The organism is Bradyrhizobium tropiciagri (assembly GCF_001189845.1).
Taxonomy (GTDB): domain Bacteria; phylum Pseudomonadota; class Alphaproteobacteria; order Rhizobiales; family Xanthobacteraceae; genus Bradyrhizobium; species Bradyrhizobium tropiciagri.
Map to the genome: position 1 here is coordinate 1 of NZ_LFLZ01000029.1, position 56,939 is coordinate 56,939.

Here is a 56,939-nt window from a genome sequence, read left to right on the forward strand (position 1 = left end):
GGTCACGGTCTATCGAGAGAGCAAGACCCCTCACCCGGCGCTACGCGCCGACCTCTCCCCGGCGGGGAGAAGTGAAATCGAAGCCGCGGCACTGGCCGCCGAAAAAGCTAAGCCGCCGAAAACAAAAAGGGCGGCAGATTGCTCTGCCGCCCCTTGATCCCCGGAAGAGGAAATTACTTCAGGTTGGACATCGCGGTCAGGTCGACCGAGAGCTTGGCGATACCAGCCGCGCCGCACCAGTTGGAGCCCGTGCCGAGCGGATTGATCGGGGTAACGTTGGTGGTGCCGCCCGCGGTGTAGTCGCTGGTGAAAGCGCTGCAGTTACCCTTCGACATGTCGGTGTCGGAATAACGCAGGTCGAGCGTGAACACCTTGTAGGTGAAGCCGATGCCGATGTTCCAGGTGTTGTAGTCGGCATACTTGATGCCGTTGGGGAACGCCGGGACGCCGTAGAAGCTGTCGGAGGTGCCGAGCCACTGCCGGCCGAACTCGCCCGACACGTACATGCCGACGCCGCTCGAGCCGAACACGGTGCTGGGCGCGGTGTACTTGCCGATGATCGAGGAGTAGTTGCCCCAGGCGCCGGTGTTGAGGAAGTTCGGCGAGTAGTATTCGTTGATGGTGAACGCCCAGTTGTCGTTGATGGTCCAGGTCGCCTTGCCGTAGACTTCGAAGAACGAGACGTCCTTCTTCATGACGTTGCCGTTCGGCAGGAAGTTGGTGGCGCACTCCGCGCTGAGCGGCTTGCCGGCGGTGTCGAACGGCGCGCCGAAGTAGCAGGTTCCACCCGGATACAGGTAACCCCAGACGCCGATGTCGAAGGCGAAGGCGCCGAAGGTCGGGCGGATACCGCCGTAGACGTCGACTTCAGCCGCAGCGCGGTTGGCGAAGGAGATGCTTTCGGTCGAGGTGCCGATGTAGAGCTGCAGGTCCTTGTTGACGTTGTAGCGCGGCTCGAAATAGGCGGTGACCGACGGATTGTGGTTCGACTGGGTGACGCCGCGGAAGATGTAGTCGCTGACGATGCCGGCGCCAAAGGCGATATCCCACGGATCGAAGGGAGCCGGCGGCGGCGCCTTGACGGCCTTCACCGCCATGTCAGCTGCCATTGCCGAGCTCGAAATCATTGCTAGCGCCGTTGCTAACAAAGCCAGTTTCTTCATGACGATCCCCATCCACTTTTCCAGACAGCCCAGTTCCGGTGGCCCCCAGGGCGCGCGATAACGGACTGCAACTCAATCGCGTGTGGTCAATTTGAAACGCAGCCCCGTTTTGGAGAAGGCGAAAAGACATGCATCTGCCGACTTTTTAGGCGTTCTGGCAGTGACGCCACACGTTGGTTGGCGGGTGTTGCATTTGCACCACAAGACTGAGGCTCCCGTTCCGGTTGAACGACCCAATCCAGCCGGAAACGAGCAACGGTTCGACGCGCTACGGGCGGCGTCGCCGCGAATCGTCCACTCCGCAAAACTACGGACTGCCGATACGGAAAAAGCCGCAGCGGCGTCCGCTGCGGCTTCGATCAGGTGAACCAATACGGGTTCGGTTAGTGATGCTCGCCGTCGGTGGTGCCCCAGTTCGGCGCCGGCTCGTGGCTCGGCGTGGCCCAGCTCGGGGCCGGCTGCGGCTCGGGCGCTGGCGGTGCTGCGGCCGGGGCAGCCGGCTTCGGCGCCGCGGCCTTCTTCGGAGCGCTCTTCTTGGCAGCTTTCTTCGCAGCCTTCTTGGGTGCGGCCTTCTTCGGAGCAGCCTTCTTCGCGGCTTTCTTCGCAGCCTTCTTGGCTGACTTCTTCGCCGATTTCTTGGCTGACTTCTTTGCAGCCTTCTTGGCCGACTTCTTCGCTGACTTCTTGGCCGACTTCTTCTTGGCCGCTACCGCCTTCTTGGCCTTTTTGGCCTTCTTGCTTTTCTTCGCCTTCTTCGACTTCGCCATCGTGGTCCTCCTGTTGCCGCTATGTGAGTCCGCCGGGCGTATTGAAGTGATCGCTTGCCGGACGTTGGCTGCACCTCGGGGAGAGGCACCCTCCACTTCGCTTGTCGGGCATGATGGCCGCGCGATCGCTTCGCGTCTGTGGCTGAGGAAGCGCCGGTCCTTCACATTGCTTCAGACACATTGCGTCAGAGACGTTGCGTCAGGGCAAGGCTGAGGTCCGGATCATGCTCGAGTGGCAGTCGATCAATTCAATCCTGGCCGGGGACCTCCTGTCGCCCAATCGAGAAGCTCAATCGTGTGCACCACAGGAACTGACGTACCGCCGGCAATCTGAACCATGCACCCAATATTGCCCGCGGCGATCATGTCCGGTTTGACAAGCGCAATATTGGCGACCTTGCGATCGCGCAATCTGCTCGCAATGTCGGGCTGGAGAATGTTGTAGGTCCCCGCCGAACCGCAACACAAATGGCTCTCAGGCACATCTTTCACCACGAATCCATTCTTGGAAAGCAATTCTTTCGGAAGTTGAGTGATTTTCTGTCCATGCTGCAACGAACAAGCCGAGTGATAGGCGACGGTGACGTCGCCCTTCTGCGTTGAAGGTGCGAGCTCGAGAGTGCTGAGATACTCGGTGATATCCTTTGTCAGCGCCGAGATTCGCTGCGCCGGCTCGGCGAATGCTTTGTCCTCGCGCAGCAGGTAGCCGTAGTCTTTGACAACTGTCCCACAGCCCGAGGTCGTCACCAGAATGGCGTCGAGCCCGTTCTGGTCCGCTTCCCTTTGCCACACCGTGATGTTGGCCCGCGCGCGCGCCAGCGCGTCGCCGTCCTGTCCCATGTGATGGGTCAACGCGCCGCAGCATTGCTCGTCCCGGACCAGCACCACCTCGACGCCGTGCCGGGTCAGCACGTTGATGGCGGCCTGATTGATGCGCGGCGCCAGCACCTGCTGGGCGCAGCCCTGCAGCAGCGCGACCCTGCCGCGCCGCCGGCCGTTCGCCGCAAACACGGTTCCCGCTGCCGGCCCCGGCTGCGGCAGGCCGCGCGGCGCGAGCGCCAGCATCGCCTTGATCCGCCGCAGCAGGCCGGGGCTCGACGCGCCGACCGACGGCGTCGGCAGCAGCGCGGCGAATGGACGGGCGAGCCCGGCCAGGATCATGCTGATCCGGAACAGGCCCGGCCGCGGCAGCACGAGGGCGAGCACCGACCGCAGCATCCGCTCGGTCAGCGGCCGCTGATAATCCCGCTCGATCCTGACCCGGGCCTGGTCGACGAGGTGCATGTAGTTCACGCCCGACGGGCAGGTGGTCATGCAGGCGAGGCACGACAGGCAGCGGTCGATATGCTTGACCACCTCAGCCGTCGGCGGCTTGTCCTTCTCCAGCATCTCCTTGATCAGATAGATGCGGCCGCGCGGGCTATCGAGCTCGTCGCCGAGCAGCACATAGGTCGGACAGGTCGCGGTGCAGAAGCCGCAATGCACGCAGGCACGCAGGATATTGTCGGCTTCCTGGATGTCGGGATCGGCGAGCTGCGCCAGGGTAAACTCGGTCTTCATGCCCCGCCTCGAATCGTCCGGCCGCGGTTGAGGATCGACCTAGGATCGAAGCTCGCCCTGATACGTTCACCGAGCGCGGCAAGCCCTGCGGGTTGCGGCTGGAACACATCGACCGCACGGCGCATGTCCTCGGTGGCACGGAGCAGGGTGGCGTGTCCCCCAATCGCCTCGACCTGGCCGCGGACCAGGGCGGCCTGCGCATCGGCACTCGGCGGCACCGCGGCCCAGATCAGTCCGCCGCCCCAGTCATAGATCACGTCGCCGCCGGTTGAGCGCGCCAGCGCCTGACCCAGCGCGCCGCCCGCGGCCGGCGGGCAAACGATGCGCCACACCGGCCAGGCCCCGAGCGTACCGTTTGCCGCGAACGGCGCCACGTCGCGCAGCGCGCTCCAGATCGCAACCGAGGCGTCGTCCGCGAGGCTGTCGACCGTTCCGTAGGATGAGAGTGTCTGGCTCAGCGAGGCGGCCCGGTGTGCCGCCGACGCCGAAATGCCCTCGAGCCGCACCAGCGTGACCGGCTGGCCGGAGGCTGCGAGGCCGGCGAGCGCCCCGGCGCTGGACCGCAACACCGAGCCGGGCAGGTGCGCAGCGCCCGAGACGTCGAAGGGCGACCCCAGCGCCGCCGTCATCGCCTTGTTGGCGGTGACGTCGTCGAGCCCGCGCAGCACCAGCGTGCGTTCCGCTTCCGGCTTCGGCATGACCTTGAGCGTCACCTCGGTCATGACCGCGAGCGTGCCCCAGGACCCGGTGAGCAGCTTGCAGAGATCGTAGCCGGTGACGTTCTTCACCACCCGTCCGCCGGTCTTGAAGCTGTCGCCGAACCCGGACACCGCATGCGCCCCGAGCAGATGATCCCTGATGCCGCCGGCCTTGATGCGACGCGGACCGGCAAGACCGGCACCGATCATGCCGCCGATCGTGCCGGCTCCCGCGGCGCCGAGCAGCACGGACGTGTCCATCGGCTCGAAGGCGAATTGCTGGTTCTTGGCATCGATCAGGGATTGCACGTCGGCGAGCGGCGCGCCGGCCTCGACGGTGATGATCAGCTCGTTGGGCTCATAGGCGCTGACCGCGTTCAGCACCGAGACGTCGAGCACCGCATTGGTCGGCATCGGATGGCCGATGGCGCGCTTCGATCCATGACCGATGACCTCGAGCGGCTGCTCGCTGGCGACCGCCGCGCGCACCACCTCTTCGACATCCTTGATGTCTCTGACTTTGAGCGTTTCCACCCGCTAGGCGGTATCGAAATTCGGCTCCGAAATCAAATGCGCGCGCCGAACAGGTCCCTGAATGCGACGAGCCCGGCCGCGGTGATCTCGACGGAACGGCCCTGCGGCCGGCGCCGGATCCAGTCGCGCTGCAACGCGAGGTCGGCGACCGCAGCCCCTGCCCGCCCGGCCAGATGCGGACGCCGCTCGCTCCAGTCGAGACAGGGCCGGCACAACAGCCGCCGGCTTCGCGCCGGCGATCGCAGGTCGATGCCGAGATCACGGAGAAATGCGCGGCCCGACGCGGTCAGCTCGCCGGCTTCCTGGTCGAGGTGGAGGTGGCCGTGCTCCCGCATTGCGTCGGTGACGGCGACGCCGAGCTCGCCGGCAAGGTGGTCGTAGCAGGTCCGGGCGCGGCGCATCTCCGCATCGATCCACGGCAGCGGCCGGGACGGCTGCGGATCGATCGCCGCGACCGTCATCATCCCCTCGAGCATCTGCGCAACCAGCGGGGTGGCCAGCCGGTAGAGGCGGCGCGGACCGCGCCGCTCGACCTTGAGCAGCGCACGCTCGACCAGCCGGGCGAGATGCCAGCTCGCGGTCTGCGGCGTCACGCCCGCGACCCGCGCCAGCTCGCTCGCAGCCTGCGCGCGCCCGTCCATCAGGCGCGACAGGATGCCGGCGCGGCCGGGATCGGCGATCAGGGCGGCGAGTTCCGCAAGCTCGGGGGCGATGGTCTGCATGGCCAGCTCCGGCGTCGGTCGAAGTCATCCATTCGTCGCACATCGCGCTGCCGCAACGCTTCGATCATGATCGAAATGTTCACGACATCGACACTTCGATCACCACCTAACCGAGCTCAACGAGCGATCCACTATCTCTCGCCTTGCGGTTCGGCTGGCACGACGGTTGGCGCAAATCATCTGGAGGCGATCATGAAGCGTTCGGAACGTACCACCACGACGATGATGCTCACCCGGCGATCGGCCATCGGCTCGTTCGCCGCGATCATGGCGATCGCCGGCGTCTCGCCCTGGGCCGGATCGCAGGCTCGATCGGAGCAAAACAACGGAGGAATGCAAATGAAGCACTATGCGATGAGCACGAGAACCATCAGCGATGCGATCAACACGTCAGGCCTTCTGGTCGTCGCGCAGTGGGAAGCCAGGGAAGGCCAGGCCGACAAGGTCGCAGCAATCCTCGACAGCTTCCTGCCCGAGGCGCAGAAGGACCCCGGCACCAAGCTGTTCCTGATCGGACGCGGCAAGGACAATCCGGCGCAGTTCCTGTTCTACGAATTGTTCCAGGACGAAGCGGCGTTCAAGGCCCATGCGGAGAGCGCCTATTTCAAGACCTACATCGCGGAGCAGGCACTGCCGCTGCTCGCCAAGCGCGAGCGGACGCAATACGCGCTGCTGTGAGCTGCGGCGCGGCGGGAAGGATGCAAATCCTTCCCGCGGGGGCACAGGTCAGATCGATGCGCTGCTGTTGCCGAGCCTTGCGCGCAGCTCGACCCGCTCGGGCGGCTTGCGCCAGAAGCCGACGATCCCGATCCGCGACAGCACCGCGGCCTCGAACGTCTCGACCTGGCCGCGGAGCCGAAGCGCATGTTTCTCGACGAGATGCCAGGACGCGACGGCGACGCCGAAGGCGAGCGGTAGGCTGATCAGGATGTTCAGATACCAGTGCTGGACCGGCGGGCCGAACGAGGCAACGCATTGCTGGATGACGAAGCCATAGAGATAGAGCCCGTAGGAGTAATCGCCTGACGATACGATCCAGCTGCGCCGTGGATTCATCAGGCCGAGATAGCACGCGACATAGGCGGCCGGCACCGGCGCCAGTGCGTCGCCGCGTCCCGTGGCCATGCCGGCGGCACAGGCCACCAGCGCCAGCAGGCAGACGGTGCGGTTGAACGGCACCTTGTCGCGCCAGAGGTAGAAGCCGACGCCGGCAAGGAAGCAGAACACCAGAAGATGCGGGCGAAGCTGGATCGGCACCTCGTCCCAGCGATAGATGTCGTAGCTCACCAGCGCGACCTGAACGACCACCAGGAACACAAGGTAGGCCACCCGGTTGAAGCAGATCGTGGTCACCGCGAGCAGCGCCAGCACGACGTAGCACCACAATTCGTACGGCACCGTCCAGAGCTGGGCATTCACCACGTCCGGCAGCGGATTGTGCAGGAATACGCCCGGCAGCTCGTAGTGGATGTCGCCGACGATATTGAGAAAATAGGCGTGGAATTTCGGGTCGGCGACATACTGCGCCAACGGCAGTTCGGTGAAGACCGAACCGATGATGATGGCCGACAGCGTCGTCTCGACCGCGAGCGCGGGCCCGATCCGAAGCACGCGCAGGCCGAGGAAGGAGATCAGGCTCTTGCAGCGCTGCAGGCTCGCCGTCACCAGAAAGCCGCTCAGGGAGAAGAACAGCGCCAGGATCATCGCGATGCCGATGCGAAGCGTGCTCTGGATCTCCAGCGCCCGGCCGAGCCCGAGCGTCACGTTGGCGCCGTGCAGGCAGATGATCGTCGACGCCAGCGCGATCCGCATGTAGTCGAAACCCGCGGGCCGATTGCGCGAAAGCGCCAGCTGATCAGCCAGGCTGGGCATCGATGTGTTGGCGAAGACATGCATCTTGGGAAAATACCGGGGAACAGTTGAAGGCCGTGTAAATGGTGCAAGCGCAAACTGCACGACGCACAGCGGTGGCCCTGACGGCCGTCGCGGCAAGCATCGGTTAAGGTTATCGGCTGGTGAGCGCAATCCGTCGAAATGTATCGTTCGGCGACCCGTGATTGTGATGGCGGCTCGGCCGCCGCAGGGAGAATCGCCCCAATGAACGTCAAACTAACAGCCGTCGCGCTGCTCTCGATGATGATGATGGCAGGACAGGCGCGTGCTGCAATTCTCACCGACGCCGAGGCGACGTTCGTCGAACAGCTCGCTACCGCAGCTGCCGTGCTCGAACAGCGCTGCATCGGCTATGAGGCCAATGGTGCCGGCGGCGTTCAACTCGGCGCAAGAACTCTCGGCAGCCTGATGCCGCGATGGCAACGATCAACGCCTTTGACGCGGCCATCAAGGCCCACGACGGCAATGACTACGATCCGGATAAATTCCGCCCCGAAGTGTCCGAAGCGGCCGGAAAGACCTTCAAGCGCGTCCGGGCGGAATTGATCGAAGACCCGGAAAGAGCCTGCGCCACATATGGCGACAGCGGCGCGGCGGTCGGCCTGCTGAGACGGTACTAGAACCGCGGGATATCCGGAAAGGCCAGCTTGCCGGCGTGGACATGGACGCGGCCGAGCTCGGCGCAGCGATGCAGCGTCGGAAACACCTTGCCGGGGTTGAGCAGGCCCTCGGCATCGAAGGCGCATTTCAGCCGCTGCTGCTGGTTGAGGTCGATCTCGGTGAACATCTCCGGCATCAGGTCGCGCTTCTCGATACCGACGCCGTGCTCGCCGGTGAGCACGCCGCCGAGCTCGACGCAGCAGCGCAGGATGTCGGCGCCGAACGCCTCGGCCTTCTCGATCTCGCCGGGCTTGTTGGCATCGTAGAGGATCAGCGGGTGCAGATTGCCGTCGCCGGCGTGGAACACATTGGCGACGCCGAGGCCATACTTCTCCGAGAGGTCGCGGATCCGCGCCAGCGCCCTCGGCAGCGCGCCGCGCGGGATGGTGCCGTCCATGCAGAGATAGTCCGGCGAGATGCGCCCGACCGCGGGGAACGCCGCCTTGCGGCCGGCCCAGAACAGGTTGCGCTCGGCCTCCGAATTGGAGATCTGCAGCGTCACCGAGCCGCAGCCCTTGGCGATGCTCTCGACCCGCGTGATCAGCTCGTCGACCTCGATCTGTGGGCCGTCGAGCTCGATGATCAAAAGCGCCTCGACATCGAGCGGGTAGCCGGCATGGACGAAGGCTTCCGCGGCGTGGATCGCGGGCTTGTCCATCATCTCCATGCCGCCCGGGATGATGCCGGCGCCGATGATCCGTGCGACGCATTCGCCGGCCGCCTCGACCTCGGCGAAGCGACCATCAGCGCGCGCGCCGTCTCCGGCTTCTGCAGGATGCGCACCGTGATCTCGGTGATCACGCCGAGCAGGCCCTCCGAGCCCGTGATGATGCCCATTAGGTCGTAGCCGGCATTCTCGGCCGACTTGCCGCCGATGCGCAGGATCTCGCCCGACATCAGCACGATCTCGCAGCCCAGCACGTTGTTGGTGGTCATGCCGTATTTCAGGCAGTGCACGCCGCCGGAATTCTCCGCGACATTGCCGCCGATCGAGCAGGCGATCTGCGACGACGGATCGGGTGCGTAGTAGAAGCCGGCATGGGCGACCGCCTGGCTGATCGCCAGGTTGGTGACGCCGGGCTCGGTGACAACGACGCGGTTGTCGAAGTCGATCTCGCGAATCCGCTTGAACTTGCCGAGGCCGAGCAGCACCGCGTCGGCGAGCGGCAGCGCGCCGCCGGACAGCGAGGTGCCGGAGCCGCGCGGCACCACCTTGATACCCTGGCCCTGGCAGTATTTGAGGACCTTCGCGACCTGCTCGGTGGTATTGGGCAGCACCACGACCATCGGCGGCTGCCGATAGGCGGTCAGGCCGTCGGATTCATAGGCCAGCATCTCGGCGGCGCTGTCGATCACGCCCTCGCCGGGGACGATGGCGCGCAAGGCGGCCACGATTTCGGCGCGGCGAGCAAGCACGGCCTGGTCGGCCGCCGGCATCATGATGGACATTGCTGTTCCCTCGGCGGGCGTTTGCCCTTTGCCGATTTGTTACGACAAATCAATCAGGTCTGCACCTGGTTCAGTCGCCTTGTTTCAGTCAGCCGGCCGAAGGTCGGATTGCCCCGCCCGGCAATGCCGAGTTCTCTCTCGGACAAGCGGGCGGTCATGAAACCTGTCAAAGTTTCGTGGCTTGTCCTGTCCAAGCCGGACATGCCACAAAAGATCACTACCCCCCGGGACGAAACGAAGAGAACCCCATGAACCTAAAGACCTTGAGCGCGCTGGCGGTCGTCACATCGCTGGCCACAGCATCCTCCGCGCTGGCGCAGGATGCCGCCGCCGGCAAGACCTCGTTCAACAAATGCCTCGCCTGCCATGCGATCGGCGAAGGCGCCAAGAACAAGGTCGGCCCCGAGCTCAACGGCCTCGACGGCCGCCATTCCGGCACCGCGCCGGACTACAATTATTCCGATGCCAACAAGAATTCCGGCATCACCTGGAACAAGGAACAGTTCCTCGAATACATCAAGGATCCGAAGGCCAAGATTCCCGGCACCAAGATGGCATTCGCCGGCATCAAGAACGAGACCGAAGCCCAGAACGTTTGGGCCTACATCTCGTCCTTCGACAAGGACGGCAAGCAGAAGCAGTAATCGGCGGTATCGGACGGCGTCCGCCCTGTGCACCAGCCAGGGCGGACGTTTTTGTTGCGTTCAACGCGGCAACAGATTGGTCTTGGCGAGATCGACCACCTCGTCGCCGCGGCCGCTCATCACGGCGCGCAGCACCCACAGGCTGAAGCCCTTCACCTGCTCCAGCGTAATGGTCGGCGGCATCGACAATTCCTGCGTCGCGGTCACGACGTCGAGCACCGCCGGCCCGTCATGCGCGAGCACGTCGCGGATCGCACCTTCGAGCTCACCCGGATCCTCCACCCTGACGCCGTGAATGCCCATGGCGCGGGCCATCGCCGCGAAATCCGGATTCTTCAGATCGACGCCAGTCTCGATGAACCCGGCGGCTTTCATCTCGAGCGCGACGAAGCCGAGCACGCTGTTGTTGAAGATCACGACCTTCACCGGCAGTTTGGCCTGGGTCAGCGTGATCAGATCGCCCATCAGCATGGCGAAGCCGCCGTCGCCGGACATCGACACCACCTGCCGTCCCGGCTGCGCCGCTTGCGCGCCGATCGCATGCGCCATCGCGTTGGCCATCGAGCCATGGACCCAGGAGCCGACCAGCCGGCGGCGGCCGTTCATCTTCAGATAGCGCGCGGCCCAGATCGTCGGCGTGCCAACGTCGGCGGTGAACACCGCGTCCTCGCTGGCCTGCTCGCTGAGCAGCCGCGCCAGATATTGCGGATGGATCGGCTTCTGGCCCGGCTTGCCGCGGGCCAGATCGTCGAGCCCGGCGCGGGCGTCCTTGTAATGCGCGAGGCTGGCGTCGAGAAACTTACGGTCGGTCTTCGGGTTGAGCTTCGGCAACAGCGCGGCGATGGTCTCGCCGACGTCGCCGACGAGGCCGAGATCGAGCTTGCAGCGGCGGCCGAGATTTTCCGGGCGGAGATCGACCTGGGCGATGCTGATGCCGGTCGGGAAGAACTGCTTGTAGGGGAAATCGGTGCCCAGCATCAGCAGCACGTCGCAACCATGCATCGCCGCATAGCCGGACGAGAAGCCGATGAAGCCGGTCATGCCGACGTCGTAAGGGTTGTCGTATTCGACATATTCCTTGCCGCCGAGCGCGTGCACGATCGGGCTCTTCAGCGCCTCGGCAAGCTTGAGCAGGCCGTCATGCGCGCCGGCGCAACCACGGCCGCAGAACAGCGTGACGCGCTTCGCGCCATTGAGCAGCCCGGCCAGCGCGTTCAATTCGGCATCGGCCGGACGCACCACCGGCACGGGCGGCAGCAGGCCTGCGTTCGGCGCGATGTCGCGCTTCGGCGCCGGCCGCATCGCGACATCGCCCGGCAGCACCAGCACCGCGACGCCGCGCTTGCCGATCGCGGCGCGGATCGCGTTCTCCAGCATGTAGGGCAGCTGCGCCGGATCCGACACCAGCTCGCAATAATGGCTGCATTCGCGGAACAGGTCCTGCGGATGGGTCTCCTGGAAATAGCCGCCGCCGATCTCGGCTGACGGGATCTGGGCCGCGATCGCCAGCACCGGCGTGCGGCTGCGATGCGCGTCGAATAGGCCGTTGATGAGATGCAGATTGCCCGGGCCGCAGGAGCCCGCGCATACCGCGAGATCTCCCGTGATCTGGGATTCGGCGGCCGCGGCGAACGCCGCCACCTCCTCGTGGCGCACATGCAGCCAGTCGATCGTGCCGCGCTTGCGCAGAGCCTCGGTCAGACCGTTGAGACTGTCGCCGACGACACCGTAGATGCGCTTCACGCCGGCCTGGGCAAGGGTTTCGGCGATAAGGTCGGCGATGTTGTCGATCCGCATGAGAGACGTCCTTTGATGAAATCGGAAAACCGCGCGACATGATGTTCGGCGCCACGCGGCGGCGCAAGTCTTGATGGATCACAGATTCGCGGGGGCAGTCTTGTCCTTTGTTGCTGTCTGTTGGACCAACCTGCCTGCCATCGCCTCGATCTCGGACGCCACGAGATCGGGCGCGGCGTACTGCACCATGTGGCCGACGCCTGACAGCACGATGAGCTTTGCCTGTGGCACTGTGGCTGCGAGCAGCCGCGAATGGATGGCGGTCGTGACCGTCTTGTCGACGTCGCCCGAAATGATTGACAGCGGCGCCTTGATCTCCGCATAGCGCGGCGCCTGCTCGACGACGGCGGCCTTCAGCGAGACGAGGTCGCGCGCGTTGGCGATGAACTCGCGCGGGCGCAGCAGGAGCAATGTCGCGCTGTCACGGACGAAATCGTCAGGCATCGGCTGCGGCGCGAACACACCGCTCGCGCCCGAATTGGCGACGAGGAGGCCGAGCGACAGCGTGATCGTTTGCGCAAGCAACGGTCCGATCAGCGGCGTCGAGATCACGTCGTTGTAGCGGCCGGCGCCGCCTCGCCAGGGATAGGCGACCGGGGCGAGCAGCACGAGGCCCGCAACGCGCTCCGGATGATCGAGCGCAATGCGCAGCGCGAGCGCGCCGGCCCAGGAATGCGCCACCACGATCGCGCGGTCGACACCGATCCTGGTCAGCGCCTCCACGATCATCCGGCCCTGGACCGCAGGCGTCGAATCCGCGGCGTGCTCGCGCGTGCTCCAGCCATGCCCCGGCCGGTCGATCAGGATCACGCGATGCGCTTTGGCGATTTGCTCGCCGAGCGGCTGCATCGCGCGGAGATTGGAGCTGGCGCCGTGCAGCATCACGACCGGCGGCCCTGCGGCATCGCGCGGGCCGAGCTCGACCACATGCAGCCGCGCGCCGGCCACATCGACCATGCGCCCCTGCGGCGGAAAGGCGCGCTGGATCAGCGCCACGCCGATTTGCGTCGCCAGGGCCAGCATCAGGGCCAGCGCCAGCCCGGCGGCCGCCAGCACGATGATCGCGGTCAACATCGAGAGGGTCCCAGGACTGTGGGGTCCCTGAAGGGAGTTGGGTATCGGAAGGGTGTTGGCCACCCCGAAATTACGGGGTAGCCGAAATCAGGTTTCGCCCAGTGCCGGACTTGAGCCCTGCCGGGGCCCGCTCTGATTCGGAAAGCCAATGTCGATTTTCCGGGCTCGGCCGGGGCACAGAGTTGTCCACAATGCGCCCAGCCTGTGGATAGCGGGTTCATACCTGCGTCATTAGTAATTTCATAGATTGCCGGTGGCATTTTCGCCATCAGACGCGAGGCTTCATCGAAACCGGGACGCTACCTGGGTGCTTCTAGGCTTATACACTGTATCCACAGGAACCCGCGTCCGCACGACGAGTTCAACGGGAAGTAATCGGAGGAGTACCATGATTTCCGACCCTAGCGATGCGGCCATCGACCAGATCGTGGCGAGTTGCAATGGCGACCTGCGCGGCGCCCTGAAGGCGTTGTTGCTCGTGAATGAGCACCTGGAGGCGGAGCTTCAGCAATTCTACGCTGCCGTCGCCCAGGACAGCGCGTCCCGCGGCAAGTTCCTGCACTAGTCTCCTACGCCGGACCGTATCGCGAGCAAGCACCAAGCTCGCGCTAACGTGCCCATCGCGTCCATCGGACCGCGATCGCGATCAATCGTAGGCAATCAGATGTCGCGGCCTTCGACCTTCTCGGTCAGCTGCTTGACGATCTGCGGCACCTTCTCGAGGTAGGGATCGACAGCCAGCGCCTTGCGGAAGGCGTCCAGCGCGCGCTTGTCGTCGCCCATATCCTGCATGATCATGCCGACACCCGCCAGCGCGCCGAAATGGCGGGGCTCGCGCGTCAGCACCTGCTGCAGATCTCCCAGCGACCGGACGTAGTCGTTCTTCAGGTAGTAGATCGTTGCACGCCGGTTCCAGGCCTCGACATAGTCGGGCCGGAGCTTGATCACAGCGTCCAGCAGTTTCAGTGCGACATCGACATTCTGCGCGTCGAGGGCGGCCTTGGCGCGCACCATCAGCAGCGCCGCGGTATCGCTCGGGGTTTGCAGCCACAGCGCCCAGATCCGCGCCTCGACGTGGCGGGCGCTGTCTTCATCAGGCGCGGCCTTCAGCGCGCCGAACAGGAAATCCAGCCCGCGGGTGCGGTCGGCCGGAACCTTCGGCAGCTTGATCGGCGCTTCCGGCAGTTTCTTCTGGGCCTTCGGCGGCGGAATCACCCGCGGATCGTCCTGCGCGACGGCCGCAACGGGCATGGCCAGAAGCGCGGCGATCAGGATCGCCAGCCGGCGGTTGGTCGGGCCAAAGAAGTTTAATCCCATGGCCGAAGTCTAGACGCACAAAGCCGCACTGCAAAGCAGCGCGGCGTCAAAGACCTGTGAAGGATGGATCGGAATCAGCCGCCGATCCGCGCGCAATCAACCCTGACGGGCCTTGAAGCGGCGCTGGACCTTGTTGATCACGTAGACGCGGCCCTTGCGGCGGACCAGACGGTTGTTGCGATGGCGGCCGCGCAGCGACTTCAGCGAGTTACGGACCTTCATGGGACAATCCTGTTACTTCGAAAGGCCCGTGTTGGAGGCCGTACCTGATCAATGCCAATGCTTGGGCAAGCCAATATCCGGGCAAGCCAATCGTTGGCCAAATGGGATTTATCCCGACAAGCGGCCAGACCGCGCGGGACGGCCGCGTTCTAAGCCATCGGACCGTTAAATGTCAACGGAGATGGGCCGATTTTCGGCCATATCCCGGCCTGGACCCCACGTCCGCCATTCCCCCATGCCATTGAGATCGCTTCGGAAACGGCGGCCGCAACGATTGTCGCGCCACGGGTCGTCCCGCCGGCATTCCCCGACGGCTGCCGCAAGACCGGCGAATCGTGCTTGCAGGCCGGACCCGGACCCATCGGACTTTCCCGGCCGAACCGGATCGGTCCGCAATGGCGCCCATCAACCTGACCGCTTGCGAAAATCGTTATATCATATAATTATTTTCCATCACCAACAAACACGCCGCCGGGGAAGCCGAATGCCCAAGCTCAAACTGCCTGACATCGAGAAGGTCGTCGCGATCGACATCCACACCCATGCCGAGGAGCCGTGCGGCATGCATGGCGACGACGGCTATGATGATTTCCAGGCGCAGATGGCCGACTATTTCAAGTCGCCGCACAAGCATCCGCCGACCGTGCCGGAGACCGCGGCCTATTACCGGTCGAAGAACATCGCTGCCGTGATCTTCCCGGTCGATGCCGAACGCGAGACCGGCTTTCGCCGCTACAACAATCTCGAAATGCTCGAGGTCGCATCCGATCATCTCGACGTGCTGATCCCGTTCGTCTCGATCGATCCGCACAAGGGCAAGCTCGGCGTCCGCGAGGCGAAGAGGCTGATCGAGGACTACGGCGTCCGCGGCTTCAAATTCCATCCGACCATGCAGGGCTTCTACGCCAACGACCGCATGGCCTATCCGCTCTATGAGGCGATCAATGACGGCGGCGCGATCGCGCTGTTTCATACCGGCCAGACCGGCGTCGGCTCGGGCATGCCGGGCGGCATGGGGATGCGGCTGAAATATTCCAACCCGATGTACATGGACGACGTCGCGGCCGATTTCCCCGACCTCAAGATCATCCTCGCACATCCCTCCTTCCCCTGGCAGGAAGAGGCGCTGTCGGTCGCGACCCACAAGCCGCACGTCTATATCGACCTGTCCGGCTGGTCGCCGAAATATTTCCCGCCGATCCTGGTGCGCTACATCAACTCGATCCTGCAGGACAAGATGCTGTTCGGGTCCGACTGGCCTGTCATCACGCCGGATCGCTGGCTCGCCGATTTCGCCAAGCTCGACATCCGCGAGGAGATCCGGCCGAAAGTCCTCAAAGCCAACGCGCGGAAGATTTTGGGCATCTGAGGGAGTATTGTCGGCGGCAAGCTTCGGAGGTGGTTCATGACCAGCTTCACCGGACTTGCCCTCGCTGCACTCGCGCTCTGGAGCATCGGCGCGCTCCCTGCGCCGGCGGCCGATAATCCGCCGCGCCTCGTCGAGTTCGAAAGTCCGCTGGCGGGACCGCAGGCGTTGCAGGGTTTTCTGCGCGTGCCCGATAGTTCCGGTCCCTCACCCGCGGTCGTGCTGATGCACGGCTGCGGCGGCGGCTGGCGAGGGGTCGACGAGCGCTGGGGCAAGCGGCTCGCCGAATGGGGCTATGTCGCGCTGACGATCGACCGCTTCGGCACGCGCGGCATCACGAGCGCGTGCACGGGCGGACTGCCGCCGTCGACATTGTATGATGCGTACCGCGCGCTGGACTATCTGGTCGGACAGCCGACGGTCGATCCGAGCCGGGTGGCCGTGCTGGGATTTTCGCAAGGCGCGACTCTTGCGCTGCTCGCGGTGGAGCGCGGCCAGATCGAAAGCTCCTCAACGGAAAAATTTCGCGCTGCGATCGGCTTCTATCCGCTGTGCGGCGGGGTCAAGGGCAACATGACCGTGCCGACGCTGATCCTGGTCGGCGAGCTCGACGACTGGGCGCCCGCGAACGCGTGCCGCAACCTTGCCGAGGGCAGCGACGACTGGGGCATGGCGCGCGAGAAGGACAAGGGGATTCCAATCGCGATCACGGTCTATCCCGGCGCCTATCACGATTTCGACGTGCCGCGCTACAGCACGCCGGCGCAGCAGCTCGGTCATCACCTCGAATTCAACGCGGCGGCCCGCGACCAATCCGTCGACGCACTCAGGAATTTCCTGTATTCGACGATCGGCGGGCAAGAGAGACCACAATGACAATCAACGCAATCGTCTTCGACGCCTATGGCACGCTCTACGACGTGCAGTCGGTGGCCGATGTCACCGAGGATGCATTCCCCGGCTATGGCGACATCATCACGCAGATCTGGCGCATCAAGCAGCTCGAATATTCCTGGCTGCGCACGCTGATGCGGCGCTACCAGGATTTCGCTGTCGCAACCCGCGATTCCCTCGCTTACACGCTGCGCAGCCTCGGCCTGCAATATGACGAAGCAACCTTCGCCCGCATCATCGACAAGTATCAGCATCTCGCGCTGTATCCGGATGCCGTCGCCGCGCTCGAGGCGATGAAGGACAAGAAGCTCGCGATCCTCTCCAACGGCAGCCCTGACATGCTGAACGCGCTGGTGCGCAATTCGGGGCTCGACCGGCTGCTCGATGCGACCATCAGCGTCGACGCTCACAAGGTGTTCAAGCCGGCGCCGGAGGCCTACACGCTGATCGAGGAGGTGCTGAAGGTGCCGCCCGCGGAGGTCTTGTTCATCTCCTCCAATCCATGGGACGCCTGCGGCGCCAAGGCGTTTGGACTCACCGTCGCCTGGATCGAGCGGGTGACGCCGGAAGCGATGGCGCTGGCCTGCGTCGAGAGCGAGACGGTCGCCCCATTGACGATGTTCAAGGCGCTGCGTACCCAGATGGACGAGCTCGGCGTCGTGCCCGATCACCGGATCCACGGTCTCTCCGAGCTTCCTGCCCTGGTGTCTGCCAGATCCTGACTAGCAAGGTCCTGAACTTCATGAGCATCGAGTCCGTCCGCGCCTTCTTCGCCGAGAAGGCGCCCGAAATCGCCGTGATCGAATCCACCACAAGCTCCGCGACCGTCGTGCTGGCGGCGGAGGCCTATGGCGTCGAGCCGGCGCGGATCGCCAAGACGCTGAGCCTGCGGGTCGGCGACCGCGTGGTGCTGATCGTCGCCGCCGGCACGTCGCGAATGGACAACAAGAAGGTGAAGGCAGCTTTCGGCGGCAAGCCGAAGATGCTCGGCCTCGACGAGGTCGCCGACATCACCGGCCACGAGGTCGGCGGCGTCTGTCCGTTCGGTCTGAAGACGCCGCTGCCGGTCTATTGCGATGTGTCGCTGAAGGCATTCGACGTCGTGGTGCCGGCCGCCGGCTCGACCCACAGCGCGGTGCGCATCACGCCCGACCGGATGGCGGAGCTGACCGCGGCCGAGTGGGTCGATGTCTGCGAAGTCAGGCCCTAAGGATTCTTGACGCGTTTTCTTGACGCGAACCGGCGTCCACTTCGCTCGAAAACGCTCTAGTCCTCATCATCGCCGGGCGCCGGTCGCGGCGGCGCAACCGGCGCCGGCTGGATCTGCTGTGGTGCGCGCGGCCGTTGCTGCATCTGCGGGTGCTGCGGCGCGCGCCCCTGGGTTTGCGGCTGCTGCGCGCTGGCGCTGGACTCGAATACGGCGCGACAGCCGCTGGAGAGTTGCGGCGTGTTCTGCCGCAGGCAGGCGACGATCCGGTTGGTGTCGGGAATCTGATCGCCACAGAGCCGCCACACATCCGGCGTGCAGGCCATCTGCTGTTCCCATGTTCCGCGATACTCCTGCGACGTCGCAGGCGTTGCGGCGGCGAGGCCGCCGATCGCGATCGCTACGCTCAGGACAATCCGCTGCGTCTTCATGCCCAGTGCCCTCGTTCGACGTGATTGATCCGCGCACGCGCGAGTTCCGCGCGGCGATTTGCTTCAGGTTGGCAAATGAATGCGGCCAAGGATCGTTGCAAGGAACGACGTTGCGGACAACTAAATGTGAAGGCGAATGGACCTGAGTTCCCTATTCGACCTTGCCGACCTTCTTCACTGCCGCGATCAAGCGCGCGCTGTCCCGCACGCGGGGCGAGGTGAGGCGGAGTCCGCCGGTGGATAGGTTGTCTAGCGCCTGCGCGCCGCCTTGCGGGTTTTTGCAGCCGGCCGCTTGCTGGCCGCGCCGCGCTTGGTTGCGGTCTTCTTGCTGGCGGCTGCGCGGCGGACCGGAGTAGCTGCAGCCGGACGCTTGCGCGCCACGGCCTTCGCCACAGCCTTCTTGGGCGCTCTCCTGGCCGTAGTCTTTGTCGTATTCTTGGCCGTGCTTTTAGCAGCCTTCTTGGCTGCTTTCTTCGCGGCTCGTGGGCGTGCGCGGCGTGCAATTGGCGCACTCCGGCGCCGTGCTCCGGCTCCGCCGACCGGCACGATGTGGTCGTTGGCATCCAGCGTGAGCTGCTGGAGCGGATAGGCCGGCAGGAAGCTCGGATCATTGTAGAGCTTGCTCAGGCTGCCCTGATCGAACTTGCCGCCCTGCCCGCGATCCTCGCCCGCACCGGCGCGCCAGGCCGCTTCCCAGACTCTCGCGAGCGTCTTGGCGCCGTCCTGCATGCAGCCGCCGTGGCATCCTTCAGCTTCGACCACATCAGGTCGACCTGGCCACTCCCCATGTGCGAGTTGAACAGATTGACGATCGTCATCGGCGGCAGGCGCTTCACCGTTCGCTGCATCAGCGCGACCACGGCGACGGCGGCATCGCGACCGGTCGGCGTTGCACCCGAAGCAATCTCCGCGACGTCGCCGGTCTTCGCGTCAGGGATCATCTTGATGAGATCCTTGCCGTGGCGGCCGATCATCGTGGTCTCGTACACGCTGTGCACCTTGGCGTGCTTCTTGTCGTTCGGATCGAGACCGTGATGGAATTGCGAAATGTGCAGCGGCTGGCAGGCATCGCCGATGTAATGCGCGACGATGCCCGCGGCGCAGACGAACTCCAGCTTCTTGTTGGCGGCGGCGTATTCGACCATCTCGTCGAAGATCTGCCAGACCCGGAACGGCAACGCGCCGCGCCGGTCCTCGCCGATCCCGTCGTAATAGTCATTCCAGACTTTTGGATCGACGTTGCGCGTCGACTCGGCGCAGAGATCGAGCAGCGTCTTGCCGTCCTTGCCCGGCTTGTCCATGTCGGCGAAATGGTTGCTTTCGTCGCTGTGCCGGGTGAAGCGCCAGACCAGGTCCGCGACGTCGGCCAGCGGCGCGAAGGTGCCGTGCTGATACGGCTTGAGGTCGGCAAGCAGCTTGTCGTCGAGGCCGATATTGTCGGAATTGGCATCCATCATGGCCGAGAGCTTGGGCAGCTTCGCATCGATCAGGCCGGTCGCGTAGGCGCCGATCTTGACGTGTCCCCACTCGCCCCAATACTCGGTGTGGCCGGCATTCCAGTCGCCGATCAACTCGACATCGAGCTCGCGGCACAGCGTCGCCATGCAGATGCCGAGCGCGACCTGCATCGGAACCTTGCCGCCTGACCCGAACAATTCCTGGCCGCCCCATTCGAGCGCCAGAGGGCTGAGGATGCGCGCGCCGCCGGCGTTCTTCTTGGCGTCCGGATCGTCGAGAAACCAGACCGTGCCGGAATCGCCGGGATAGTTGTTGAGCGGCGTGTCACCGTCGCGCGGACCGATCACGAAATCGCTGACATATTCCATGCCGCCGACGGTCTTGTAGCGATAGAACAGGCCGATGATCTTGCCCTTCATCAATCCGCTGGTCGCACCGAAGGCGATCAGCGGCTGGTTGATGATCTCGAGGCGGAAGGTGCCGACATTGAGATCGACGACGTCGCCGACCTGGCCGACGCCGTAGATCTGCGCGGTCCAGCCCTTGACGTCATCGACGCGGATCAATCCGGCATCGAGATTGGCCACCACGCGCGAGCCGGGCCAGCCGGGATAGACGTCGCTGAAGGCGCGCTTGCCGAGTTGCAGCGCATCGCTGACGCCGAGACGCCGGTCGGTGTTCTTGAAGCCGGCGAAGATCTCGCGTCCGGCCGCGCCGACCACGTGACGGTTGGAGAGTGCGAACACGGTCTCGCCATTGGTGACGAGACAGCCGATCGAGCCGCGATGGATCTTGCCCTGGATCATGGTCTGGACCGGGAAGCCGCCACCAACCAGATCGCTCTTGAACACCGGCGGATCGACGACGCCGGGGCTGCCCTCGTTCGGATCGACCTTGACGACGCAGGTGGGCACGACGCGGCCATCCGGCAGATACAGGAACGGAGGCACCAGCTGGTCCTGCTTCTCCGGATGGTTCTTCAACTCGGAGCGCTTCATCCAGTCGCGCACAAAGACGAGGATGCAGGGCCACGACCAGTCCTTGACCGACGAATTGAACAGCGTGCGCGGTCCGAGTGCCTGCGGCTTGGAGTGGTGCCGCCGTTCCGTCGCGTTGCGGTCGCTGTCGCGGATCAGATAGCGGCCGATCGCCGTGGCGTAGACCGATTGCAGATGGGCCAGATGCACATGATAGGCCTCGCGGGCATCGAGCAGATCTTTCACCGACAATGACGTGAAATCATGCTTGGTCAGATCAATCATCTGGTTCCTCCGGAAATGTGCTTTGCGGCAACAGGTTCAGGATGAAGAGATAGACGATCGCGCCTGCCCACGATCATGGGTTAGTTCACACAATCTATACAATTTAAAAGGGATGACACGAATGTGACGCCGCGCGCGGCCTTCGGCCTCGCCCGCGCGAGGGCTTCCGCTTCCGCAGCGTGCGCTCCGTTATTTTTCGCTGCGCGCGGCCCGCTACTTGCGCTGCGCGCGGCTCTCTACTTGCGCTGCGCGCGGCCCTTGGCGAAATGCTTGGCGAGGAAATCCGCCAGCACCTCGACGCGGGCGGGCCGCGGGCCGCCGGGCGGGGTGACGAGATGCACGGCGCCCTCGGGCTGCTTCCAGCCTTTCAGGATCACCTCGACCTCGCCGCGCGCGATCGCATCGCCGACGATGAAGTCGGGCAGATCGGCGATGCCGAGGCCGGCAATCAGGGCCGGCATTACGGCCTCGCCATTGTTGACGCGCAGCTGGCCGGCCGGGCGCACGCTCGCCTGCTCGCCCGACGCGTTGGTGTAGTGCCAGACGCCCTGGGTCGAGAGGTAGGCGTAGCCGAAGCATTTGTGCTCGGCGAGATGCATCGGATGGGTCGGCCGGCCGTTGCGCTTCAGGTAGGACGGCGCCGCCACCGTGTAGCGCGGCATGCCGCACAGCCGCCGCGCGATCAGCGAGGAATCCGGCAGCCGCGCGATGCGCAGGCCGGCATCAAAGCCTTCGCCGATCAGATCGACGGTCGCGTCGCTGAGATGCAGATCGATCGCGACCTCCGGATAGGCCTCCATGAATTCCGGCAGCAGCGGCGCCACGGTCTTGATGCCGAAACTCATCGGCACCGCGAGCCGTACCAGGCCGCGCGGCGTGGTCGATTGCGCCAGCGCCTCGTTCTCGGCGGCTTCGCCGTCGGCCAATAGCCGCGCGGCACGCTCCGACAATTTCTGGCCGGCGTCGGTCAGCGCCAGCCGCCGCGAGGTGCGGTTGAACAGCCGCGCGCCGAGCCGCTCCTCAAGCCGGCTGACTGCCTTTGAGACCGTGGCCTTGGACAGCGAGAGCTCGGTCGCAGCGGCGGCAAAGGACCGCAATTCCACGACTTTTGCGAAGATCGCGAGCGCCTCGAAGTCCGGCAGTTTCGACATGGTCAGCTGTCCCCGTTGCTCAATATTGGAAACAATGAGTTTCAATAGTTTCTATTTCTATACCACAGCCGAAGGCATATCCAAGAGCCAACGAGATCGAAACCAACGCATCGAACGGAGTAAACCATGATCGAACTGAAACCATTCGCAAAGCTGGGCGGTGCCGACCACGGCTGGCTGAAGGCCAAGCACCACTTCTCGTTTGCGAGCTACTACGATCCCGCCAATGTCAGCCACGGCGCGCTGCGGGTGTGGAACGACGACGAGATCGCGCCCAACTCCGGCTTCCCGGCGCATCCGCATGCCAACATGGAAATCATCACCTATGTTCGCGAAGGCGCGATCACGCACCAGGACTCGCTCGGCAACAAGGGACGCACCGAAGCCGGCGACGTGCAGGTGATGAGCGCCGGCAGCGGCATCCGTCACTCCGAGTACAATCTGGAGCCGTCCAAGACCAAGATCTTCCAGATCTGGATCGAGCCGACGACGCAGGGCGGTCAGCCGACCTGGGGATCGAAGCCGTTCCCGAAGTCGAACCGCTCCGGCAGGCTCGTCACCATCGCCTCCGGCATCGACGGCGACGATGACGCGCTGCCGATCCGGGCCAATGCGCGGGTGCTCGCCACCACGCTGAAGGCCGGCGAAAGCGCGGAATACGCCGCCGACAAGGCCCGTCACCTCTATCTGGTGCCGGCGGCCGGCAGCGTCGAGGTCAACGGCGTGCGCGTCAATGCGCGCGACGGCGCCGCGATCCGCGATGAAGCGACGCTGAAGATCACCGCGCTCGAGGATGCCGAGCTCGTGCTGGTCGACGCGGCCTGATCACCTTCACTCTGCAAGCGCGGACAGACGTCCGCGCTTGCTCCCCCTCAAGACATCTCCCTCTACCCAACCTCAAAAGGAGGCCATCATGGCCAAGGTTCTCGTTCTCTATTACTCCGCCTACGGTCACATCGAAGCGATGGCGAATGCCGTTGCGGAAGGCGCCCGCGAAGTCGGCGCCACTGTCGACATCAAGCGCGTGCCCGAGCTCGTGCCGGCCGAGGTCGCCAAGGCGTCGTACTACAAGCTCGACCAGGCCGCGCCGATCGCCACAATCGACGACCTCGCCAACTATGACGCGATCATCGTCGGCACCGGCACCCGTTTCGGCCGCATGGCCTCGCAGATGGCCAACTTCCTCGACCAGGCCGGCGGGCTCTGGGCCAGGGGTGCGCTGAACGGCAAGGTCGGCGCCGCCTTCACCTCGAGCGCGACCCAGCATGGCGGCCAGGAGACGACGCTGTTCTCGATCATCACCAACCTCTTGCATTTCGGCATGACGGTGGTCGGCCTGAACTACGGCTTTGCCGGCCAGATGAAGCTCGACGAGGTCACCGGCGGCGCGCCCTATGGCGCGACCACCATCACCGGCGGCGACGGCAGCCGCCAGCCGAGCGAGAACGAACTCGCCGGCGCCCGCTATCAGGGCCGCGCGGTCGCGGAGGCCGCCAGGAAACTACACGGCTAAACTTCACGGCTAAGCAGCGCGGCTGAACTTTACGGTTGGGTATCACGCCTGGCTTAACGGCCACGCGATAGGGCGGCACTCCCTGGCGATTGCCGCCCTATCTGCATCTTTTGGAAGCGACGGTTCCCGAGATCATCGGGACCATTTTCGTGATATGCCGCAAGACTTCCTGTCGGCGCAGCCACGAGGTTTGCCATGACCAACACACAGAAGACCCGCTGGCCGGAACTGCCGACCGCGGCGTGGCGCGACAGCTGTGCCACGCTCCAGCTCTTCACCCAGATCGCCGGCAAGATCCGGCTGGCGAAGTCGCCTTGGCTCAATCACTCCTGGCACGTCACGCTCTACGTCACGGCGCGCGGGCTGACGACCTCGCCGATCCCCGACGGCGACCGCACGTTCCAGATCGACTTCGACTTCATGGATCATGTGCTCCGGATCTCGACCAGCGACGGCACCGAGCGGCAATTCGCGCTGGCCGGCCAATCGGTCGCGAGCTTCTACGCGGCGACCATGACCAATCTGAAGGGCCTCGGAATCGACGTCGCCATCGACGAGATACCGAACGAAGTCACCGACCCGATCCCGTTTTCGCAGGATACGCAGCATGCGTCGTATGACGCCGATGCGGTGCGCCGGTTTCACCAGATCCTCGTGAACTGCGATCGCGTGTTCAAGCAATTCCGGACCGGCTTTCTCGGCAAGGCGAGCCCGGTGCATTTCTTCTGGGGCAGCTTTGATCTCGCGGTGACGCGCTTTTCCGGCAGAACGGCACCGCAACATCCCGGCGGCGTGCCCCATCTGCCCGACGCGGTGGCGCACGAGGCCTATTCGCACGAGGTCAGCAGCGCCGGCTTCTGGCCGGGCGGCGGCGCGATCGATTATCCGGCTTTCTATTCCTACGCCTATCCAGAACCCGCGGGCTATCGCAGCACGCCGGTGCGACCCGGCGCGGCATTCTTCAGCGAGGCACTCGGCGAATTCATCCTGCCCTACGACGCCGTGCGGGCGGCCGCAGACCCGGACAAGGTGCTGCTCGAATTCCTGCAATCGAGCTATGAGGCAGCAGCCATCAACGCGAACTGGGACCGTGCTGCGCTGGAATGCGCACCGGGCCAGCCGGGCGTGGTCAGAGCGCTCTAGTCCCGAATTTCCCAACCGGTGTCGTCAACACCGTCATTCCAGCACCTGCAACCGGCAAGTTCGCTTACGCCGCCGCCAGCGCCGCCTTGGGCGGTTCTTTGGGCAGGTCGACGATCTTGCCGAGATCGCTCTCGTCGAGGCGGAAGTCGATCGTCCGCCGCACGGCGCGTTCCCGCTTCACCGATTTGCCGTCACGCAGCAGCTTCTGCATCACCCGCTTTGCGAAGAAGACCGGACCGCGGATGCTGCGGCTGCGCGGCGCGTAGCCGAAGCGATGACGCAGCATGCCGTTGGCGAGATGCAGGATCCGGGTGCGGCGGATGTCGTCGTTCACATAGGAGATCGTCATCGAGATGTTGACGGTGTCGAGGTTCTCGACGCGATGCGGCGCATTGAGCGGCCAGTTCAGCATCTGGCCGGGCTCGAGATCGATCACCTGCGCATGCCAGTCGTACCAGGGCTCGTAGGGGATATCGACCTCGACGTCGAACAGCGCGATGTTCTCCAGATGCTCGGGCCGGATGAACGGCTGCGTATTGGGATAGATGTAGACCCGTTTGCGGCCGGCGATCTGGACCAGGCCCTGGCCCGGCAGATCGGCGTGGTAGTAGACCTGCGCATCGGGCGACGAAATCACGATGCCGGCCTGATGGGTCGGCGCGTCGAAGCCGGGAACCCTGGCCGCGATCTCGCCGAACATCCGCTCGATCATGTCGCGGTAGCGGCGGTCGATCGCGGTGACGTTGCGCAGGTTCAGCCACAGGCCGCCGCGCGAAATCGCCCCGATCACCTGATGGCCGCGCAGCCTGCCGATCTCGCCCTTCGCGCCAGACCCGGCTCGATCCCTTGGCGCCGGTCTTGACCAGGCTGTAATGCTCACGCGGATAGTGCTCGATCAGCTTCGCGAGATCGTCCATCGAGAACGCCGGCTGCTGGTGCACGGTATGCTCGAGCCGGATCGGCCGACGGCTCCAGAGCCTGGAATGGTTGTCATCCCAATTCGTGAAGATCCTGCCTGTCGTCATGGTCGCGCTCCTGGCGGCTGCGCCATTTCGCTTCAACCGATGTCCCGTTCCGGGACGAGCGGGCTGCTCTTGAGCACGGATTGGCAAGAACGGTGCCGTCGCGTATGCGCGCGGGGTTACGCAACGCTAATGTCTCGCCGATATGGCTAACCGCGACGTTCCCGGAGCCGGCCGCCATGGCCGACAGGACCGAATGACTGAACCACGTCGCCGCTGCAACATGATCGCGAGTTGATCGTCCAATGGCCCGGCTATCGTCGATCCCCGCCATCGTCGCCGCCGCATCCATATTGCTGTCCGTCGCCGCGCGGGCCTGCCCGGCCTTGATCGACGGCGTTCCCGCCGACCGGCTCGAGGCGCTGTCGCGCGGCGTCAATGCCGACGGCTGGATTGCCGATCCGCGCTCGGCGCCGCCGCGCGGCCTGCTGCTCGAGCTGCGCAAGGCCGGCCTGACCCACATCCGGCTGCCGGTGCCTGCCGACTTCATCATGCCGCGCTTCGCCACGCAGGCAGACATCGACGCCCGCCTGCAAACCGTCGATAGCGCGCTGAAGACCCTGCTCGGGCTCGGCTATGCGGTGTCGATCGACCTGCATTCGGGCCGGTACTTCAACGCGCTGCACAAGGACGATCCGCAGGGCGCGATGACCGAAATGAAGAGCGCCTGGCGCGAGCTGGCGCGGATCATCCAGCGCTACCCGTCCGATCGGGTGTTTGCGGAACTCCTGAACGAGCCTGAGGTCGATGCCGCGCAATGGCAAGGCGAAGCCCGGGAGCTGGCCGGCTTCATTCGCCAATTGCTGCCGCAAACCACGCTGATCACGGGCCCGGTCAACTGGCAGCGCGCGGATTCGCTGCCCGACTTTAAGCCACTCGACGATCCGAACGTCGTCTATGCCATCCACTTCTACGATCCGATGGTGTTCACCCATCAGGCTCATTGGGATCCGAACGAGCCGCTGCACGATGTCGTCGGATTGCCCTATCCGGCCCGCGCCGACGATCCCAGGGTGCAACAGCTGCGGGAACAGCTGACCGTGCTGAACAGGCCCAAGGCGCTCGCGATGGTCGATCGTGCCATCCCCGACCGCGGCATCGACAAATGGCTCGAACCCGCAGCCGCCTGGCAGCGGCAATATTCCCGTCCGATCATTATCAATGAGTTCGGGGTGCTCAAGGCCGGTGCGCCGCGCGACAGCCGGTTGCGCTGGCTCGCCGGCGTCACGGCTTACGCCCGGCAGCAATGCTGGGGCTGGACACATTGGGAAATGTCACAGGGCTTTGGCCTGGCCGACGCCGTCACCGGCAAGGCCGACCAAGGGGTGCTCAAGGCGCTGCTCGGAACCCGCTAGCGCGGTCTGGTTAACCCGTTTTTACACAATGCACGGCTAGATCGACGATGCGGTGTGGTGTGCCCACACGTCCGGTCATCTTAGGTCAGAGCCTGTGCAAGCAGAGATAGCCCCGCGGCCGCTGTTGGCCGGCGACTTGCTTCCGGCGCTCGGCATCGCCGTGGCATCGATCGCCTTCGCGCCAATCATGCAGGCGGCCAACGCCGGGCTCGCGATCGTCGTCGAAAGCCTGATCGGCTGCGCCATCGTGCTCGCGGCACCGGCCTACGCGCCGTCGATTGCCGTCTTCATCATCTTCTTCCAGAACCTGTTCGTCTCGATCCTGTCATCCTACATGACGACCGAGCAGGAGATGGATTTCGTCAAGGGCTACAATTTCCTCATATGCGCCGTCATGTGGCTGGTGACGCTGGCACTGTATGTGCTGCGCGAGCGCAAGCATTCCACTGACGTCGACCGGATCATGAAATGGGGGCTGATGACCCTCGCGGTTGTGACGGGGTATTTCCTGCTCGGCGCCACGCAGGATTCGCATGCGGCCCTCGTCTATCTGCGCAACATCGCGTTTCCGATCTTTCTGTTTCAGCTGTCGCTGCTGACCGCCGCAAGCTTCGAGATCCGCGTCACGCCGTTCCTGGTGGCCGTCGCAGCGCTGCTGATCGTCTGCGGATATGTCGAACTGATGTTCCGCGATTTCTGGCTCACCATCACCAATGGCTACACATTCTGGCATTTCGACGAGCTGAAGGCGACCCGCTCAGGAGCCTGGGAGGCCGAGATGCGCCAAACCGGCAACGTCCCGGTGGATCTGATCGACCGCTTCCGCTTCAGCTTTCTCAACAGCCCGCTGTTCGAGGAACTCGGCCTTTCGTCGATGATGCGCATCTTCGGACCGAACATGAGCCCGATCAGCTTCGGCTACGGGATCGCCTTCTCCATCCTGTTCTTGTTCGCGGTCGGATATCGCTGGCTGGCGCTGGCCGCGATCCCGCTGCTGATCTGCTGCAGCGTGAAGGGCGCGCTCATCCTGGTGATCTTCGTTGCCTTGGCATGGACCTCGACCTGGCTGCTCGGCGCGACCATCACGCTTGCCGTCGCGCTGGTCGGACTCGCGGGTTACGCGATCGTTGCGATCTATATCGGCCTCCAGATCGGCGACTTCCACGTGATCGGCTTCATGGGCGGCTGGGACGGATTCCGGCAGAACCCGATCGGCCGCGGGCTCGGCGTCGGCGGCAATCTTTCCGAAGGCTATTTCTCGATCGACTGGAACGCCGCGCAGGCGGCCGGCACCATGGACGGCGCGGTGGAAAGCGCGGTCGGCGTGCTGCTCTACCAGATGGGCATCGGCGCACTGGTGCCGCTCGGCTTTTTCTTTGCGATGGCGCTGAAGGCCTGGCGCCTCTACGCCTCGTCCGGAATCCTCATCCAAGGGCTCGCCGCGTTCGGCACGATGGTCGTGCTGGTGAACGGCATCTTCCAGGAAGAGGCGCTGTTTGCGCCGCCGGCGCTCGGGCTGTTGCTGTGCCTGACTGGGCTCGTGATCGGCCATCATTTGCGCACGCAAGGCGACGATCCAAAGGCCGCCGGCCGATAGCATACGCCACGCGGCAGGAAGCCCGGCCGCGTCGGACCGGGCCCTCTCGACCTTGCGCCGTCAGAGCGGTTTGATCTGCACCTTGCGGAATTTGACCACGCCCGAACCATACTGGAGCGCGACGTAGCCGCTGGCGTGCTTGGAGTCCTGCGCGTCGACGGTCTTCTGGCCGTTCAGCGTCACGACGAAATGCGGTCCCTGCGCCGTGATCTCGTAGACATTCCACTTGCCGGCCGCCTTCGGCATCGGATCGACCTTGCCGACGTCGACGATCGCGCCGGTGCCGTAGGTCGGGTCCGGCCGCTTGTCGAAGATGTTGACCTCGTAGCAGACCTTGGAGTCGATCGTCTTGTTGCCTTCGCAACGGATGAAGACGCCGCTATTGGCGTCCTCGTCGGTCCAGAACTCGGCGCGGATCTGGAAATCCTTGTATTGGGTCTTGCTGACGAGATAGGAGAGATCCTTGCCGTCGAGCTTGTCGGCGACCAGCGCGCCGTCCTTCATCGCCCAATTGGCCTTGCCGACCTCGTCCCAGTCGCCCTTCTTGGTGCTGTCGAGCAGCGTGACCCAGCCGTCGTCCCCCGATGCGGTGGTGGAGAATTGCAGCGCGGCCGCACCGATCACAAGTCCCGCCGCCAGTATCGACAGATGCTTCTTCAAGGTTGTCCTCCCGTCTTTTGGTTGGCGCGCAACCTATCATCGTCAGCCGCGACGTAAATGCGTTTTTGATATTGCAACTGCGTTGTGTCACGCGGCGCTGACGCAATCTTGAGGTCAGACATGCATGGACGCGTCTTGTCCGGCGCAAGCGAGAGCGACTAGCATCATGCGACATACGGGCGCAGCAGTTGCCCGAGCACACGGAACTCGGAGGATACGATGACGGCGTCGAGCCGGTCCTGGCGACACCTGATGACGCCGCTGCTGTTTGCCGGCACGCTGAGCGCCAGCTCCGCGGCCGAGCTCAATCCGGCCGCCGTCACCTACAAGCTGCCGGACCAGATTCCCTGGAGCCAGGTCGACGCGCGCGGCGCGCAGAATGCCGTCGTGGTCGGCGATCCGTCGAAGCCGGGCTTCTACATGGTCTACACCAAATGGACCAAGGGCAATCACTTCAGCCGTCCGCACTTCCATCCCAACGATCGCTACATCGTCGTGCTGAAAGGCACCTGGTGGGTGGGCTCGGGTCCGAAATTCGATCCCGATCACGGCACGGTGGCGATGCCGGCCGGAAGCTTCGTCACCCATTTCGGCAAGCAGGTGCACTGGGACGGTGCCAAGGACGAGGATGCCGTGCTGCTGATCATGGGCGAAGGCCCGGCCACCGCGACGGAAGTGGAGCAGAAATAGCCGGAGGCCGATGGCTGCGTTGCGCGCCGTGGGGGCGATGCTATCATCGCAGCCCTAAGCAAGGGGTTTCGATGCATCCCGCCGCCAAGCTGCAATTTGCCCGCATCGCCGACGAGTTCGCGCGATGGCGCGCCATTCCCGAACCGGAACGGCCGCCGCGCCGGCGTGGTGGTGGGGACCGGCATTCGAGTTGCGCGATGCCGTCGGCCCGCTGCCGTCGAACTGGTGCCGCCAGCTCCGCCTGCCTGACGGCGCGAGCTTTGCCGACGGCACGCGCGTGCTGCGCCAGACACTGGCCGGTCAGACCACGCTGCCCTGGCCCTATGATTTCTCGCGCAAGGTCGCATCCACCGATTCCGACGTCCGCGACCTGCCGGTGCAGCCGTCAGACGACAGCGCGTTTCCGCCCTAGATCCGGTCCGGCCTCGCCGATCGCCTCGTCCTCCAGCGAAGGCTGCAACGAGGGCGACGTCGACGCCTTCAGCAGCTCGGCAAGATCGCGCGGCGGCAGCGGCCGGCTGAACAGGAAGCCCTGCATCTCGTCGCAGGCATGCGCGCGCAGGAACTCCTGCTGCTCGGAGGTCTCGACGCCCTCGGCCACGATGGTCATGCCGAGCGCCTTGCCCATGCTGATGATCGCCTGCGCGATCGCGACGTCCTCGGAATCATCGGGCAAATCGCGCACGAAGGAACGATCGATCTTGATGGTGTCGATCGGGAACTGCTTCATCAGCGACATCGACGAATAGCCGGTGCCGAAATCGTCGATCGCGAGGCGAATGCCGCGGTTCTGGATCGCGTCGAGCACGCGGACCGCCCGCGTCACGTTGCGCATCACCATGCTTTCAGTGACCTCGAGCTGCAGCAGCGCCGGCGACATGCCGCTCGCCGCCAGCGCTTCGTCGATGTCGTCGAGCAGATTAGGATCGCCGAACTGCCGCGGCGAGAGGTTGACCGCCATGGTCACCGCCTTGAGGCCGCGGTGCTGCCACGCCATGTTCTGTGCGCAGGCTTCCTTCAGCACCCAGCGGCCGATCGGCACGATCAGGCCGATTTCCTCGGCGAGCGGGATGAACTGCCCCGGCGACACCTTGCCGAGCTCGGGATGGGTCCAGCGCAGCAATGCCTCGACGCCGCTGATCTGCCCATTCGCCATGTCGACCTTGGGCTGATACTCGAGCGAGAACTGCTCGCGTTCCAGCGCGCGGCGCAGCGCGCTCTCCATCGTCAGGCGCTCGATCGACTGCGCCTTGACTTCGTTGGAGAAGAAGCGGAAGCCGTTCTTGCCGTCCTCCTTGGCAAGATACATCGCCATGTCGGCATTCTTGGTCAGCGTCTGCACGTCGGAGCCGTCGGTCGGATACATCGCAATCCCGATCGAGGCCGTGGTGTGGCACTCATGCCCGCTGATCGTCAGCGGCTGGCTGAGCGAGATCAGGAGATCCCCGGCAATGCGCTCGACGTCGCCCCGTTCGGCGGTTTCCTCCAGGATGACCACGAACTCGTCGCCACCGAGCCGCGCCACCACGTCGCTCGCGCGGAGCGAGCCGCGCAACCGCTCGGCGATCGCCACCAGCAGCATGTCGCCGGCGTCGTGGCCGAGCGAATCGTTGATGATCTTGAAGCGATCGAGATCGATGAACAGCACCGCGAGCTGCCGGCGATGGCGATCCGCCGCCGAAATCGCGTGACGCAGCATCTCGTTGAACGTCTCACGGTTCGGCAGATTGGTCAGGCTGTCGTGCGAGGCAAGGTATTCGATGCGCTCGTCGGCCTTGTGCTTCTCGTCGGCACGATCGAAGCTTTCGAGCGCGAATGCCAGATTGTCGGCGAGCCGCTGCAACAGCTCGGCGAACTCCGGCGTGAAGGTGTCCTTCTCGATCGCGACGAAGATCATGACGCCGACCACCCGGCCGCTGACGATCAGCGGAAACGAGGCGCCGGACTTTGTCCCGTCGAGGCGGGCCCGCTCATGAAAAGCGGCAGTCTCGGTATCGGCAAAATAGTCGTTGATGATGCAGGCCTTGCCCGACCGGAACGCCCTGCCGCAGGCGCCGCGCCCCTCCGGGTGCGCCTCGTTGACCGAGAGCGTCACCTGGCTCGCGCCCTCTGCTGCAGGGCCCGCGATCGCGACGATCCTGAGATAGTCGCTGCCGCCCTGCGCCATCGCGATGGTGGTCGACGTGAACTTGCCACCGGTCGCGGCCGCCTCGCTGACCAGTTGATACAATTCAGCGCGGGACTTCGCCCGCATGATCGCCTCATTGGTCGCGCTCAGCGCCGCGAACATCCGCGACAGCCGCTCCTTCTGCTCATCGGCCCGCGCCTTCTCGTCAGCGCGGTCGAAATTGGCGAGCGCAAACGACACGTTCTCGGCGAGCCGCTGCAACAGCGCCATCATCTCCGGACTGAAGGTGCCGAACTCGCTGGAGAGGAACACCAGCGCGCCGATCGCCTCGCCGTTCTTGAGCAGCGGCAGGGCCGCGCCGGACTTGCTGCCGCTGTCGCGAACGACCGGATAGACATGCGATTCAGGGCCGAAGTCGCTGAGATAATCGTTGCTGATGCAAGGCCTGCGGGTGCGGATCGCAACGCCGGTCAGCGTCTGTCCCTCCGGGCGCGTCGCATCGGCCGACAGCTGGACTTCGCGGGCGCGTACCCGGTCGGGGCCGGAAGCCGCCACGTTATCCAGGAAGACCTCGCCCGGGCGCACCAGGCGGATCGTGGCCGAGATGAACTGACCGCCGACCGCCGCGGCATCGCAGACCAGATCGAACAGCTCGCTGCGGGATTTCGCCCGCATGATCGCTTCGTTGGTCGCGCTCAGCGCCGCGAACATCCGCCTCAGCCGTTCTTTCTGCTCCTCGGTGCGCGCCTTCTCGTCGGCGCGATCGAAACTGCCGAGCGCATAGGAGACGTTGTCGGCGAGCCGTTGCAGCAGCTCGGCGAACTCGGCCGAGAAGGTGTTGCGCTTGGCGGAGATGAACAGCATCACGCCGACCGGCTCATCGTCGACGATCAACGGAAATGCCGCGCCCGACCGCGCATCCTCGCGGTCGATGACTTCGCGGAACGGACTGTTGGCGACATCGCCCATGAAATCGTTGTTGATGCAGGCGCGCCGGGAACGGAACGCCCGGCCGCAGACGCCACGCCCCTCGGGTCGCGCCTCGCTGCGCGAGACGTTGAGCCGGCGTGCATTCTCGGCGGTTGGACCTGCGACCGCCATCATCTCCATGAAATCGTCGCCGGGCTTCGCGATCAGGATGCTGGTGGAGTTGAACCCGCCGCCATGCGCCGCCGCGGCGCAGACCAGCTCGAACATCTCGAGCCGCGACCGCGCCCGCATGATCGCCTCATTGGTCGCGCTCAGCGCCGCGAACATCCGCGACAGCCGCTCGCGCTCGGCGTCGGCCCTGGCCTTCTCGGTGGCGCGGCCGAAATTGTCGAGCGCAACCGAGACGTTCTCGGCGATCCCCGCAAGCAGCGCGATGATCTCCTCGTCGCGGGCCCAGGAATTGCCGGTGAAGAAGATCAGGACGCCGATGCTCCTGCCGAATCGGGTGAGCGGCAGCGCGACGCAAGCCATCAGGCCGCTGCCACCGGCCTGCTTCTGAGAGGGGCTCGCCGATATCGGGATATCGTGCTCGACGCACGGCCGCTGGGTGCGGAACGCTTCGCCGCAGATCCCCTTGCCGTAGAGATTGTCCGGATCGGTCGAGAAGCGCGTCTGCGTGATCAGGTCGATCGCCTCGCCGGTGCCGGCGACGGGCTCCAGCCAGTGCGTGTCAGGCTCGGCCAGCAGCACCACGGTAGCGAAGGATTTTCCGCTGAACACCGCGGCATCGCACACCCGCTGATAGAGATCGTGCTCGGTCTTGGCGCGAAGGATGGCCTCGTTGGTTGCGCTGATGGCGCCGAACATGCGGTTGAGCCGGCGCATCGCCCGCTCGCCGCTCTTGCGTGACGCCTCATGGTCGAAATTGTCGAGCGCGTAGGACACGTTCGCCGCCATGCGCGCCAGCAGCGATACGATCTCCTCGCCGAGCGAGTCGACCTCGCGCCGGGTCACCATGAAGACGCCGACGCTGCGCCCGCCACAGACCAGCGGCATCGCCGCCGCCGCGCCGACGCCGGCCGCCGCGAGGCCGCTGCGCCAGGCCGCCGAACGGGCGTCGTTGACATAGTCGTTGCTGACATTGGCGCTCTGATCGCGGAACGCGCGGCCGGCGACGCCCTCCCCTTCCGGGGTGTTGGCGATCGCGGAGATCCTGATGCTGCGCAGGCGCGCGACATCGTCGCCGCAACCGGCTGCGAAAGTCAGCAGACCGGTATCCGGCTCCAGCAAAAAGACAGTCGTGGCCAGGAAGCTCCCGCTCGAGAACGCGGCTTCGCAGACCTTTCCGTACAGTTCTTCTGGTGATTTCGCGTACAGGATCGCTTCGTTGGTGGCATTCAACGCCGCGAATGTACGTCCGATGCTCGACTGCACGATTCCTGAAGGCCCCGGGGCCACCCCCTTCAATCTGGGGCGGAAGCTTGCCCGCGATAGGCCTAAGTGGTGGTTAGCGTATCCGGCAAGTTGCACGACAAAGTAAACGGCTGACGAACGCGGACGGCCGTTTTCCGGGATATTACGGACGCCGGTGTGCCAGCCTGAAGCGAGGGATTGCGGGGCCCGGATCCCGGGCCTACTAGGGCCGTCCGAGCCACCAAATTCCGCATCGCGACCGTGCCCGTTCCACTCCGTGAAAACATGGCCGCGAGCACCCTGCTGGCGGTATGGCGGACCGGATTTTCTGCCCTTGCTCGCACCTCGGCGCTTTGAGAGCATGACGCCGACAACAGCAAGCAAGACCCGCGCATCACGCGGGCCGACCGCGAGGAAAATCCCATGCCGATCGTCCAGGCCGACCGTCTCACGCGCATCGGCGCGGCGCTGCTGAAGGGCGCCGGCGCATCGGAGGAGGAGGCGAGCGCCGTCGCCTCCGGCTGCGTCAATGCCAACCTCGCCGGCCATGACTCCCACGGCGTGATCGCGATCCCGACCTATATCGACCGGATCAAGGCCGGCCACATCGTGCCCGGCGCGAAATGGACCGTCGTGCAGGAGACGCCGACCACGACCGTGATCGACGGTCATTGGGGGTTCGGCTTCCACGTCAACGCCAAGGCGATGGAGATGACCATCAACAAGGCGAAGACCGCCAATGTCGCGGCCTGCACTGTGTTCCGGCAGAGCCATGTCGGGCGCCTCGCGCATTATCCGATGATGGCGATGCGCGAGGGCATGATCGGGATCGCGGCCGCGGATTCCGGCCGCTCGCCGAAGCATGTCGCGCCGTTCGGCGGCCGCGAGGCCCGGCTCGGCACCAACCCGCTGTCGATTGCGGTGCCGTCCGATCTCGAGGCGCCGTTCTATCTCGACATGGCGACCTCGGCGGTTGCGGCGGGCAAGATCCAGCTCGCGGTGGCGCGCGGCGAGCAGATCCCGAAGGGCTGGATCATCGATGCCGAGGGGCGTGACACCACCGACCCCAGGGATTACCGCAAGGGCGGCGCGCTGCTGCCGCTCGGCGGCAGCGAAGGCTACAAGGGCTCGGGCCTTGCCGCGATGGTCGAGGTGCTGTGCGGTCTGTTGACCGGCCTCGGTTTCGGCGTCGAGCCGACCGGCCGTCACAATGACGGCTGCTTCATGGCGGTGTTCAACGTCGCCGCGTTCCGCCCGCTCAAGGATTTCAGACGCGAAGTCGCCGACTTCGCCCGCTATCTGAAATCGACGCCGCCCTCGGAAGGCAGCCGCGGCGTGTTCTATCCGGGCGAGATCGAACATCTGCGCGAAGCCGAGCGGCGCAAGAACGGCATCGAGATCGAGGATGCGACCTGGGACAAGCTGAAGGCGCTCGCCGCCGACTACAAGCTGACCGACCAGCTCGATCTTCGCTGAACCATCCGAGCACAGGAGAACGACATGACACGGCAAATGGCGCTGGTTGGCTTTTTGCAGGCGCAGAACTGCACCAACCTGCCGAGCTCCTGGCGCCACCCGGAGTCGCGCGATGACTCAATGTCCGCGGATTACTACCAGGAGATCGCGCGCATCCTGGAGCGCGGCAAGTTCCACATGGCGTTCTTCGACGATCGCCTCGCAATGCCCGACCGCTACGGCAACGATCACGCCCACACCGTCGAATACGGCATCCGCTGCGTGAAGATGGACCCGATCGTGGTGCTGACCACGATGGGCATGGTGACCACCAAGCTGGGCCTCGCCTCGACCGCGTCCACCACCTATTTCGAGCCGTTCGACGTCGCCCGCCGCTTTGCGACGCTCGACCTGATGACGAACGGCCGCGCCGCCTGGAACGTGGTGACCTCGGTCAATGACGGCGAAGCGCTCAACATGGGCCGCGAGCAGCATCTCGAGCACGATCTCCGCTACGACCGTGCCGACGAGTTCATGGAGGTGGTGCTCGGCCACTGGGACGCCTGGGAAGACGGCTCGCTGGTGATCGACAAGACAAGCGGCCGCTTCGCCGATCCGAGCAAGGTGAAGCGGCTCGACCACAAGGGACAGTTCTTTACCTCGCGCGGCCCGTTCACGGTGCCGCGCTCGGCGCAAGGCCATCCCGTTGTGATCCAGGCCGGCGCATCCGGCCGCGGCCAGCGTTTTGCCGGCCGCTGGGGCGAGGTGATCTTCACCGCGGCGCGCAACCTCGCCAATGCCAAGCAGGGCTATGACGCGATCCGGGGCGAAGCCGCCAAGGCCGGCCGCGATCCCGACCAGATGTTCCTCTGCAACCTGATCACGCCGGTCACCGGCGCGACCAAGGCCGAGGCCGAGGACCGGATGGCGGTGATCCAGAAGCTGCCGCTCGAGATCGACGCGCTGTCGCTGCTCGCCGAAGGCCTCAACTTCGATTTCGGCGCCAAGGGGATCGACGAGCCGCTCACGACAGAGGAGCTGCAGGGCATGCAAGGCATGCTCGGCATCCGCGACGGCGTGCTGCGCACCTCCGGCAAGACCAATCCGTCGACCCGCGACTTCATCACCTTCTCCGGCCGCGGCCAGGTGCAGGACGCGATGGTCGGCGGCCCGAAGGAGATCGCCGACCGGCTGGAGGAAATGTTCGTCAATCGCGGCTGCGACGGCTTCGTCGTCGCGGCGAGCTATGTGCCCGGCTCCTACGCCACTTCGTCAATCACGTGGTGCCGGAGCTGCAGAAGCGCGGGCTATTCCATAAGGACTATGCCGGCACGACGCTGCGGGAAAATCTCGGGCTGAAGCGTCCGGCTGCCGGCGCCTGGAAGACCCGCGCGCAGGCTGCTGAATAGAGGGACATCATCATGCGCTGGCTGAAATTCACCGCCGCAGGCAATACCGCAAGCACCGCTTCTTGGGGTCTCGTCGAGGGCGACATTGTCACCACCGTCAACGGCGATCCGTTCGGCGAATGGAGCAAGACCGCGAAGACCCACGCCTTGAAGGACGTCAAGATCGAGCTGCCGCTGATCCCGCGCACCTTCTACTGCGTCGGGCTGAACTATCTGAAACACCTCAAGGAAGCCGCCGATAAGGCCGGCACGGTGCCGAACGTGCCCGATCGGCCCGAGATCGGCTACCGCGCGCAGAACGCGCTGATCGCCCATGACGAGGATGTCGTGATCCCGGCATGCGCGACCGAGAAGATCCATTACGAGGGCGAGCTCGTCGTCGTGATCGGCAAGACCGCCAAGCACCTGACCGAAGCCAACGCGATGGACTGCGTGTTCGGCTGCACGATCGGCAACGACGTCTCCGAACGCAGCTGGCAGAAGGCCGACCGCGGGCTGTGGCGTGCCAAGAACGCCGACACCTTCAAGCCGATGGGGCCATGGATCGAGACCGACGTCGATCTCGACCGGATGGAGACCGCGATCCGCGTCAACGGCAAGGAGACCGGCCGCTTCCGCACCAACGAGATGATCTTCGGCATCGTGCCCTTCCTGGTCGAGCTGACCAAATACTTCACACTGTCGCCCGGCGATGTGATCTGGATGGGCACTGACGGCGCCTCGCCGGATTTGAAGGACGGCGACGTGGTGGAGATCGACATCACCGGCATCGGGACATTGCGCAACAGGTTCGTGAACGAGAAGGTGTGAGGCGGGTAGCTCGACCTCCCCGCTGTTGTCGGCACGCGTGCCTCGTCCTCGGTGTCGTCCTGGCGAAAGCCAGGACCCATAACCACGGGGTTGTGTTGTTGAAGCGCGCTGTGGCCACGGCGTCGCGCAATAATTCACATTCGTGGTAATGGGTCCCGGCCTTCGCCGGGACGACATTGAGTTTTTTTTCGAATCACTCGCCAAACAACGCGGTGTCATCACCCGCGAAAGCGGGTGATCCAGTATTCCAGAGACGTCCGTGCTTGAGCGGAGAGGCCGCGGCGTACTGGATCGCCCGATCGAGCCGGGCGATGACAGTTGAAGATGGGGATACAGCTTCGCGTTCTTGACCGCAGCGCCCTCACCGCACCGCCCCCGGCCTGCTCTTCACGTGATCGATGAAGGCGCGCAGCTTCGGCATGATTTGGCGGTGGCCGGGATAGTAGAGAAACACGCCCGGCGTCGTCGGCGCGAATGGCTCCAGCACGCGGACGAGCTTCTTCTCCCTCACGGCGCCGGTGACGAGCGGCGCGGGCACCTGCGCCAATCCGACACCTTCGATCGCCGCACCGACCAGCGTCGGGAAATCATGGCCGATGAAGGATCCCGATACGGAAAGCTCGATCGAACGGCCGTTGTCGTTCAGCGACCATGGCGCCAGCCCGCCGTTCGATCGCCGCAGCCGCAGGCAGGCGTGATCGCGCAGATCGTCCGGACGCTTCGGCCGGCCGCGGCGCGCGAGATAGTCCGGGCTGCCGACGATGGCGAAAGGAAACGGCTTGGTCAGGCGCACCGCGACCATGTCGGGGTTGATGAATTGGCCCATCCGGATGCCGGCATCGAAGCCGCCGGCGGCGAGGTCGACCAACTCCTCGCTGGCGGCGAGCTCGACTTCAATCTCGGGATAGGCCTTGCAGAATGAGGCGATCAGCGGCTCGAGCAGGATCGGCACCACCGAGCGCGGCACGGTGAGCCGCAGCAGCCCGGCCGGCTTCTGCCCGAGTTCGCGCGCGGCGCCGCTTGCGGCCACCAGTTCCTCGAACGCGGGCCTTGCGCGCGCCAGGAAGCGTTCGCCGGCTTCGGTGAGGCCGACGCTGCGGGTGGTGCGGATGAACAGCACGGCGCCGAGGCGCGCCTCGAGCGCGCGCACCGCCTGGCTGATCGCCGACGGTGTGACCGCGAGCTCGGTCGCCGCACGGCGAAAGCTGCGATGCTGGGCGACGCTGAGGAACGCCTCCACGCCGTCGAGCGCCCCCTGCCGGACTGTGAAGTTCTGCTTCATGGCCCGTCAACATTATCGCGAATAGTCGCCCACGGAAAGCCGCCCTAGATCGGAAGCGACAGCGCGACGCGCGCTGATCGACGCAACATCACGACGTCAGCCGTGAACGGAGACCTGCGACCGATGAAAACGATCCGTCACACAATCCTCGCCCTCACCCTCACTTTGACAGGCGCCACCACCATGACCGCTCCCTCCCCTGCCCAAGCCCAAGCTCAAGGACAAGCTCAAGCCATCCACACGATAACCACCGGCGTGATCGTCATCCTGACCGTCAAGGCGGACGTCACCCGCGAACAGGTGATGGCCGTGATGCCGGATGAAATCCGCCAGACCGTGCAGCTCTATCTCAATGGCAAGGTGCGCGAATGGTATTCGCGGGCCGACGGGCGCGGCGTCGTCTTTTTGCTCGACGCGAAGGACACCGCCGAGGCGCACACGATCATGGAAGGCCTGCCGCTGTCCAAGCTTGACATCATGGACCACGACTACATCGCGGTCGGCCCGCTGCTGCCGCTCCGCCTGCTGGTCGGCAAGTCCTGAGCGCAAGCCGAGGCCGAACCCGATCGACGGGTTCGGCCTTGCGACCACATCGACAACAGAGGATGCCGGCCGTGCCAATCAGTCTCAACATTCCATTCCTGCTCAGCGTCGCCGGAGCATTTCTGACGAGTGCCGTGGTGGCCGCCACCTATGTCTGGCCGGCGCTCCGCGCGCTGCCGCGCCATGAGGCGCTCCGGCTTCTCGCCGCTTTCCATGCCTTCCGGTTTCTCGGGATGAACTTCCTGGTCACAGGCTTCGTGTCGCCGCAGGTGAACCCGGTGTTTGCCGGCGCGGTCGGCTGGGGCGATCTGACCGCCGCTGTTCTCGCGCTGCTCGCGATGGCGGCGCTGTCGTGGCGCTGGCCGATCGCCCTTCCGATCGTCTGGCTGTTCAACATCTGGGGCACGCTGGATCTTCTCAACGCTTATTACATGGGCGCGACGAAGAACGCGGATCCCGGCCTGTTCGGCGCCGGCATCTACATTCCGGCGCTGTATGTGCCGTTGCTGCTGGTGAGCCACGTGATGATATTCATGCTGCTGATGCGGGCCAAGAAGGCAGAAGTCGCAGAAGCGTAGGATGGGTAGAGCGAAGCGAAACCCATCAAGTCGAACCCGCGGCACGATGATGGGTATCGCTGCGCTCCACCCATCCTACAGGCCACTTCGACCCGTCATCCTGAGGTGCGAGCGGAGCGAGCCTCGAAGGATGCACGGCCCGGCTGGTGGCCGTTCGCCCTTCGAGACGGCCGCTTCGCGGCCTCCTCAGGGTGACGGGACTCGGAGTGCAGCACGCGGCTCCATCACCGCCATGATGTCGCGTGCGATCAAAACGGTAGCGCCACGCCGGTCTTGATTTCTTTCAGGATCACATTGGTGCGGACGTGGCGGATGCCGGGGATGCGGAACATGAACTCGTCGAGGAATTTGTTGTAGGCGTCCATGTCGCGCACCACGACGCGCAGATGGTAGTCGGCATCGCCTGTGGTCGCGAAGCATTCCAGCACCTCGCGACGCTGCATCACCCGCGCGACGAACTCGTCGACGAACTTCACGTCGTGCCGCTCCAGCGAGACGTGCAGGATCGCCGAGGTCGCAAAGCCCGCGCGCTCGCGCGCCACCAGCGCCGAATAGCCTGAAATAACGCCGGACTCTTCCAGCGCGCGGACCCGGCGCCAGCACGCCGAGGTCGACATCCCGACAGTGTCGGCAAGTTGCTGGTTGGTGGCGCGGCCGTCCTTTTGCAGTTCGGCGAGAATTCGCTCGTCTTGCTCTTCGACCATGTCGGCGCCTCCGGTTTGGTAGATCTTACCACATTTTGCCAATTTCGGCAATTTTCTACCGAATCCAGGGCGCAGGGAGAATACATAGGTAAGACCTACCAGGCCCACAGGCATAGCCTTGTCCAATCAGACATTTCGATTCCCGGAAAGGTCACTCATGGGCCAGATGCCGCTGCTCGACGCCTACCAGCTGTCCGAGCGCTACAGCAGGGAGCGCGGCCGCGTCTTCCTCACCGGCACGCAGGCGATCGTGCGCATCGCGCTCGACCAGATCAGGCGCGACCGTGCGAGCGGACTCAACACCGCGGGCTTCATCTCAGGCTATCGCGGCTCGCCGCTCGGCGGCGTCGATCTCGAACTGTGGAAGATCGGCGCGCTGCTGAAAGACAGCCGCATCGAATTCCTGCCCGCCGTCAATGAGGACCTCGCCGCGACCGCCGTGCTCGGCTCGCAGCAGGTCGAGACGCAGAGGGACCGCGAGGTCGATGGCGTGTTCGGGCTGTGGTACGGCAAGGGCCCCGGCGTCGATCGCTCCGGCGATGCGCTGAAGCACGGCAACGCCTACGGCTCCTCGCCGTATGGCGGCGTGCTGGTCGTCGCCGGCGACGATCATGGCTGCGTGTCGTCCTCGATGCCGCACCAGTCCGATGTTGCGTTCATGAGCTGGTTCATGCCGACGCTGCATCCGGCCGATGTCGGCGAATATCTGGCGTTCGGCGAATACGGCTACGCGCTGAGCCGGTTCTCCGGCATGTGGGTCGGCTTCAAGGCGATCTCGGAGATCGTCGAGTCCGGCGCCTCGGTCGAGCTGCCCGCACCGCGCCGTTTCATACAGCCGGATTTCGTGCCGCCGCCGGGCGGCCTGCACTATCGCTGGCCGGATCTGCCGGGCCCGCAGATCGAGGAACGGCTGGAGGCGAAGAAGCACGCGGTCTACGCGTTTGCAAAAGCCAATCCGATCGACCGCCGCATCTACGGCATCAAGGACGCGACCTACGGCATCGTCACCACCGGCAAGGCGCATCTCGATCTGATGGAGGCGCTGCGGCTGGTCGGGCTAGATGAGGCCGCATGCCGCCGCTTCGGCATCGACATCTACAAGGTCGGCATGGTGTGGCCGCTGGCCCTGCACGACGCGATGGAGTTCGTGACCGGCAAGCGCGAGATCCTGGTGGTCGAGGAGAAGCGCGGCATCATCGAGAGCCAGTTCAAGGAATATTTCTACGACTATCCCGGCGCCAAGCCGGAGCGGATGGTCGGCAAGCATGATGAAACCGGCGCACGGCTGATCTCCTGGACCGGCGAATTGTCGCCGCGGATGCTCGCCGACGTGCTGGCGCGGCGGCTCGATCCGATGTTTCCGGAGTTGCAGCTCGCCCGCCGCGTCGCGGCGCTGGTGCCGGAGCAGGACCGCATGATCGCGGTGCCGGGCGCGGCGCGCACGCCGTATTTCTGCTCGGGCTGCCCGCACAACACCTCGACGAAGGTGCCCGAGGGCTCCAAGGCGCTGGCCGGGATCGGCTGTCATTTCATGGCGAGCTGGATGGACCGCGAGACCTCGTCTCTGATCCAGATGGGCGGCGAGGGCGTCAACTGGGCGGCGTCGTCGAAATTCACCGGCAACAGTCACGTGTTTCAGAATCTCGGCGAAGGCACCTATTATCACTCCGGCTCGATGGCGATCCGGCAGGCGATCGCGGCGAAGGCCAACATCACCTACAAGATCCTGTTCAATGACGCGGTGGCGATGACCGGCGGCCAGCCGGTCGACGGCCCGGTCAGCGTGCACGCGATCGCCCATAGCGTGCGCGCCGAAGGCGTGTCGCGGATCGCACTGGTGTCGGATGTGTCAGCGCATTTCTCGCCGGCCGACCTGCCGGTGGGCGTCACCATCCACGCGCGCGAGGAGATGGACGCCGTTCAGCGCGAGCTGCGCCAAATTCCCGGCGTCACCGTGCTGATCTATCAGCAGACCTGCGCCACCGAAAAGCGGCGGCGGCGCAAGCGCGGCACGATCAAGGATCCCGCGCGCTTTGCCTACATCAACGACCTCGTCTGCGAGGGCTGCGGCGACTGCTCGGTGGAATCCAATTGCCTCAGCGTCGAGCCGAAGGAGACGCCGTTCGGCCGCAAGCGCAAGATCAACCTCTCGACCTGCAACAAGGATTTTTCCTGCCTCAACGGCTTCTGCCCGAGCTTTGTCACCATCGAGGGCGGCAAGCGGCGGGCCAAGAGCGCAAGCGCGATCGATCCGCTGGCGCGCGCCGCCGCACTGCCGGCGCCGGAGTTCGCGACACTCGACAAGCCTTATGATCTCCTCGTCACCGGTGTCGGCGGCACCGGCGTCATCACGGTCGGCGCACTGATCGCGATGGCGGCGCATCTCGAGGGCCGCGGCGTGTCGGTGCTCGACTTCACCGGTTTCGCGCAGAAATTCGGCCCGGTGCTGAGCTATCTGCGGCTCGCGGCTACACCCGACGCGCTGCATCAGGTGCGGATCGACCAGGGCGCAGCCGACGCGCTGATCGGCTGCGACCTCGTGGTGAGCTCGTCCGCTAAAGCCTCCGGCACCTACCGCAACGGCATGCGCGCAGCGGTCAACATCGCCGAGATGCCGACCGGCGACGTGGTGCGCTTCCGCGATGCCGACCTTGCCTCGCCCGTTCGCCTGCGCGCCATCGAGCGGGTGATCGGGCCGGGCAACCTCACCACCATCGACGCCAACGCGCTGGCCGAGCGGCTGCTCGGCGACAGCGTCTACGCCAATATCATGATGCTCGGCTTTGCCTGGCAGCAGGGCCTGGTGCCGGTGTCGCTGGACGCACTGACCCGCGCGATCGAACTGAACGGCGTCGCCATCGAGCGCAACAAGCAGGCGCTGGCCTGGGGCCGGCTCGCCTTTGCCGATCCGGACTTCCTGCCGAAGGCCGAGCACGCTGTCGTCAGCACGCCTGAGACACTGGAGCAGATGATCGCGCGCCGCGCCGACTTCCTCACCGGCTATCAGAACGCGGCCTATGCCGCGCGCTATCGCGCCACGGTCGAGCGCGTCCGCCGCGCCGAGGCCGCGCTCAGCAGTAACCGCGAAGACGGTGCGCCCCCTCTCCCGCTTGCGGGGGAGGCTTGGGGTGGGGGTCTCACCGCGAGTCGCACTGCGGAGAGAGCCCCCACCCGCAACGCATCTGGCGATGCGTTACGGCCTCCCCCGCAAGCGGGAGAGGCGGGAGCAAGTGGCTCTGCCGTCGCGAACGATCGGAATCACCCACTCACCGACGCCGTGGCCCGGTCGCTGTTCAAGCTGATGGCCTACAAGGACGAATACGAGGTGGCGCGGCTGCATATGCAGGCGGGTTTCCTCGACGAGCTCAAGCGCACATTCGATGGCGACTTCACGGTGCAGTATCATCTCGCCCCGCCCTTCCTCCCGGCGCGGCTGGATGCGCGGGGCCGGCCGAGGAAGCGCGCGTTCGGGCAATGGATCCAGGCGCCGCTGCGGCTGCTCGCGCGGCTGAAGGGACTGCGCGGCACGCCGTTCGACGTATTCGGCTACACCGCGGAGCGCCGCGCCGAGCGGGAGCTGATCACGTGGTACGAGGCGCTGATCGATATGATCATCGGCAAGCTCGATGCCGCCCGCCTGCCCGATCTCACAACGATTGCAAAGGTGCCGATGGAGATCCGCGGCTACGGGCCGGTCAAGGACGCCGCGATCGACAAGACCAAGGCGGAGGTGGCGCGGCTCGTCGCGCTTCTCACCTCCGCCCCGTCGGATACGGACGACGGCTCAGGCCGCCGCGCCGCGCTTGGCGGGTGAGATCAGGCCGACCACGACGGTCGCCAGCACCGCCACCACGACGTTGAGCAAGAGCGCACCGAGCCCGACATAGAATGTGTAGCTGGCATCGCCGAGCGAGATACTGGCGAGCGGCTTCAGCCCGTTGCTCCATGCCGTGTAGGTGCCCCAGCCGATGCCGACGGCCCAGCCGAGCAGCAGGCCCTCGGCGCGGAACCAGACGGTGAACAGGCCGAACACCAGCGCCGGCAGCGTCTGCACGATCCAGAGGCCGCCGAGCAGTTGCAGGTCGAGCGCATATTGCGTCGGCAGGAACAGAATGAAGGCGAGCGCGCCGACCTTCACCACCAGCGAGGTGATCTTCGCCACCGAGGCCTCACCGGCATGCGAGACGTCCGGATTGACGTAGGACTTCCAGACATTGCGGGTGAACAGATTGGCGGCGCCGATGCTCATCACCGCGGCCGGCACCAGCGCACCGATCGCGATCGCCGCGAACGCGAAGCCCGCGAACCATTCCGGGAACAGGGTCTTGAACAGCATCGGCACCACGTCGTTCGGCGACGTCACCTTGATGTTCGCGGCATAGGCCATGTAGCCGAGCAGCGCGATCAGGCCGAGCAAGAGCGTATAGGCCGGCAGCAGGATCGCATTCTTGCGGATGGTATCCGCCGACTTCGAGGCGAAGATGCCGGTCAGCGTGTGTGGATACATGAACGCCGCAAGCGCCGAGCCGAGCGCCAGCGTCGCATACGGCAGATACTGCCCGGGCTTCAGCGTCAGCCCGGTGGCGCCGCCCTTCGCGGTAAAGGCGTCGTTGGCGGCCGAGAACACCGCGCCATAGCCGCCGAGCTTCGAGGGCACCACGACCACCGCCGTCAGCACCACGATGTAGATCATGATGTCCTTGACGAAGGCGATCAGCGCCGGCGCGCGCAGGCCGGAGCTATAGGTATAGAGCGCAAGGATCACGAAGGCGGCGATGATCGGCAGCTCGCCGGTCAGGCCCATCGCCTTGATCACGACCTCCATGCCGATCAGCTGGAGCGCGATGTAGGGCATGGTCGCGACCAGGCCGGTCAGCGCCACTGCGAGCTCGAGCGCGCGCGAGCCATAGGCGCCGTGGACGACATCCGCGGCGGTGACGTAGCCGTTGGCATGCGCCTTCTTCCACAGCACCGGCATCACGGCGAATACGAAGGGATAGACGATGATGGTGTAGGGCAGCGCGAAGAAGCCGTAGGCGCCGACTGCATAGACCAGCGCCGGCACTGCGATCACGGTGTAGGCGGTGTAGAAATCGCCGCCGACCAGGAACCAGGTGATCCAGGTGCCGAACTGGCGGCCGCCAAGACCCCATTCGTCGAGATGCTCGCTGACCGGGCCGGATTTCCAGCGCGCGGCGAAGAAGCCCATCACGGTGACGAGAGCGAAGAAGAAGACGAAAACGGAGAGCGCCACCCAGGCGATGTGATCGGTCATGGCTGCCCCCTCACCGCTGCTCGTCGGCATCGGGCCGCTGGCTGCGATAGACCAGCCAGATCAGCAGCGAGGAGATCGGCACCCAGGCGAGCTGGTACCAGTAGAAGAAGGGAAAGCCGAACAGCGACGGCTCGACGAAATTATAGAACGGCACCCATAGCAAGCCGATGAACGGCAGCAGCAACAGAATCCACATGGTCCTCTCCCAGCCCGGGGCGTGATCCAAACCGGCAGGGTTGCCGGCGTCCCGTCATCAACGACCCCAGGAACCATTCGTTGCGTCTAGAATCACAGTTACGGCATGGCGATGCAAAAAGATGTGATCGCCGTGCCGGGTGGGCAGCCTACTCGGCCTTGATGCCGGCGTCCTCAATCACCTTGCGCCAGCGCGCCTCTTCACCGGCAAAGTAGCGGTCGAGCTCGGCCGGAGGCTGTGCCACCATCACGAGGCCCTCGTTGACGCTGAGCTTCTTGAAGGCCTCCGCCTGCACCGCCCTGGCCGCAGACTTGTTGAGGCGGTCGATGATCTCACGCGGTGTGTTCGCAGGTGCGTAAAGCCCGTACCAGGATTCCGCGGCATAGCCCGGCACGCCGGCTTCGGACACCGTCGGCAGTTTCGGGAATGACGCCGAGCGCTCAGCCGAGGTCACGGCGATCGCGCGCAATTGCCCGGTCTCGACAAGCGACGCGCAGCTTGCCACCGTGGTGAACATCACCTGGATCTGGCCGCCCAACAGGTCGGTGATCCCTGGCGCCGCGCCCTTGTAGGGCACGGTGGTGAGATTGACGCCTGCGAGATGCTTGAACAATTCGCCGGCGAGGTGCGCCGAGGTGCCGGTGCCATAGGTGCCGTAGGAGAGTTTTTCCGGATCGGCCTTCGCGGCGGCGATCAGATCCGCGATCGACTTGATCGGCGAGGATGGATTGACCACCACGACGTTGAACGAGCGCGCCACCAGTGCCACCGGAGCAAGATCCTTGTGCGCGTCGTAGGGCAGCTTGCGGTAGAGACTTGGATTGACGGCGTTGGCGAAGGTCGCCATCAGCAGCGTGTAGCCATCGGGTGGGCTCGCGGCGACGCTCTGCGTGCCGATGATGGTGCCCGCCCCCGGCTTGTTCTCGATGATGACGGTGACGCCGAGATCCTTCTGCATCTCCTGCGCCAGCGTGCGTGCCACGACATCGGTGCCGCCGCCCGGCGCGAACGGCACCACGATCTTGACGATGTGGTCGGGATAGGCCGCGCATGCGGGCGTGTGCGGCAGCACCGATGCTGCGAGCGCGAACAGAAGCGATGCGAGGAGGCGAAGCGGCATGGCGGACCCCGGCGGCAGGCGGTGCGTTCTTGATACACGGACATGCCATGCAAGGGATGCCGGGCGGTCATGATGCTGAAGGAAGCGCCGAGCTATTAGTCCCGTCATCCTGAGGTGCGAGCGGAGCGAGCCTCGAAGGATGAATCGGCCACAGCTCGGCCGTCGACCCTTCGAGGCTCGCTCCGCGAGCACCTCAGGGTGACGGGTCTAGGTTCGTCATTGCGAGCGAAGCGAAGCAATCCATCGTTCCGCATGCTCGGAAGCATGGATTGCTTCTTCGCTTCGCTCCTCGCAATGACGGCTGCACCGCCAATCACGAATACGGATTGATCAGCTTCTGCTGCTCGGTGGCATGGCGCACCAGGAGGTCGATGAAGGTGCGCACCTTCGCCGAGAGATGATGGCGGTGCGGATAGATCGCGTTCATGGTGAGCTCGACCGGCCGGTATTCGGGCAGCAGCCGCACCAATTGGCCGGACTCCAGCTCGTCGCGGACCAGGAAGCCGGCCGCGAGGAAGACGCCGACGCCGGCGAGCGCGGCGAGCTTCAGCGTCTCGCCGCTGTTGGAGACCAGATTGCCGGAGACGCGCACCGCGGCCGGCGTGCCTTTGCGATCGGCGAAGCGCCATTCGTCGCCATAGGGGTAGTTGGCGTGGCGCATGCAGTTGCGCGCGGAGAGATCGGCGAGCTGCTCGGGCTTGCCGTGCTGTTCGATATAGCCATGGGACGCGCACAGCACGTGGCGCCAGGTCGCGATGGTGCGCACGATCAGGCTGGAGTCCGGCGGCGGGGTCATGCGCACCGCGAGATCGTAATTCTCGTCGATCAGATCGGCATTGCGCTCGCCGATCGTGAGATCGACCTTGACCTCGGGATAGGTCGCGAGGAACTCGGCGACCGCCGGCGACAGGAACTGGACGAGATGTGAAGATGCGCAGCGTGCCGCGCGGCACCGATTGCTGCGCACCGGCGACCTCGTCGGCCTGCTCGATATCGGCGAGGATCTGGACGCAGCGGTCGTAATAGGCCTGGCCGACCTCGGTGAGGCTGACCTTGCGCGTGGTGCGGTTGAGCAGCCGGGCGCGAGCCGGTCCTCCAGCGACTGGACGTGGTTGCTCACCATTGTCGTGGACATGTTGAGCCTGCGGCCGGCCGCGGAAAAGCCGCCGGAGTCCACGACCCGGACGAACGCGGTCAAACTGGTCAGGCGATCCATGCGGCAAGGTCCGGATTATCAGCGCTGGCTTGATAATGCTTCCAGTTTTATCGGGATTATCACAGCGGAGAGGACATTGCATCTAAGGGGCTGTAACTGGCGCCCTTTCTGGAGGGACGCAAATGTTCGGCCAGGAGATGACCATGTCGACGACCACCTATGTCCCTGAACAACCGACCAAAATAGGTCTCCGCCCGTCGCGGCGGACGGTCAAGCGGGTGGGCCTCGGGTTCGCCGCCCTGCTCGGCATCGCCGTGGCCAGCGACTTTGGCTACGATTACGTCACAACCGGCCGCTATCTGGAGTCGACCGACGACGCCTATGTGAAGGCGGACTCCACGATCATCGCCCCGAAGGTGTCGGGCTACATCGCCCGCGTCCTGGTCACCGACAACCAACCGGTGAAGGCCGGCCAGTTGCTGGCCGAGATCGACGACCGCGATTACCGCACCGCGCTGGGCCAGGCCAAAGCCGACGTCAACGCCGCCGAAGCCTCGGTGCGCAACCTCGATGCCCAACTCGAATTGCAGCAGCCGATCATCGACCAGAGCACCGCCGACGTCACCGCCGCCGAAGCCAATCTGAAATTCGCCCAGGAGGAGCAGACCCGCTACGACGGGCTGATGAAGTCCGGCTCCGGCACCATTCAACGCGCGCAACAGACCGACGCGGCGCTGCGCAGCAATACGGCGCAGTTGCAGCACGCGAAGTCGGCGCTGTCGGCGGCGCAGCGCAAGGTCGACGTGCTGACCACGCAGCGTGCCCAGGCCGCAGCGCAAGTCGACCGCGCCCGCGCGGTCGAGCAGCAGGCCGAGCTGAACCTGTCCTATGCGAAGATCACCGCGCCGGTCGACGGCACGGTCGGCGCCCGCACGCTGCGCGTCGGGCAATATGTGCAGGCCGGCACCCAGCTGATGGCGGTGGTGCCGCTCGATGCGGTTTATGTGGTCGCCAATTTCAAGGAGACCCAGCTGACCCATGTGCGCAACGGCCAGCCGGTCGAGCTCACCGTCGACAGTTTTCGCGGCACCACGCTGAAGGGCCATGTCGACAGCCTGTCGCCGGCGAGCGGCCTCGAATTCGCGCTGCTGCCGCCCGACAACGCCACCGGCAACTTCACCAAGATCGTGCAGCGCGTGCCGGTGAAGATCGTGCTCGACGATCACAGCCTCACCGGCCTCCTGCGCCCCGGCATGTCGGCGATCCCGACCGTCGACACCAAGGCGACGGTGCTGGCCGAACGCGAGCAGCAGCGGCGGCTGGCGTCGGCGATGCGGGCGAGCGGCGGGTAGCGCAAAGCACGTCTTCAACCGGCTTGGCGCGATCGATCACCGCATCGGTGGTCGATCGCGTTTTGTTGTGCCGTCCTCCTGCTCGCTTCTCCTTCGTGCCGCAACCGCTGGCGGAGGGCTCCCTCCCCCCTCGTGGGGGAGGGTTGGGGAGAGGGGCGCGCTTGCGCTGAGGTTCGTTGGTTTGCGACGACGCCGCTGCCGAGAGTGACGCGTCTGCAGGATTGAAACAGCTCGCTACTCTCCGATGTCAGCGCCCGGGGCCACCCCTCTCCCCACCCTCCCCCACAAGGGGGGAGGGAGCCGATCCAGCGTGCACACCTCACACGCCCACCCAAATCGAAGGGCGCGCCGAACCGTAGCGAAGTCGCAAGCTCGAACGCGATTATCAACCGCGGCCGGACAATGCTTCCAGTCTTTCCCGGATTATCGAAAGCGGCCGCCTAATACATCTTGCGTAGGTCAGCAAGGACGACATCGATGACCGCATTTCAACCCACAGCCAACGCCGCCGACCTCCCCGCCCCCGCAGCGCCGGCAACACCCGCGATCCCGGCCAGGACCTGGATCGCGGTGATCGGCTCCACGCTCGGCGCGTTCATGGCGGTGCTCAACATCCAGATCGTCAACGCCTCGCTTGCCGACGTGCAGGGCGCGATCGGCGCCGGGATCGACGACGGCGGCTGGATCTCGACCTCGTACCTGATCGCCGAGATCGTGGTGATCCCGCTGTCCGGCTGGCTCGCGCAGGTGTTCTCGGTGCGCATCTATCTGCTCACCAATGCGGTCCTGTTCCTGGTGTTCTCGGCGGCGTGCGCGCTGGCGCAGGACCTGCCGCAGATGATCGCGCTGCGCGCCGTTCAGGGCTTCACCGGCGGCGTGCTGATCCCGATGGCGTTCACGCTGATCATCACGCTGCTACCCAAGGCCAAGCAGCCGATCGGGCTGGCGCTGTTCGCGCTGTCGGCGACGTTCGCGCCGGCGATCGGCCCGACCATCGGCGGCTATCTCACCGAGAACTGGGGCTGGCAGTACATCTTCTACGTCAACCTGGTACCCGGCGCCGTGATGATCGCGATGCTGTACGTCTCGCTCGATCCGAGCCCGATGAAGCTGTCGCTGATCCGCCAGGGCGACTGGCTCGGCATCATCACCATGGCGATCGGCCTCGCCGCGCTGCAGACCGTGCTGGAGGAAGGCAACAAGGACGACTGGCTCGGCTCGCCCTTCATCGTCCGCCTGTCGGTGATCGCAGCGGTCGCGCTGGTCGCCTTCCTGATCGTCGAATTCACCGTCGAGAAGCCGCTGCTCAATCTACGCCTGCTCGCCCGCCGCAATTTCGGCTTCGGCATGCTGGCCAACTTCCTGCTCGGCATCGCGCTGTATGGCTCGGTGTTCATCCTGCCGCAGTACTTGTCGCGCATCCAGGGCTACAATGCCGAGCAGATCGGCATGGTGCTGGCCTGGACCGGCCTGCCGCAACTCCTGCTGATCCCGCTGGTGCCGAGGCTGATGCAACGCTTCGACCCCCGCATCATCATCAGCGTCGGCTTCGCGCTGTTCGCCGGCTCCAACTTCATGAACATCTTCATGACCAACGACTACGCCACCGACCAGCTGTTCTGGCCCAACATCGTCCGCGCCATCGGCCAGGCCCTGGTGATGGCCCCGCTGTCGGCGGTCGCAACCGCGGGCATCGAGCTGGAGAACGCGGGTTCGGCGTCCGCTTTGTTCAACATGATGCGCAATCTCGGCGGCGCGGTCGGCATCGCGGTGCTGCAGACGGTCCTGACCAAGCGCGAGCAGTATCACTCCAACGTGTTGATGCAGTCCGTGTCACTGCTCGAGCAGGCGACGCGCACGCGGATCGACCAGTTGACGCAGTATTTCATGAACCATGGCGTCGCCGATCCGATGTCGGCCACCAACCGCGCAATCGCGGCGATCGGCAAGGTCGTGCAGAAGCAGGCCTACATCCTCGCCTTCAGCGACACCTTCTATCTGCTCGGCGTGGCGCTGATCGTTGCGCTGGCGGCGACACTGTTCCTGAAGAAGCCGGGCCAGCTCGCCGGCGGCGGCGCGCACTAGCCTAGATCACCAACCAAGGAGAACGACCATGAAACCCCGTCTGAATTTCTACCAGGCCGCCCCCGAGACCATCAAAGCGCTGGTCGCCGTAGAGAGCCAGATCAACGCGAGCGGTCTCGAGCAATCGCTGATCGAGCTGGTCAAGACCCGCGCCTCGCAGATCAACGGCTGCGCCTACTGCATCAACATGCACACCGAGGACGCCCGCAAGCATGGCGAGACCGAGCAGCGGCTTTATCTGCTCAACGCCTGGCGCGAGTCGCCGCTCTACAGCGAGCGCGAGCGCGCGGCGCTGGCCTGGACCGAGGCGCTGACGCTGGTTTCCGAGACGCACGCGCCCGACGCCGACTATGAGACGGTGCGCGCCCGGTTCACGGACAGCGAGCTGGTCAACCTGACCACGCTGATCGGCGCCATCAACGCCTGGAACCGGATCGCGATCGGCTTCCGCGCGGTGCATCCGGTGAAGGTGAAGGTGGCGGCGTGAGCGTATTGCTGTCAGCCATCTATTCGACTGTCATGCCCCGCTTCATGCGGGGCATCCAGTACGCCGCGGCGTCTCGGCTGACTGGCGATCATGTTACTACGAAGCGACTAAACCCGTCATCCTGAGGTGCGAGCGGAGCGAGCCTCGAAGGATGCACGGCCACCGACCGGGCCGTCGACCCTTCGAGGGCCGCTGAAGAAGCGGCCACCTCAGGGTGACGGTACTAAGACTTCGCTTCGTTCAACTAAACCGCGGTCGCCTTCGCGAACTCGACATAGATCTCGCGCAGGCGATCGGTGATCGGGCCGACCTTGCCGTTGCCGACCTTCTTGCCGTCGATCGCGACCACGCCCTGCACGAACACCGAGGCGCTGGTGATGAAGGCTTCCTTGGCGGCGAGGGCGTCCTCGACCGTGAAGGCGCGCTCCTCGATGCGGAGCTGACGCTCCTCGGCGAGCTTGACCACGGCCTTGCGGGTGCAGCCGGGCAGGATCTCGTTGCCGTTCTGCCGGGTCACGATGACATCGTCCTGGGTGACGATGAAGGACGATGACGAGCCGCCTTCGGTCACCTTGCCGTCCTCGATCATCCAGCTTCGCCGGCGCCAGCCGCCGCCGCGGCCTGCTTGGCCAGCACCTGCGCGAGCAGCGCCACGCTCTTGATGTCGCGCCGCTCCCAGCGGATGTCGGGCACCGTGATGACGTTGATGCCGGTCTTGGCCGAGGGCGCGTTGATGATGTCCTTTTCCGAGGTGAACATCACAAGGGTCGGCTTGACGTTCGCCTCCGCCTTCGGGAAGGCGAAGTCGCGTCCCTTGTCGGCGCCGCGGGTGACCTCGAGATAGACCATGCCGTTGACGAGGTCGTTGCGCTTGACCAGCTCCTTCTGGATCTCCTCGATCCGCTCCAGCGTCTCGGGGAGCGCAAGCTGGATCTCGCCGACCGAGCGCTTCAGCCGCGCCAGATGCGAGGCATTGTCGATCAGCTTGCCCTCGAGCACCGCCGCCACCTCGTAGATGCCGTCGGCGAACAGGAAGCCGCGGTCGAACACCGAGACCTTGGCCTCGGAATGCGGCACGTACGAGCCGTTGACGTAAGCGATCTTTTCCACGCGAGTTCTCCTGCGGACGAAGGGGGAGTTTCAGGCCTTCGTATACGCAAAATGTTAACGGGGGAAAACCCCGGAGAAGCGCATTCCGGCCCCTCCACGTCATTGCGAGCGCAGCGAAGCAATCCATGGCTCTGCACACGCGCATAGATGGATTGCTTCGTCGCTGGCGCTCCTCGCAATGACGGAGGAAGGTCCGATGCCTCAGTGCTGCAATATCTTCGACAGGAACTTCTGCGCGCGGTCGCTGCGGGGCGTGCCGAAGAAGTCGGCCTTCTTGGCGTCCTCGACGATCTCGCCGCGGTCCATGAAGATGACGCGGTCGGCGACCTTGTTGGCGAAACCCATTTCGTGGGTCACCACCATCATGGTCATGCCCTCGCGGGCGAGGTCGACCATCACGTCGAGCACCTCGCTGATCATCTCCGGATCGAGCGCCGAGGTCGGCTCGTCGAACAGCATCGCGATCGGGTCCATCGCCAGCGCGCGTGCAATCGCGACGCGCTGCTGCTGACCGCCGGACAATTCGGCAGGAAACTTCTTGGCATGCTCCTTCAGCCCGACGCGCTCCAGCAGCTTCATGCCCTTTGCGGTGGCATCCTCAGACTTGCGGCCCAAGACCTTCTCCTGCGCGAGGCGGAGATTGTCGATGATGCGCAGATGCGGGAACAGCTCGAAGTGCTGGAACACCATGCCGACACGCGAGCGCAGCTTCGGCAGGTCGGTCTTGGGATCGTTGACCTTGACGCCGTCGAGCACGATGTCGCCGCCCTGGATCGGCTCGAGCGCGTTGACGCATTTGATCAGGGTCGACTTGCCCGAGCCGGACGGGCCGCAGACCACCACCACCTCGCCCTTGGCAACGCTGGTGGTGCAGTCCTTCAGCACCTGGAAGGTCGGCCCGTACCATTTATTGACGTGATTGATCTCGATCATTTGGTTCTCATCAGCAGCAGCGAGCACGGTTTCACCTCTCCCAAAGGGAGAGGTCGGCGCGCAGCGCCGGGTGAGGGGTCACGGTCTAACGATGGAGCGAAACCCCTCACCCGGATCGCTGACGCGATCCGACCTCTCCCTTTGGGAGAAGTGAAGGAGTCCGTGCCCCGAACTAAAACCCGCATGTAAAAACTACCTTACGATGGCGATGCGCGACTGCAGGCGGCGGACACCAAAGGACGCGACACAGGAAATGACGAAGTAGACCAGCGCGGCGAACAGGTACATTTCGACCAGACGGCCGTCGCGCTGCGCCACCTTGCTGGCGGCGCCGAGGAAGTCCGGGATCGACAGCACGTAGACCAGCGAGGTGTCCTGGAACAGCACGATGGTCTGGGTCAGCAGCACCGGCAGCATGTTGCGGAACGCCTGCGGCAGCACGACGTAGCGCATCGACTGCGCATAGGTCAGGCCGAGCGCACTGGCCGCGGCCGGCTGGCCCTTCGAGATCGACTGGATGCCGGCGCGCATGATCTCGGAGAAATAGGCCGCCTCGAATGCGATGAAGGTGATCAGCGAGGAGGCGAAGGCGCCGACCGTGATCGGCCGCGACGCGCCGGTCACCCACTGCCCGATATACGGCACCAGGAAGTAGAACCAGAAGATCACCAGCACCAGCGGCAGCGAGCGGATGAAGTCGACATAGAAGCCGGCGATGCGCCCGAGCACCTTGTAGCTCGACAACCGCATCAGGGCGATCAGGGTGCCGAACACCAGGCCGCCGAACGCCGCCAGCGCCGTCAAGGTCAGCGTGAAGCGCATGCCCTCGAGGAACAGATAGGGCAGCGCGCGGCGGATGACGTCAAAATCGAAATTGCCGAGCATCGTTATTTGCCCGTGATGTAGCCGGGGATCGCGACATAGCGCTCGAGGAAGCGCATCGCGGTGACCACGACGAAATTGAGGAGAAGATAGAGCACCGTTGCCGCCGTGAAGGCCTCGAACACCTGGAACGAGAACTCCTGCATCGACCGTGCCTCGCCGGTCAGCTCGATCAGGCCGATGGTGATGGCGACCGCGCTGTTCTTGATGGTGTTGAGGAACTCGGAGGTCAGCGGCGGCAGGATGATGCGGAACGCCATCGGCAGCAGCACGTAGCGATAGGTCTGCACCGTGGTGAGGCCGAGCGCAGTCGAAGCCTGCTTCTGCCCGCGCGGCAGCGAGGTGATGCCGGCCTGCAATTGCACGGCAACGCGCGCCGACATGAACAGGCCGACGCCGATCGCCGCGGTCCAGAACGGCGCGTTCGGCAACTGCTTCAGCCACAGCCCGGCGGACCTCGGCAGCAATTCAGGCAGCACGAAGAACCACAGGAAGAGCTGGACCAAGAGCGGCATGTTGCGGAAGAACTCGACCCAGCAGAAGCCGATCCACGACGCCGTGCGCGACGGCAGCGTGCGCAGCACGCCGATCACCGAGCCGGACACCAGCGCGATGATCCAGGCGAGCACCGACACCTTGACGGTGACCACCAGTCCCGTCAGCAACAGGTCGAGATAGGTGCCGGTCCCCATCGGGTTCGGCTCAAGAAAGATGTGCCAGTTCCAATTATAGTTCACAGGTCCCCCACGCGGCCGTGCCGGTCACGCTCAACGGCAACGTCTGCGCATCCAAACGCGATGCGCCGACGATATGCAAATGTCCGGCCATTCTCCTCCAAAAAT

General features: G+C 65.0%; 49 protein-coding genes and 4 pseudogenes. 24 read left to right on the forward strand and 29 right to left on the reverse strand.

Translation table 11 applies throughout. The features are described from left to right. Positions 1–173 precede the first annotated feature (173 nt). The 5 genes from AKN84_RS22595 to AKN84_RS22615 all read right to left on the reverse strand — a co-directional run bounded on the left by AKN84_RS22595 (position 174) and on the right by AKN84_RS22615 (position 5,444). Positions 174–1,163 (reverse strand): TorF family putative porin, encoded by a 990-nt coding sequence (locus tag AKN84_RS22595; RefSeq protein WP_050422880.1) that lies wholly within the window; start codon positions 1,161–1,163, stop codon positions 174–176. A 383-nt stretch (positions 1,164–1,546) separates the two neighbouring features. Next, entirely contained in the window at positions 1,547–1,930 is a 384-nt protein-coding gene (locus AKN84_RS22600) for a hypothetical protein (RefSeq protein WP_050422816.1), read from the reverse strand. A gap of 243 nt (positions 1,931–2,173) precedes the next feature. Beyond that, positions 2,174–3,490 (reverse strand): glycolate oxidase subunit GlcF, encoded by a 1,317-nt coding sequence (gene glcF / locus AKN84_RS22605; protein ID WP_050422817.1) that lies wholly within the window; start codon positions 3,488–3,490, stop codon positions 2,174–2,176. Continuing rightward, on the reverse strand, positions 3,487–4,722 hold the full coding sequence (locus tag AKN84_RS22610) for an FAD-binding protein (RefSeq protein WP_050422818.1): 1,236 nt from the start codon (positions 4,720–4,722) through the stop codon (positions 3,487–3,489). Before AKN84_RS22610 ends, glcF begins: the two co-directional genes overlap by 4 nt. Positions 4,723–4,754: 32 nt before the next feature. Continuing rightward, positions 4,755–5,444, reverse strand: coding sequence for an ArsR/SmtB family transcription factor (locus AKN84_RS22615; protein ID WP_050422819.1), 690 nt, complete (start codon positions 5,442–5,444; stop codon positions 4,755–4,757). Between the two features lie 192 nt (positions 5,445–5,636). Here AKN84_RS22615 and AKN84_RS22620 point away from each other — a divergent pair, with 192 nt between their 5' ends. After that, positions 5,637–6,122 (forward strand): putative quinol monooxygenase, encoded by a 486-nt coding sequence (locus tag AKN84_RS22620; RefSeq protein WP_244485392.1) that lies wholly within the window; start codon positions 5,637–5,639, stop codon positions 6,120–6,122. Between the two features lie 48 nt (positions 6,123–6,170). Here AKN84_RS22620 and AKN84_RS22625 read toward each other — a convergent pair whose 3' ends face one another. Then, a complete protein-coding gene (locus AKN84_RS22625) occupies positions 6,171–7,316 on the reverse strand; it encodes an acyltransferase family protein (RefSeq protein ID WP_244485394.1) in 1,146 nt (381 codons plus the stop codon). Between the two features lie 237 nt (positions 7,317–7,553). Then, positions 7,554–7,718 (reverse strand): hypothetical protein, encoded by a 165-nt coding sequence (locus AKN84_RS49205; RefSeq protein ID WP_244485395.1) that lies wholly within the window; start codon positions 7,716–7,718, stop codon positions 7,554–7,556. A 35-nt stretch (positions 7,719–7,753) separates the two neighbouring features. Here AKN84_RS49205 and AKN84_RS49210 point away from each other — a divergent pair, with 35 nt between their 5' ends. After that, positions 7,754–7,957: a hypothetical protein gene (locus AKN84_RS49210; protein WP_244485397.1), complete on the forward strand. Its 204-nt coding sequence runs from the start codon at positions 7,754–7,756 to the stop codon at positions 7,955–7,957. On the opposite strand, the pseudogene AKN84_RS22635 reads toward AKN84_RS49210, so the two are convergent. After that, positions 7,954–9,446 (reverse strand): annotated as a pseudogene (locus AKN84_RS22635) (FAD-linked oxidase C-terminal domain-containing protein). The gene AKN84_RS49210 and the pseudogene AKN84_RS22635 sit on opposite strands and share 4 nt — an antisense overlap. A gap of 248 nt (positions 9,447–9,694) precedes the next feature. Here AKN84_RS22635 and cycA point away from each other — a divergent pair. After that, entirely contained in the window at positions 9,695–10,090 is a 396-nt protein-coding gene (gene cycA, locus AKN84_RS22640; RefSeq protein WP_050422821.1) for a cytochrome c-550 CycA, read from the forward strand. A gap of 60 nt (positions 10,091–10,150) precedes the next feature. On the opposite strand, the gene poxB is transcribed toward cycA, so the two are convergent. Both poxB and AKN84_RS22650 read right to left on the reverse strand, forming a co-directional pair. Beyond that, positions 10,151–11,887, reverse strand: a complete 1,737-nt coding sequence (poxB, locus tag AKN84_RS22645) for a ubiquinone-dependent pyruvate dehydrogenase (protein WP_050422822.1) — start codon at positions 11,885–11,887, stop codon at positions 10,151–10,153. 78 nt (positions 11,888–11,965) lie between these two features. Then, complete coding sequence (locus AKN84_RS22650) at positions 11,966–12,961, reverse strand: alpha/beta fold hydrolase (RefSeq protein WP_128971074.1); 996 nt, start codon at positions 12,959–12,961, stop codon at positions 11,966–11,968. A gap of 388 nt (positions 12,962–13,349) precedes the next feature. Here AKN84_RS22650 and AKN84_RS48115 point away from each other — a divergent pair, with 388 nt between their 5' ends. After that, complete coding sequence (locus AKN84_RS48115) at positions 13,350–13,526, forward strand: hypothetical protein (protein WP_167351865.1); 177 nt, start codon at positions 13,350–13,352, stop codon at positions 13,524–13,526. A 95-nt stretch (positions 13,527–13,621) separates the two neighbouring features. Here AKN84_RS48115 and AKN84_RS22655 read toward each other — a convergent pair whose 3' ends face one another. Both AKN84_RS22655 and ykgO read right to left on the reverse strand, forming a co-directional pair. Continuing rightward, positions 13,622–14,278, reverse strand: coding sequence for a tetratricopeptide repeat protein (locus tag AKN84_RS22655; RefSeq protein ID WP_050422823.1), 657 nt, complete (start codon positions 14,276–14,278; stop codon positions 13,622–13,624). A gap of 96 nt (positions 14,279–14,374) precedes the next feature. Beyond that, on the reverse strand, positions 14,375–14,500 hold the full coding sequence (ykgO, locus tag AKN84_RS22660; RefSeq protein WP_002718645.1) for a type B 50S ribosomal protein L36: 126 nt from the start codon (positions 14,498–14,500) through the stop codon (positions 14,375–14,377). A 484-nt stretch (positions 14,501–14,984) separates the two neighbouring features. Here ykgO and AKN84_RS22665 point away from each other — a divergent pair, with 484 nt between their 5' ends. The 4 genes from AKN84_RS22665 to AKN84_RS22680 are packed head-to-tail and all read left to right on the forward strand — an operon-like array spanning position 14,985 to position 17,970. Continuing rightward, on the forward strand, positions 14,985–15,869 hold the full coding sequence (locus AKN84_RS22665) for an amidohydrolase family protein (RefSeq protein WP_050422824.1): 885 nt from the start codon (positions 14,985–14,987) through the stop codon (positions 15,867–15,869). A 36-nt stretch (positions 15,870–15,905) separates the two neighbouring features. Continuing rightward, positions 15,906–16,742: a dienelactone hydrolase family protein gene (locus AKN84_RS22670; protein WP_050422825.1), complete on the forward strand. Its 837-nt coding sequence runs from the start codon at positions 15,906–15,908 to the stop codon at positions 16,740–16,742. Further along, positions 16,739–17,482: a haloacid dehalogenase type II gene (locus AKN84_RS22675; RefSeq protein ID WP_050422826.1), complete on the forward strand. Its 744-nt coding sequence runs from the start codon at positions 16,739–16,741 to the stop codon at positions 17,480–17,482. The genes AKN84_RS22670 and AKN84_RS22675 overlap by 4 nt, the downstream gene beginning before the upstream one ends. A 20-nt stretch (positions 17,483–17,502) precedes the next feature. Further along, the gene (locus tag AKN84_RS22680; protein ID WP_050422827.1) at positions 17,503–17,970 is read left to right on the forward strand and encodes a YbaK/EbsC family protein; all 468 of its coding nucleotides are present in this window, start codon (positions 17,503–17,505) and stop codon (positions 17,968–17,970) included. A 56-nt stretch (positions 17,971–18,026) separates the two neighbouring features. On the opposite strand, the gene AKN84_RS22685 is transcribed toward AKN84_RS22680, so the two are convergent. The 4 genes from AKN84_RS22685 to AKN84_RS22700 form a co-directional block, all read right to left on the reverse strand. Next, positions 18,027–18,398 carry a hypothetical protein gene (locus tag AKN84_RS22685; protein ID WP_050422828.1) on the reverse strand — a complete coding sequence of 124 codons (372 nt, stop codon included), beginning with the start codon at positions 18,396–18,398 and terminating at the stop codon, positions 18,027–18,029. 249 nt (positions 18,399–18,647) lie between these two features. Beyond that, the gene (locus AKN84_RS22690) at positions 18,648–19,127 is read right to left on the reverse strand and encodes a hypothetical protein (protein ID WP_050422829.1); all 480 of its coding nucleotides are present in this window, start codon (positions 19,125–19,127) and stop codon (positions 18,648–18,650) included. After that, entirely contained in the window at positions 19,022–21,118 is a 2,097-nt protein-coding gene (locus AKN84_RS22695) for a Nal1-like putative serine protease (protein WP_050422830.1), read from the reverse strand. The genes AKN84_RS22690 and AKN84_RS22695 overlap by 106 nt, the downstream gene beginning before the upstream one ends. Before the next feature lie 236 nt (positions 21,119–21,354). Further along, on the reverse strand, positions 21,355–22,269 hold the full coding sequence (locus AKN84_RS22700; protein WP_050422831.1) for a LysR family transcriptional regulator: 915 nt from the start codon (positions 22,267–22,269) through the stop codon (positions 21,355–21,357). Positions 22,270–22,395: 126 nt separating this feature from the next. On the opposite strand from AKN84_RS22700, the gene AKN84_RS22705 reads away from it, so the two are divergent. The 3 genes from AKN84_RS22705 (at position 22,396) to AKN84_RS22715 (ending at position 24,925) form a co-directional block, all read left to right on the forward strand. Then, complete coding sequence (locus tag AKN84_RS22705) at positions 22,396–23,094, forward strand: pirin family protein (protein WP_050422832.1); 699 nt, start codon at positions 22,396–22,398, stop codon at positions 23,092–23,094. A gap of 88 nt (positions 23,095–23,182) precedes the next feature. Next, positions 23,183–23,782 carry an NAD(P)H:quinone oxidoreductase gene (gene wrbA, locus AKN84_RS22710; RefSeq protein WP_050422833.1) on the forward strand — a complete coding sequence of 200 codons (600 nt, stop codon included), beginning with the start codon at positions 23,183–23,185 and terminating at the stop codon, positions 23,780–23,782. 195 nt (positions 23,783–23,977) lie between these two features. Next, a complete protein-coding gene (locus AKN84_RS22715; RefSeq protein WP_050422834.1) occupies positions 23,978–24,925 on the forward strand; it encodes a DUF5996 family protein in 948 nt (315 codons plus the stop codon). 64 nt (positions 24,926–24,989) lie between these two features. Here the strand turns inward: AKN84_RS22715 and AKN84_RS22720 are convergent, their stop codons facing one another. Beyond that, positions 24,990–25,805 carry a cupin-like domain-containing protein gene (locus AKN84_RS22720; RefSeq protein ID WP_244485399.1) on the reverse strand — a complete coding sequence of 272 codons (816 nt, stop codon included), beginning with the start codon at positions 25,803–25,805 and terminating at the stop codon, positions 24,990–24,992. 387 nt (positions 25,806–26,192) lie between these two features. Between AKN84_RS22720 and AKN84_RS22725 the strand changes: the two genes are divergently transcribed. Both AKN84_RS22725 and AKN84_RS22730 read left to right on the forward strand, forming a co-directional pair. Continuing rightward, positions 26,193–27,302: a glycoside hydrolase family 5 protein gene (locus AKN84_RS22725; RefSeq protein WP_050422835.1), complete on the forward strand. Its 1,110-nt coding sequence runs from the start codon at positions 26,193–26,195 to the stop codon at positions 27,300–27,302. 94 nt (positions 27,303–27,396) lie between these two features. Further along, positions 27,397–28,899, forward strand: coding sequence for a hypothetical protein (locus AKN84_RS22730; RefSeq protein ID WP_244485400.1), 1,503 nt, complete (start codon positions 27,397–27,399; stop codon positions 28,897–28,899). 60 nt (positions 28,900–28,959) lie between these two features. Here the strand turns inward: AKN84_RS22730 and AKN84_RS22735 are convergent, their stop codons facing one another. After that, entirely contained in the window at positions 28,960–29,559 is a 600-nt protein-coding gene (locus tag AKN84_RS22735; RefSeq protein ID WP_050422836.1) for a 3-keto-disaccharide hydrolase, read from the reverse strand. Positions 29,560–29,778: 219 nt separating this feature from the next. On the opposite strand from AKN84_RS22735, the gene AKN84_RS22740 reads away from it, so the two are divergent. After that, on the forward strand, positions 29,779–30,249 hold the full coding sequence (locus AKN84_RS22740; RefSeq protein ID WP_244485402.1) for a cupin domain-containing protein: 471 nt from the start codon (positions 29,779–29,781) through the stop codon (positions 30,247–30,249). Positions 30,250–30,373: 124 nt separating this feature from the next. Next, a complete protein-coding gene (locus AKN84_RS22745; RefSeq protein ID WP_244485404.1) occupies positions 30,374–30,661 on the forward strand; it encodes a hypothetical protein in 288 nt (95 codons plus the stop codon). Here AKN84_RS22745 and AKN84_RS22750 read toward each other — a convergent pair. Then, complete coding sequence (locus AKN84_RS22750) at positions 30,635–34,741, reverse strand: bifunctional diguanylate cyclase/phosphodiesterase (protein WP_050422838.1); 4,107 nt, start codon at positions 34,739–34,741, stop codon at positions 30,635–30,637. The genes AKN84_RS22745 and AKN84_RS22750 overlap by 27 nt on opposite strands. A 402-nt stretch (positions 34,742–35,143) precedes the next feature. Between AKN84_RS22750 and AKN84_RS22755 the strand changes: the two genes are divergently transcribed. From AKN84_RS22755 to AKN84_RS22765, 3 genes and pseudogenes are all read left to right on the forward strand, one after another. After that, on the forward strand, positions 35,144–36,196 hold the full coding sequence (locus tag AKN84_RS22755; RefSeq protein WP_050422839.1) for an Ldh family oxidoreductase: 1,053 nt from the start codon (positions 35,144–35,146) through the stop codon (positions 36,194–36,196). 24 nt (positions 36,197–36,220) lie between these two features. Next, positions 36,221–37,584, forward strand: a pseudogene (locus AKN84_RS22760) (LLM class flavin-dependent oxidoreductase). Positions 37,585–37,596: 12 nt separating this feature from the next. Then, positions 37,597–38,394 (forward strand): fumarylacetoacetate hydrolase family protein, encoded by a 798-nt coding sequence (locus tag AKN84_RS22765; RefSeq protein ID WP_050422840.1) that lies wholly within the window; start codon positions 37,597–37,599, stop codon positions 38,392–38,394. Between the two features lie 361 nt (positions 38,395–38,755). On the opposite strand, the gene AKN84_RS22770 is transcribed toward AKN84_RS22765, so the two are convergent. After that, entirely contained in the window at positions 38,756–39,676 is a 921-nt protein-coding gene (locus AKN84_RS22770; protein ID WP_050422841.1) for a LysR family transcriptional regulator, read from the reverse strand. A gap of 123 nt (positions 39,677–39,799) precedes the next feature. Here AKN84_RS22770 and AKN84_RS22775 point away from each other — a divergent pair, with 123 nt between their 5' ends. Together AKN84_RS22775 and AKN84_RS22780 are read left to right on the forward strand one after the other, a co-directional pair. Further along, on the forward strand, positions 39,800–40,219 hold the full coding sequence (locus tag AKN84_RS22775) for a muconolactone Delta-isomerase family protein (protein ID WP_193399676.1): 420 nt from the start codon (positions 39,800–39,802) through the stop codon (positions 40,217–40,219). A gap of 62 nt (positions 40,220–40,281) precedes the next feature. Beyond that, positions 40,282–40,797 (forward strand): hypothetical protein, encoded by a 516-nt coding sequence (locus tag AKN84_RS22780; RefSeq protein ID WP_244485409.1) that lies wholly within the window; start codon positions 40,282–40,284, stop codon positions 40,795–40,797. Positions 40,798–41,045: 248 nt separating this feature from the next. On the opposite strand, the gene AKN84_RS22785 is transcribed toward AKN84_RS22780, so the two are convergent. After that, positions 41,046–41,501 carry an Lrp/AsnC family transcriptional regulator gene (locus AKN84_RS22785; RefSeq protein ID WP_050422842.1) on the reverse strand — a complete coding sequence of 152 codons (456 nt, stop codon included), beginning with the start codon at positions 41,499–41,501 and terminating at the stop codon, positions 41,046–41,048. A 157-nt stretch (positions 41,502–41,658) separates the two neighbouring features. Between AKN84_RS22785 and AKN84_RS22790 the strand changes: the two genes are divergently transcribed. Next, positions 41,659–45,315, forward strand: a complete 3,657-nt coding sequence (locus AKN84_RS22790; RefSeq protein WP_050422843.1) for an indolepyruvate ferredoxin oxidoreductase family protein — start codon at positions 41,659–41,661, stop codon at positions 45,313–45,315. Here the strand turns inward: AKN84_RS22790 and mctP are convergent. The 4 genes and pseudogenes from mctP to AKN84_RS22810 form a co-directional block, all read right to left on the reverse strand. After that, positions 45,286–46,776 carry a monocarboxylate uptake permease MctP gene (gene mctP, locus AKN84_RS22795; protein ID WP_050422844.1) on the reverse strand — a complete coding sequence of 497 codons (1,491 nt, stop codon included), beginning with the start codon at positions 46,774–46,776 and terminating at the stop codon, positions 45,286–45,288. The two genes, AKN84_RS22790 and mctP, sit on opposite strands and share 30 nt — an antisense overlap. Before the next feature lie 10 nt (positions 46,777–46,786). Further along, positions 46,787–46,972 carry a DUF3311 domain-containing protein gene (locus AKN84_RS22800; protein WP_050422845.1) on the reverse strand — a complete coding sequence of 62 codons (186 nt, stop codon included), beginning with the start codon at positions 46,970–46,972 and terminating at the stop codon, positions 46,787–46,789. A gap of 148 nt (positions 46,973–47,120) precedes the next feature. Further along, a complete protein-coding gene (locus tag AKN84_RS22805; protein WP_050422846.1) occupies positions 47,121–48,092 on the reverse strand; it encodes a Bug family tripartite tricarboxylate transporter substrate binding protein in 972 nt (323 codons plus the stop codon). A 313-nt stretch (positions 48,093–48,405) separates the two neighbouring features. Next, positions 48,406–49,308: pseudogene (locus AKN84_RS22810) on the reverse strand (LysR family transcriptional regulator). 143 nt (positions 49,309–49,451) lie between these two features. On the opposite strand from AKN84_RS22810, the gene AKN84_RS22815 reads away from it, so the two are divergent. The 3 genes from AKN84_RS22815 to AKN84_RS22825 all read left to right on the forward strand — a co-directional run bounded on the left by AKN84_RS22815 (position 49,452) and on the right by AKN84_RS22825 (position 53,172). Then, positions 49,452–50,600, forward strand: coding sequence for an HlyD family secretion protein (locus tag AKN84_RS22815; RefSeq protein WP_050422887.1), 1,149 nt, complete (start codon positions 49,452–49,454; stop codon positions 50,598–50,600). A gap of 477 nt (positions 50,601–51,077) precedes the next feature. After that, complete coding sequence (locus tag AKN84_RS22820) at positions 51,078–52,685, forward strand: MDR family MFS transporter (protein WP_050422848.1); 1,608 nt, start codon at positions 51,078–51,080, stop codon at positions 52,683–52,685. 28 nt (positions 52,686–52,713) lie between these two features. After that, complete coding sequence (locus AKN84_RS22825) at positions 52,714–53,172, forward strand: carboxymuconolactone decarboxylase family protein (protein ID WP_050422849.1); 459 nt, start codon at positions 52,714–52,716, stop codon at positions 53,170–53,172. 244 nt (positions 53,173–53,416) lie between these two features. Here AKN84_RS22825 and AKN84_RS22830 read toward each other — a convergent pair. The 4 genes and pseudogenes from AKN84_RS22830 to AKN84_RS22845 form a co-directional block, all read right to left on the reverse strand. Beyond that, positions 53,417–54,282, reverse strand: a pseudogene (locus AKN84_RS22830) (D-amino-acid transaminase). 201 nt (positions 54,283–54,483) lie between these two features. Further along, on the reverse strand, positions 54,484–55,215 hold the full coding sequence (locus AKN84_RS22835) for an amino acid ABC transporter ATP-binding protein (protein WP_050422850.1): 732 nt from the start codon (positions 55,213–55,215) through the stop codon (positions 54,484–54,486). 192 nt (positions 55,216–55,407) lie between these two features. Further along, complete coding sequence (locus tag AKN84_RS22840) at positions 55,408–56,100, reverse strand: amino acid ABC transporter permease (protein ID WP_050422851.1); 693 nt, start codon at positions 56,098–56,100, stop codon at positions 55,408–55,410. 2 nt (positions 56,101–56,102) lie between these two features. Beyond that, on the reverse strand, positions 56,103–56,834 hold the full coding sequence (locus tag AKN84_RS22845; protein ID WP_050422852.1) for an amino acid ABC transporter permease: 732 nt from the start codon (positions 56,832–56,834) through the stop codon (positions 56,103–56,105). Positions 56,835–56,939 lie beyond the last annotated feature (105 nt).

Bases quoted from the DNA above. Each gene is read 5' to 3' on its own strand.
- AKN84_RS22655 (WP_050422823.1), bottom strand. From the start codon at position 14,278: ATGGGATTAAACTTCTTTGGCCCGACCAACCGCCGGCTGGCGATCCTG.
- poxB (WP_050422822.1), bottom strand. From the start codon at position 11,887: ATGCGGATCGACAACATCGCCGACCTTATCGCCGAAACCCTTGCCCAG.
- AKN84_RS22670 (WP_050422825.1), top strand. From the start codon at position 15,906: ATGACCAGCTTCACCGGACTTGCCCTCGCTGCACTCGCGCTCTGGAGC.
- AKN84_RS22840 (WP_050422851.1), bottom strand. From the start codon at position 56,100: ATGCTCGGCAATTTCGATTTTGACGTCATCCGCCGCGCGCTGCCCTAT.
- AKN84_RS22715 (WP_050422834.1), top strand. From the start codon at position 23,978: ATGACCAACACACAGAAGACCCGCTGGCCGGAACTGCCGACCGCGGCG.
- AKN84_RS49210 (WP_244485397.1), top strand. From the start codon at position 7,754: ATGGCAACGATCAACGCCTTTGACGCGGCCATCAAGGCCCACGACGGC.
- AKN84_RS22620 (WP_244485392.1), top strand. From the start codon at position 5,637: ATGAAGCGTTCGGAACGTACCACCACGACGATGATGCTCACCCGGCGA.
- AKN84_RS22665 (WP_050422824.1), top strand. From the start codon at position 14,985: ATGCCCAAGCTCAAACTGCCTGACATCGAGAAGGTCGTCGCGATCGAC.
- AKN84_RS22745 (WP_244485404.1), top strand. From the start codon at position 30,374: ATGGCGCGCCATTCCCGAACCGGAACGGCCGCCGCGCCGGCGTGGTGG.
- AKN84_RS22740 (WP_244485402.1), top strand. From the start codon at position 29,779: ATGACGGCGTCGAGCCGGTCCTGGCGACACCTGATGACGCCGCTGCTG.
- AKN84_RS22705 (WP_050422832.1), top strand. From the start codon at position 22,396: ATGATCGAACTGAAACCATTCGCAAAGCTGGGCGGTGCCGACCACGGC.
- AKN84_RS22625 (WP_244485394.1), bottom strand. From the start codon at position 7,316: ATGCCCAGCCTGGCTGATCAGCTGGCGCTTTCGCGCAATCGGCCCGCG.
- AKN84_RS22595 (WP_050422880.1), bottom strand. From the start codon at position 1,163: ATGAAGAAACTGGCTTTGTTAGCAACGGCGCTAGCAATGATTTCGAGC.
- AKN84_RS22790 (WP_050422843.1), top strand. From the start codon at position 41,659: ATGGGCCAGATGCCGCTGCTCGACGCCTACCAGCTGTCCGAGCGCTAC.
- AKN84_RS22600 (WP_050422816.1), bottom strand. From the start codon at position 1,930: ATGGCGAAGTCGAAGAAGGCGAAGAAAAGCAAGAAGGCCAAAAAGGCC.
- glcF (WP_050422817.1), bottom strand. From the start codon at position 3,490: ATGAAGACCGAGTTTACCCTGGCGCAGCTCGCCGATCCCGACATCCAG.
- AKN84_RS22725 (WP_050422835.1), top strand. From the start codon at position 26,193: ATGGCCCGGCTATCGTCGATCCCCGCCATCGTCGCCGCCGCATCCATA.
- AKN84_RS22685 (WP_050422828.1), bottom strand. From the start codon at position 18,398: ATGAAGACGCAGCGGATTGTCCTGAGCGTAGCGATCGCGATCGGCGGC.
- AKN84_RS22835 (WP_050422850.1), bottom strand. From the start codon at position 55,215: ATGATCGAGATCAATCACGTCAATAAATGGTACGGGCCGACCTTCCAG.
- AKN84_RS22680 (WP_050422827.1), top strand. From the start codon at position 17,503: ATGAGCATCGAGTCCGTCCGCGCCTTCTTCGCCGAGAAGGCGCCCGAA.
- AKN84_RS22770 (WP_050422841.1), bottom strand. From the start codon at position 39,676: ATGAAGCAGAACTTCACAGTCCGGCAGGGGGCGCTCGACGGCGTGGAG.
- AKN84_RS22695 (WP_050422830.1), bottom strand. From the start codon at position 21,118: ATGATTGATCTGACCAAGCATGATTTCACGTCATTGTCGGTGAAAGAT.
- AKN84_RS48115 (WP_167351865.1), top strand. From the start codon at position 13,350: ATGATTTCCGACCCTAGCGATGCGGCCATCGACCAGATCGTGGCGAGT.
- AKN84_RS22815 (WP_050422887.1), top strand. From the start codon at position 49,452: ATGTCGACGACCACCTATGTCCCTGAACAACCGACCAAAATAGGTCTC.
- AKN84_RS22780 (WP_244485409.1), top strand. From the start codon at position 40,282: ATGCCGGCCGTGCCAATCAGTCTCAACATTCCATTCCTGCTCAGCGTC.
- AKN84_RS22615 (WP_050422819.1), bottom strand. From the start codon at position 5,444: ATGCAGACCATCGCCCCCGAGCTTGCGGAACTCGCCGCCCTGATCGCC.
- cycA (WP_050422821.1), top strand. From the start codon at position 9,695: ATGAACCTAAAGACCTTGAGCGCGCTGGCGGTCGTCACATCGCTGGCC.
- AKN84_RS22825 (WP_050422849.1), top strand. From the start codon at position 52,714: ATGAAACCCCGTCTGAATTTCTACCAGGCCGCCCCCGAGACCATCAAA.
- AKN84_RS22650 (WP_128971074.1), bottom strand. From the start codon at position 12,961: ATGTTGACCGCGATCATCGTGCTGGCGGCCGCCGGGCTGGCGCTGGCC.
- mctP (WP_050422844.1), bottom strand. From the start codon at position 46,776: ATGACCGATCACATCGCCTGGGTGGCGCTCTCCGTTTTCGTCTTCTTC.
- AKN84_RS22785 (WP_050422842.1), bottom strand. From the start codon at position 41,501: ATGGTCGAAGAGCAAGACGAGCGAATTCTCGCCGAACTGCAAAAGGAC.
- AKN84_RS22800 (WP_050422845.1), bottom strand. From the start codon at position 46,972: ATGTGGATTCTGTTGCTGCTGCCGTTCATCGGCTTGCTATGGGTGCCG.
- AKN84_RS22805 (WP_050422846.1), bottom strand. From the start codon at position 48,092: ATGCCGCTTCGCCTCCTCGCATCGCTTCTGTTCGCGCTCGCAGCATCG.
- wrbA (WP_050422833.1), top strand. From the start codon at position 23,183: ATGGCCAAGGTTCTCGTTCTCTATTACTCCGCCTACGGTCACATCGAA.
- AKN84_RS22755 (WP_050422839.1), top strand. From the start codon at position 35,144: ATGCCGATCGTCCAGGCCGACCGTCTCACGCGCATCGGCGCGGCGCTG.
- AKN84_RS22675 (WP_050422826.1), top strand. From the start codon at position 16,739: ATGACAATCAACGCAATCGTCTTCGACGCCTATGGCACGCTCTACGAC.
- ykgO (WP_002718645.1), bottom strand. From the start codon at position 14,500: ATGAAGGTCCGTAACTCGCTGAAGTCGCTGCGCGGCCGCCATCGCAAC.
- AKN84_RS22700 (WP_050422831.1), bottom strand. From the start codon at position 22,269: ATGTCGAAACTGCCGGACTTCGAGGCGCTCGCGATCTTCGCAAAAGTC.
- AKN84_RS22765 (WP_050422840.1), top strand. From the start codon at position 37,597: ATGCGCTGGCTGAAATTCACCGCCGCAGGCAATACCGCAAGCACCGCT.
- AKN84_RS22820 (WP_050422848.1), top strand. From the start codon at position 51,078: ATGACCGCATTTCAACCCACAGCCAACGCCGCCGACCTCCCCGCCCCC.
- AKN84_RS22775 (WP_193399676.1), top strand. From the start codon at position 39,800: ATGAAAACGATCCGTCACACAATCCTCGCCCTCACCCTCACTTTGACA.
- AKN84_RS22690 (WP_050422829.1), bottom strand. From the start codon at position 19,127: ATGCAGGACGGCGCCAAGACGCTCGCGAGAGTCTGGGAAGCGGCCTGG.